This window comes from Sphingobium sp. MK2 (assembly GCF_040170545.1).
In the GTDB taxonomy this organism is placed as follows: Bacteria; Pseudomonadota; Alphaproteobacteria; order Sphingomonadales; family Sphingomonadaceae; genus Sphingobium.
In genome coordinates this window covers 57,672-102,937 of record NZ_JAZDXA010000017.1, presented here as the reverse complement: position 1 = coordinate 102,937, position 45,266 = coordinate 57,672, and the positions used below count along the sequence as shown (strand labels likewise).

43 protein-coding genes (1 of these 43 only partly in view) are annotated in these 45,266 nt (G+C 60.2%); 18 read left to right on the top strand and 25 right to left on the bottom strand.

The features are described 5' to 3' along the window. On the top strand, positions 1–237 hold a 237-nt coding region (locus V2I08_RS10160), incomplete at its 5' end, for a transposase (protein ID WP_349634997.1). Positions 238–442: 205 nt separating this feature from the next. Here the strand turns inward: V2I08_RS10160 and V2I08_RS10155 are convergent. Then, on the bottom strand, positions 443–1,237 hold the full coding sequence (locus V2I08_RS10155) for a hypothetical protein (RefSeq protein WP_349634996.1): 795 nt from the start codon (positions 1,235–1,237) through the stop codon (positions 443–445). A gap of 127 nt (positions 1,238–1,364) precedes the next feature. On the opposite strand from V2I08_RS10155, the gene V2I08_RS10150 reads away from it, so the two are divergent. Genes V2I08_RS10150 through V2I08_RS10125 form a run of 6 tightly spaced genes read left to right on the top strand, consistent with a single transcriptional unit; the run spans position 1,365 to position 7,462 of the window. Next, positions 1,365–2,057: a DUF4129 domain-containing protein gene (locus V2I08_RS10150; RefSeq protein WP_349634995.1), complete on the top strand. Its 693-nt coding sequence runs from the start codon at positions 1,365–1,367 to the stop codon at positions 2,055–2,057. Beyond that, on the top strand, positions 2,054–3,295 hold the full coding sequence (locus V2I08_RS10145) for a hypothetical protein (RefSeq protein WP_349634994.1): 1,242 nt from the start codon (positions 2,054–2,056) through the stop codon (positions 3,293–3,295). Before V2I08_RS10150 ends, V2I08_RS10145 begins: the two co-directional genes overlap by 4 nt. Then, positions 3,292–4,248, top strand: a complete 957-nt coding sequence (locus V2I08_RS10140) for a MoxR family ATPase (protein ID WP_349634993.1) — start codon at positions 3,292–3,294, stop codon at positions 4,246–4,248. The genes V2I08_RS10145 and V2I08_RS10140 overlap by 4 nt, the downstream gene beginning before the upstream one ends. Positions 4,249–4,252: 4 nt before the next feature. After that, the gene (locus V2I08_RS10135; RefSeq protein ID WP_349634992.1) at positions 4,253–5,563 is read left to right on the top strand and encodes a DUF58 domain-containing protein; all 1,311 of its coding nucleotides are present in this window, start codon (positions 4,253–4,255) and stop codon (positions 5,561–5,563) included. Continuing rightward, entirely contained in the window at positions 5,560–6,591 is a 1,032-nt protein-coding gene (locus V2I08_RS10130; protein WP_349634991.1) for a stage II sporulation protein M, read from the top strand. The genes V2I08_RS10135 and V2I08_RS10130 overlap by 4 nt, the downstream gene beginning before the upstream one ends. Further along, on the top strand, positions 6,575–7,462 hold the full coding sequence (locus V2I08_RS10125; protein ID WP_349634990.1) for an RDD family protein: 888 nt from the start codon (positions 6,575–6,577) through the stop codon (positions 7,460–7,462). The genes V2I08_RS10130 and V2I08_RS10125 overlap by 17 nt, the downstream gene beginning before the upstream one ends. Positions 7,463–7,685: 223 nt before the next feature. On the opposite strand, the gene V2I08_RS10120 is transcribed toward V2I08_RS10125, so the two are convergent. After that, a complete protein-coding gene (locus tag V2I08_RS10120; RefSeq protein WP_349634989.1) occupies positions 7,686–8,174 on the bottom strand; it encodes a hypothetical protein in 489 nt (162 codons plus the stop codon). A gap of 32 nt (positions 8,175–8,206) precedes the next feature. Continuing rightward, a complete protein-coding gene (locus V2I08_RS10115; RefSeq protein WP_349634988.1) occupies positions 8,207–8,998 on the bottom strand; it encodes a DUF4198 domain-containing protein in 792 nt (263 codons plus the stop codon). 123 nt (positions 8,999–9,121) lie between these two features. Here V2I08_RS10115 and V2I08_RS10110 point away from each other — a divergent pair, with 123 nt between their 5' ends. After that, the gene (locus tag V2I08_RS10110) at positions 9,122–11,224 is read left to right on the top strand and encodes a TonB-dependent receptor domain-containing protein (protein ID WP_349634987.1); all 2,103 of its coding nucleotides are present in this window, start codon (positions 9,122–9,124) and stop codon (positions 11,222–11,224) included. A 4-nt stretch (positions 11,225–11,228) separates the two neighbouring features. Next, entirely contained in the window at positions 11,229–11,996 is a 768-nt protein-coding gene (locus V2I08_RS10105; protein WP_349634986.1) for an energy transducer TonB, read from the top strand. Between the two features lie 74 nt (positions 11,997–12,070). On the opposite strand, the gene V2I08_RS10100 is transcribed toward V2I08_RS10105, so the two are convergent. The 7 genes from V2I08_RS10100 to V2I08_RS10070 all read right to left on the bottom strand — a co-directional run bounded on the left by V2I08_RS10100 (position 12,071) and on the right by V2I08_RS10070 (position 20,462). Next, positions 12,071–14,044 carry an EAL domain-containing protein gene (locus V2I08_RS10100; protein WP_349634985.1) on the bottom strand — a complete coding sequence of 658 codons (1,974 nt, stop codon included), beginning with the start codon at positions 14,042–14,044 and terminating at the stop codon, positions 12,071–12,073. A gap of 337 nt (positions 14,045–14,381) precedes the next feature. Beyond that, positions 14,382–16,160, bottom strand: coding sequence for a CocE/NonD family hydrolase (locus tag V2I08_RS10095; protein ID WP_349634984.1), 1,779 nt, complete (start codon positions 16,158–16,160; stop codon positions 14,382–14,384). Between the two features lie 41 nt (positions 16,161–16,201). Then, complete coding sequence (locus tag V2I08_RS10090; RefSeq protein WP_349634983.1) at positions 16,202–17,392, bottom strand: CoA transferase; 1,191 nt, start codon at positions 17,390–17,392, stop codon at positions 16,202–16,204. A gap of 4 nt (positions 17,393–17,396) precedes the next feature. Continuing rightward, a complete protein-coding gene (locus V2I08_RS10085) occupies positions 17,397–18,200 on the bottom strand; it encodes an enoyl-CoA hydratase (protein ID WP_349634982.1) in 804 nt (267 codons plus the stop codon). A 100-nt stretch (positions 18,201–18,300) separates the two neighbouring features. Next, a complete protein-coding gene (locus V2I08_RS10080; protein WP_349634981.1) occupies positions 18,301–18,969 on the bottom strand; it encodes a VOC family protein in 669 nt (222 codons plus the stop codon). A gap of 40 nt (positions 18,970–19,009) precedes the next feature. Further along, complete coding sequence (locus V2I08_RS10075; protein ID WP_349634980.1) at positions 19,010–19,666, bottom strand: polysaccharide deacetylase family protein; 657 nt, start codon at positions 19,664–19,666, stop codon at positions 19,010–19,012. Positions 19,667–19,700: 34 nt separating this feature from the next. Beyond that, positions 19,701–20,462 (bottom strand): fumarylacetoacetate hydrolase family protein, encoded by a 762-nt coding sequence (locus V2I08_RS10070; protein ID WP_349634979.1) that lies wholly within the window; start codon positions 20,460–20,462, stop codon positions 19,701–19,703. Between the two features lie 443 nt (positions 20,463–20,905). On the opposite strand from V2I08_RS10070, the gene V2I08_RS10065 reads away from it, so the two are divergent. Together V2I08_RS10065 and V2I08_RS10060 are read left to right on the top strand one after the other, a co-directional pair. Next, positions 20,906–21,799 carry an alpha/beta hydrolase gene (locus tag V2I08_RS10065; protein ID WP_349634978.1) on the top strand — a complete coding sequence of 298 codons (894 nt, stop codon included), beginning with the start codon at positions 20,906–20,908 and terminating at the stop codon, positions 21,797–21,799. Between the two features lie 57 nt (positions 21,800–21,856). After that, positions 21,857–22,165: a DUF1330 domain-containing protein gene (locus V2I08_RS10060; RefSeq protein WP_349634977.1), complete on the top strand. Its 309-nt coding sequence runs from the start codon at positions 21,857–21,859 to the stop codon at positions 22,163–22,165. Between the two features lie 72 nt (positions 22,166–22,237). Here the strand turns inward: V2I08_RS10060 and V2I08_RS10055 are convergent, their stop codons facing one another. The 4 genes from V2I08_RS10055 to V2I08_RS10040 form a co-directional block, all read right to left on the bottom strand. Further along, positions 22,238–22,978: an SDR family oxidoreductase gene (locus tag V2I08_RS10055; protein ID WP_349634976.1), complete on the bottom strand. Its 741-nt coding sequence runs from the start codon at positions 22,976–22,978 to the stop codon at positions 22,238–22,240. 23 nt (positions 22,979–23,001) lie between these two features. Continuing rightward, positions 23,002–24,057, bottom strand: a complete 1,056-nt coding sequence (locus V2I08_RS10050) for an aromatic ring-hydroxylating dioxygenase subunit alpha (RefSeq protein ID WP_349634975.1) — start codon at positions 24,055–24,057, stop codon at positions 23,002–23,004. A 47-nt stretch (positions 24,058–24,104) separates the two neighbouring features. After that, positions 24,105–25,139, bottom strand: a complete 1,035-nt coding sequence (locus tag V2I08_RS10045) for an aromatic ring-hydroxylating dioxygenase subunit alpha (protein ID WP_349634974.1) — start codon at positions 25,137–25,139, stop codon at positions 24,105–24,107. Positions 25,140–25,261: 122 nt separating this feature from the next. After that, positions 25,262–27,463 (bottom strand): TonB-dependent receptor, encoded by a 2,202-nt coding sequence (locus tag V2I08_RS10040; RefSeq protein ID WP_349634973.1) that lies wholly within the window; start codon positions 27,461–27,463, stop codon positions 25,262–25,264. A gap of 450 nt (positions 27,464–27,913) precedes the next feature. On the opposite strand from V2I08_RS10040, the gene V2I08_RS10035 reads away from it, so the two are divergent. Then, positions 27,914–29,098, top strand: a complete 1,185-nt coding sequence (locus V2I08_RS10035) for an acyl-CoA dehydrogenase family protein (protein ID WP_349634972.1) — start codon at positions 27,914–27,916, stop codon at positions 29,096–29,098. Between the two features lie 69 nt (positions 29,099–29,167). On the opposite strand, the gene V2I08_RS10030 is transcribed toward V2I08_RS10035, so the two are convergent. Continuing rightward, positions 29,168–29,956: an SDR family oxidoreductase gene (locus V2I08_RS10030; RefSeq protein ID WP_349634971.1), complete on the bottom strand. Its 789-nt coding sequence runs from the start codon at positions 29,954–29,956 to the stop codon at positions 29,168–29,170. A gap of 200 nt (positions 29,957–30,156) precedes the next feature. Here V2I08_RS10030 and V2I08_RS10025 point away from each other — a divergent pair, with 200 nt between their 5' ends. The 3 genes from V2I08_RS10025 (at position 30,157) to V2I08_RS10015 (ending at position 32,067) form a co-directional block, all read left to right on the top strand. Further along, on the top strand, positions 30,157–30,564 hold the full coding sequence (locus tag V2I08_RS10025; protein ID WP_349634970.1) for a nuclear transport factor 2 family protein: 408 nt from the start codon (positions 30,157–30,159) through the stop codon (positions 30,562–30,564). Positions 30,565–30,641: 77 nt separating this feature from the next. After that, on the top strand, positions 30,642–31,346 hold the full coding sequence (locus V2I08_RS10020; RefSeq protein ID WP_349634969.1) for a GntR family transcriptional regulator: 705 nt from the start codon (positions 30,642–30,644) through the stop codon (positions 31,344–31,346). Next, the gene (locus V2I08_RS10015; RefSeq protein WP_349634968.1) at positions 31,336–32,067 is read left to right on the top strand and encodes a TetR/AcrR family transcriptional regulator; all 732 of its coding nucleotides are present in this window, start codon (positions 31,336–31,338) and stop codon (positions 32,065–32,067) included. The genes V2I08_RS10020 and V2I08_RS10015 overlap by 11 nt, the downstream gene beginning before the upstream one ends. Positions 32,068–32,106: 39 nt before the next feature. Here the strand turns inward: V2I08_RS10015 and V2I08_RS10010 are convergent, their stop codons facing one another. Beyond that, complete coding sequence (locus V2I08_RS10010; protein ID WP_349634967.1) at positions 32,107–32,310, bottom strand: hypothetical protein; 204 nt, start codon at positions 32,308–32,310, stop codon at positions 32,107–32,109. A 55-nt stretch (positions 32,311–32,365) separates the two neighbouring features. Between V2I08_RS10010 and V2I08_RS10005 the strand changes: the two genes are divergently transcribed. The 3 genes from V2I08_RS10005 to V2I08_RS09995 are packed head-to-tail and all read left to right on the top strand — an operon-like array spanning position 32,366 to position 35,810. Further along, the gene (locus tag V2I08_RS10005; protein ID WP_349634966.1) at positions 32,366–33,103 is read left to right on the top strand and encodes an ATP-binding cassette domain-containing protein; all 738 of its coding nucleotides are present in this window, start codon (positions 32,366–32,368) and stop codon (positions 33,101–33,103) included. Next, positions 33,100–34,542, top strand: a complete 1,443-nt coding sequence (locus V2I08_RS10000; protein ID WP_349634965.1) for a DUF3526 domain-containing protein — start codon at positions 33,100–33,102, stop codon at positions 34,540–34,542. The genes V2I08_RS10005 and V2I08_RS10000 overlap by 4 nt, the downstream gene beginning before the upstream one ends. Beyond that, positions 34,539–35,810, top strand: a complete 1,272-nt coding sequence (locus V2I08_RS09995; RefSeq protein ID WP_349634964.1) for a DUF3526 domain-containing protein — start codon at positions 34,539–34,541, stop codon at positions 35,808–35,810. Before V2I08_RS10000 ends, V2I08_RS09995 begins: the two co-directional genes overlap by 4 nt. Before the next feature lie 102 nt (positions 35,811–35,912). On the opposite strand, the gene V2I08_RS09990 is transcribed toward V2I08_RS09995, so the two are convergent. The 9 genes in view from V2I08_RS09990 to V2I08_RS09950 are tightly spaced (at most 14 nt apart) and all read right to left on the bottom strand, a layout consistent with a single transcriptional unit that may run on beyond the window. Beyond that, on the bottom strand, positions 35,913–37,076 hold the full coding sequence (locus V2I08_RS09990) for a CoA transferase (RefSeq protein WP_349634963.1): 1,164 nt from the start codon (positions 37,074–37,076) through the stop codon (positions 35,913–35,915). Further along, positions 37,073–38,005 carry a hypothetical protein gene (locus V2I08_RS09985; protein ID WP_349634962.1) on the bottom strand — a complete coding sequence of 311 codons (933 nt, stop codon included), beginning with the start codon at positions 38,003–38,005 and terminating at the stop codon, positions 37,073–37,075. Before V2I08_RS09985 ends, V2I08_RS09990 begins: the two co-directional genes overlap by 4 nt. Beyond that, on the bottom strand, positions 38,002–39,045 hold the full coding sequence (gene dctP, locus V2I08_RS09980) for a TRAP transporter substrate-binding protein DctP (protein WP_349634961.1): 1,044 nt from the start codon (positions 39,043–39,045) through the stop codon (positions 38,002–38,004). Before dctP ends, V2I08_RS09985 begins: the two co-directional genes overlap by 4 nt. After that, positions 39,042–40,343 (bottom strand): 2-hydroxyacyl-CoA dehydratase family protein, encoded by a 1,302-nt coding sequence (locus V2I08_RS09975; protein WP_349634960.1) that lies wholly within the window; start codon positions 40,341–40,343, stop codon positions 39,042–39,044. The genes dctP and V2I08_RS09975 overlap by 4 nt, the downstream gene beginning before the upstream one ends. Next, positions 40,340–42,424 carry a CoA transferase gene (locus V2I08_RS09970; protein ID WP_349634959.1) on the bottom strand — a complete coding sequence of 695 codons (2,085 nt, stop codon included), beginning with the start codon at positions 42,422–42,424 and terminating at the stop codon, positions 40,340–40,342. Before V2I08_RS09970 ends, V2I08_RS09975 begins: the two co-directional genes overlap by 4 nt. Continuing rightward, positions 42,421–43,311 carry a hypothetical protein gene (locus tag V2I08_RS09965; protein WP_349634958.1) on the bottom strand — a complete coding sequence of 297 codons (891 nt, stop codon included), beginning with the start codon at positions 43,309–43,311 and terminating at the stop codon, positions 42,421–42,423. The genes V2I08_RS09970 and V2I08_RS09965 overlap by 4 nt, the downstream gene beginning before the upstream one ends. Beyond that, positions 43,308–44,618, bottom strand: coding sequence for a TRAP transporter large permease (locus V2I08_RS09960; protein WP_349634957.1), 1,311 nt, complete (start codon positions 44,616–44,618; stop codon positions 43,308–43,310). Before V2I08_RS09960 ends, V2I08_RS09965 begins: the two co-directional genes overlap by 4 nt. Further along, positions 44,615–45,049 carry a TRAP transporter small permease subunit gene (locus V2I08_RS09955; protein ID WP_349634956.1) on the bottom strand — a complete coding sequence of 145 codons (435 nt, stop codon included), beginning with the start codon at positions 45,047–45,049 and terminating at the stop codon, positions 44,615–44,617. The genes V2I08_RS09960 and V2I08_RS09955 overlap by 4 nt, the downstream gene beginning before the upstream one ends. A 14-nt stretch (positions 45,050–45,063) precedes the next feature. Next, positions 45,064–45,266, bottom strand: the 3' end of a protein-coding gene (locus tag V2I08_RS09950) for a CapA family protein (protein WP_349634955.1). 913 nt of this gene lie beyond the right edge of the window; the window shows 203 of its 1,116 coding nt (coding positions 914–1,116); the start codon falls outside the window, past its right edge; the stop codon is at positions 45,064–45,066.

The following is a 45,266-nucleotide window of genomic DNA, read 5'->3' as shown; positions in this document are numbered from 1 at the left end:
AGCAACGACATCATCGCCGAACTCAACGAGCGTGGTGCCAAAATCGTCATCTCGCAGCACCCGCGACGCGCCATTCCGATCCCGCTTGATGCCGAGATGTACAAATGGCGGCACCTCATCGAAAACTTCTTCTGCAAATTTAAGGAGTTCAAACGCATCGCCATGCGCGCCTGCAAAACCGACCAAAGCTTCGAAGCCATGATCTACCTCGCCGCCGCTGTCATCAACTCACGATGAATCCCCACAAGCCTTAATCAATGAGTCCTGACTCTAACCCAGACGCCAAACTGTCCGGGAACGCGCAAACAGTCTCGCTGGCGCATCACAAAAATGGTAAGGACCTCATCGGCGCAAAATCGCGACCTTAAACAAGCTTTGAAAGTTGCCGCGAAATAACGGGCACGGACCAAGCGTGAGGGGCGTCCCCGTCTCTAAGTGGAATTTATGCGAAGATGTCGGCTAGGTCGTACGATTGGGGGCCGTCTTTCCAGTTGCGCAGCGCGGCGTAGAGGCTGGCCTGCGCCGTGCTCCAGAAGGCAATAATCAGCGTATTGGTGATAGCCGTCGATATCAGATAGAGCGGCGATAGCGCCAATGTGTCGGCCGTTGCTGCAGATAGCATACCGCCCGTCGCCATGATGATGCCCAGTACTATGGCCAGCAGCGTTACCAGAACCAACAGCAGCAATTGCAGCCCCAAAATCTTCCAGCGCGCGCCTTTGGTCAGATATCGGCTGCGTGCAAAGGCGGAAAATATGCCATTTTTCTCTGCTACCAGAGCGGGCGTGGCGACCGACCACATGATGTAAAGCATGATACCCGGCACGACGAGCAGGATGAATCCCGCCATGATCCCCAGAATCAGCAACAGGGTAAGGCCGATCAGCGGCACCGCCATCGTCAGGCCGGTGCCCAGGCATTCGGCGAAGCTGGCGCGCCGCTCTTCGGCATAAGCCAGGGTTGCGCGGACGAGCGCGCCCTGCACCAGCATGGACAGCAACAGGAAGATGACGAAGGAGGCAATTGACACGGCAACGGCACCGACCGTGCTGGTGCGGTCTGTCACCGTTAGCGTGGCCCCGATGAAATAGGTGTAGAGCGATTGCGGCACGGCACCCAGCAGGAAAGCTATGCCGAAGGTCGCGATCGGATTATCACCCAATGTACCGAACGCGCGGCTCAACACCGCCCCGATGGAAAAGGATTGCTCTTCTCTCGAACCTGCCCGCGTCGCCATTGTGATATCCCCCGATTGATGGACTTGTTGCCAATGCTGTCTCATCCGACAGACTTTGTCACCCTTTGAATAGCTTGCACCGCCGCGACGAGGCGTTAGGGTCCGGCGTGACGGGGGTAATCTGGGCATGGCCGCACCAGCAGTGAAGGCGGACGATCAACTTGCCGCAGCGCATCGTGCGTTGCGGGCGGAGGGGGACGTGCAGTTTGACCTGCTGCCCGTGCCGGCACGGCAGCCGCCTCCGGCCTGGTTGAAGGCGCTGGGCGAATGGCTGGAGCAGGCCTTGGCGCCGGTCGGCCGCTTCCTGCGCTGGATCAGCAGTTTTATGCCTGACGCGCCCTATGCCCGCATCTTCCTGTGGACTATGATCGCGGCGCTGCTGCTGTTCCTTTTGTGGATGGCGGTCGATCGCATCCGGCACGGGGTCTGGCGACTGCCGCGCCTGCGTCGCCGCGCGGTGGCCGTTCCTGTCGCGGCTGACGAAGACTGGACCCCCGATGCCGCACCGGCGCGCGCCTGGCTGGAGGAAGCCGACGCGCTGGCCGCGCAGGGGCGCTATGCGGAAGCTGTGCATCACCTGCTTTTGCGCAGCGTCGAGGATCTGTCTCGCCGCCGTCCGCAGATCGTCCGCCCGGCGCTTACCAGTCGCGATCTCGCTACTGTGCAGGGCGTTCCCGCTGCGCCGCGCCGCCTGTTCGCAGAGATTGCCGCAGCCGTGGAACGCAGCCTATTTGGCCGCCGCCCGATCGCGGCTGTCGAATGGGACCGCTGCCGCCGTGCATATGCCGATTTCGCGCAAAGCCGGACCTGGACGGCATGAGCGACGTTGCATTTGGCCGCCCGGCGAACGACGCCACGCTGTTTCGTGGGCGCCCCGTCGCGTTGATGCTGGCGATCGGCATTGCAGGCTTTGCGGCGATGCTGGTGCTGGGTGCCTATGCGCCGGATCTGCGGTCGGGTCGCAATGGTGGCGGACATGCCTTGTCCAATGCGGTGACGGGCTATGCGGGACTGGTCGCTTTGGCCGAGGCGACCGGGCGGCAGCCGCGCATCGTGCGCAGCGCGCGCGATTTCGACACCGAAGATCTGCTGGTCGTCACGCCGGAAAACAGCGGCATCAACGTCGGCGAGGCGCTGACCCAGCGGACCAGTCGGCCCACCCTGTTCATTTTGCCCAAATGGCGCACCGTTCGAGATGAAGACCATGAGGGGTGGGCGCGTTATCAAGGCATATTGCCGCTGTCCGAACCGATCGGCGTCCTCTCGCCGGGCGTACGCTTCACCATGCGCCACTATCGCAGCGGCGGCGGGGTACTGACGGCGCAAGGCGTGCCGGGTCGGTTTTGGAAACCGCGTCCGATACAGGTCATCACCGGCATTGATCGCGACAATGAAGAGCAGGACGATCGCTGGCGCAAGCTCACGCCCCTGCTGACGGATGGCAAAGGCGGCATCGTGCTGGGCCATGTCGGCGAGGGACCGCTCTATGTGCTGGCAGACCCCGACCTGCTCAACAATCGCGGGATGAAGGATGTGACCCAGGCGCGCGCGGCGCTGGCCTTGCTCGACTGGATGAACAGCACCGGGGCCGAAGGCATCGCCTTCGATGTCTCGCTGAACGGGCTTGGCCATTCGCGCAGCCCGCTTAAATTGCTGTTCGAGCCACCTTTCCTGGCGATGACGCTGACCATTTTGGCGGCGCTGCTGCTGGCGGGCATTCATGCCTTTGGTCGCTTCGGCCCGCCGCGTCCCCGGACGCGCGCGGTCGCTTTGGGCAAGGCGGCGCTGGTCGACAATAGTGCGCTGCTGATCCGCAAGGCGGGCCGCGAGGCGCGGCTGGGCGGTCGCTATGCCGCGGCCATTCGCGATCGGGCGGCGCGCGCCTTCGGCGTGCCTGCGCGGCTGCGCGACGGCGCGCTCGATCAGCATCTTGATAGTTTGAAGGGGCAGCGCCGCTTCACCGACCTGGCGCAGGCGGTGCAAGCGGCCAGCGACCGACATAGCCTGCTCGAAGCCGCGCAGGCGCTGCATGATTGGCAGGGGGAGAAAGCCAAGTGAATGTGACCGAAGTTCAGGCGCTGGGCCAGGCGATCCGCCAGGAAGTGGCGCGCGCCGTGGTGGGGCAGGAGGCGACGGTCGACCTCATGCTCGTGGCGCTGTTTTCAGGCGGGCATATCCTGCTCGAAGGCCCGCCAGGCACCGCCAAGACGCTAATCGCGCATAGTTTTGCGCGTGCGCTCGGCCTCGATTTCGGGCGCATCCAATTCACCCCCGACCTGATGCCCGGTGACATCGTCGGTGCCAATCTCTTCAATTTCCAGACCAGCCAGTTCACGTTGACGCGGGGACCGGTCTTCACCGAATTGCTGCTGGCCGACGAAATCAACCGCACCCCGCCCAAGACGCAGGCGGCGTTGCTGGAAGCGATGCAGGAACGCACCGTTACCATTGATGGGGACAGCCTGCCACTGAGCGACCGCTTCATGGTGGTGGCGACGCAAAATCCGATCGAGCAGCAAGGCGTCTATCCCTTGCCTGAGGCGCAACTCGACCGCTTCCTGTTCAAGCAGAGCGTGGATTATCCAAGCGCGACGGAGGAACGGCGCATCATCGCCACCCACGGCGCGCGGACCCATGCGATGACGCCGCAGGAATGGGGCGTCGTGCCCGTCGCCGATGCCGCGCGCATCGGCGAAGCCATCGGCGTCGTCAATCAGGTGCTGCTGGTCGAAGAAGTGGTGGATTATATTCTCGGCCTCATTCGCGGCACGCGCGATGTGGCCGATCTGGAAAGCGGTGCGTCTCCACGCGCTGGCGCTATGCTGGCCGGGGCCGCGCGCGCCCGCGCGGCGCTTGATGGGCGGGACTTCGTCATCCCCGACGATGTCAAAGCCCTTGCCCCGGCCTTGCTGCGCCACCGCCTGATCCTGTCGCCTGCCGCCGAAATCGACGGTCGCCGCATCGAGGATGTCGTGACCGGCATCATCGAGACGATCGAGGCACCGCGCTGACCCGATGATCTATCCGACCCGCACCGCGATCTGGACGGCGGCGGCCGGCGCACCTGTGACTTTGCTGGTTGCGCTGATGGTGCCGGGCCGCTGGTATGCTGCATTGGCGTGGCCGATCGCGGTGCTGCTGGCGACGCTGGCCGACGCGCTGCAGGGCGCACGGTCGGCACAGGCGCAATTGACACTCGATTTGCCAAGAACCGCCAGCGTCGGCGCGACCGTGGACGGCAGGGCAAGCGTGACCATCCCCGGTGCCGCGCCTGTCCGCGCGCAACTGCTGTTAGGAAGCGGGCCGCTTTTGGAACAGGAGGAGGACGGCCTGTGGGTCGAGTTGGCCGACGGGCGGGGCGTGGCCGCCATCCCGTTGCGCGCGGCGCGACGCGGCACCGCGCGGATCGCCCGCGCCTGGCTTCGCTGGCGCGGGCCGCTGGGTCTGGTCTGGAAGCAGCACAGCCTGCCGCTCGATGCGACCATGCCGATCCTGCCCGACATCCGCCCGGTACACGAACGTGGGGCGCAGATATTTCAGCGGCATGCGCTTCAAGGTCTGATGGCGCAAATCGATCGTGGCGACGGCGCGGATTTCGACGTGCTGGTCGAATTCCATGCCGGCATGGACCGGCGGGCCATCGACTGGAAGCAGTCGGCTCGCCACAGCAAGCTGCATGCGAAGGAGTTTCGGTCCGAACGCAACAACCAGATCGTCTTCGCCATCGACGCTGGTCGACAGATGAGCGAGCCGGTCGCGGGGCTCAGTCGACTCGACCGGGTTGTCTCGGCCATGTTGCTGACTGGCTGGGTCGCGCTCAAGCTGGGGGATCGTGTCGCGCTCCACGCCTTCGATTCGCGCCCGCGCATCGCCAGCGGAATGGTGTCGGGCGCGGCGGCGTTCAGCGAGTTGCAACGGCTTGCCGCGCAGATCGATTATAGCGGCGAGGAAACCAACTATACCCATGCGCTGACCAATTTGGCGACCCGGCTGACGCGCCGGTCGATGATCATCCTGTTCACGGAATTTACCGATCTCACCTCTGCCGAGTTCCTCGTCCGCGCGGCTGGGCGGCTGGTGGAAAGGCATTTGCTGCTGGTCGTGGTGCTGCGCGACGAGGAACTGGAATCGATCCTCGACCGCCGCCCGCAAAGCGCCGACGATGTCACGCGCGCGGTCACCGCTGCTGCGCTGCTCAAGGATCGGTTGATCGTGCTGACTCGCCTGCGTCACCTCGGCGCCCATGTCATCGAAGCCGAACATGACCGCGTCGCCGACCGGCTGGTGCAGGGCTATGTCGATCTAAAGCGGAGGAACCTGCTGTGAGCGCCTTGGTCGAAGGCGCAGCCGCGCCGCTGGTCAATGCCAGCCGCTTCCGCGCTGCGCATGAGGCGGAGTGGGAGCGGCTCGATCAGCTTATCATCCGCATGGAAAAGCGATCCGTCCGGGCCTTGTCTGAGGATGATATTCTCGCTCTGCCGCTACTCTACCGCTCGGCGCTGTCGTCTCTGTCGGTCGCGCGCGAAACCTCGCTCGACCGCGCGCTGGTCACCTATCTCGAACAATTATGCACCCGCGCCTATTTTCAGTTATACGGCGTGCCCGATACGGCGCTGCGCCAACTTGGTCGCTTTCTGGCCGTAGATTGGCCACTCGGAGTCCAGGCTTTGTGGCGCGAAACCCTGGCCTGTTTGATCTTCACTATCGCGGGCGTCACCGCAGGCTGGTGGCTGGTCGCCAGCGATCCGAGCTGGTATTACAGCATCATTCCCGATGCGATGTCGGGCGGGCGCGACCCGTCGGCCAGCACCGAAGCGCTGCGTGCCACCATCTATGGGCCGCAGGAGGGGAGTGGCCTCGCCACCTTTGCCGCCTATCTCTTCACCCATAACAGCCAAGTCGCCATCTTCGCCTTCGCGCTCGGCTTCGCCTTTACCGTGCCGACCGTGCTGCTGCTCCTCTATAACGGCCTCACTCTAGGCGCGATGCTCTGCCTGTTCGCCCAGAAGGGACTGGGCCTCAATTTCCTCGGCTGGCTCACCATCCATGGTTCGACCGAGATGTTCGCCATCATCCTGGCCGGTGCGGCGGGGATGAAGATCGGGACCGCCATCGCTTTTCCCGGCCGCGAGGAGCGTGTCGAGGCCGCGGTGCGGGCAGGACGTCGCGCTGCAATTGTCATGGCCGGGGTCGTGCTTATGTTGCTGGTCGCGGGTATGCTTGAAGGGATAGGACGGCAAACGGTCCAGTCCGACCCGATGCGCTATGGCATCGGCCTGGCCATGCTGGCCGGGTGGCTGGCCTATTATTATCTGCCGCGTCGGCGAGAGGGTCGCGATGCGCTGGTGGCGTAACCGCAAGCCCCGCGCGCCGCGGTCGCTGCGGCGCAGCTTCGTCACGCCTGAGGGCGTGGACCTGCGCCTGGAACTGGCGAGCGCAGGGACACGCGCGTCCGCCTTCATCCTCGACATGCTGATCTTGCTTCTCAGCCTGATTTTGGCGACCACTGCGATCGCCCTGCTCGGCCTTACCGGGGGAAGCGGCGAAGTCGTCCAGATACTCTGGTTGATCGGTGCCTTCGTCCTGCGCAACGGCTGGTTCATCCTGTTCGAAATGGGCGGACGCGGCGCGACACCGGGCAAGCGGATGCTGGGGTTGCGAGTTGTCGCGCGCGATGGCGGGCGATTGACCGGCGGGGCGGTGATCGCCCGCAACGCGCTGCGCGAGATAGAGGTGTTCCTGCCGCTGTCCTTCCTTGGGATGCAGGCGGCGCAGGACGCAGCCGACGGTTTCCTCACGCTGTTCGCGCTGAGTTGGACAGGCATTTTCCTTTTCTTCCCTCTCTTCAACCGAGACCGGCTGCGTGTCGGCGACCTGTTGGCGGGCACCTGGGTCGTCCTCAATGTCCGCGCCGCATTGGGCACGGATCTTGTCGCGGCGCGCGCCGCGCAGCCATGCCGCGTCTTCAGCGACGCCGCGCTCGACCTGTATGGCATCTATGAATTGCAGACGTTGGAGACGGTTTTGCGCAGCGGGCGGGATGACGCGATCGCTACCGTAGCGGCGACCATCCGGCGCAAGGCGGGGCTGGCGGACGAAGGGGACGATGAAGGCTTCCTGTCGGATTATTATGCCGCACTCTGCGCTCGGCTGGAGCGCGGCATGCTTGTCGGTCGCCGCCGCGAGGATAAGCATGCGGCCTTTGGACGACATCGCATGACATAAGCTGTTTGCAGCTAGTGAATGTCACTCTGCAGAAATTACGACCCGTGCGCCTGATTGCTGCGGCACCCGATGGTCAGAATATGGGCCAGCATAAGGATAAGACCATCGTCCCAGGCCTGCCTCGCAATTTGCCGCCGAGCATGCCGACTGGATCGCGGGCACCGAACCGCAGCATCCAGTCGTATTGACTTGCAGCGTCAAAGTGGATCAGGCTTGAGGGTGTTTATTGATCGGTCCGCTCGCGCGCGGCAAGCTGGCGCGCAGCGGTGGCGGCTGCGTCGGCCGCAGTCACGATTCCGTCCTTGTCATTATCCTGCTCGGCAAAGGCGCGGGCACCCGATGCGTCATATTCGGTCTGGGTCATCTTTCCGTCCTTATCCTTGTCCAGTACAGCGAAGCGGACATGGGTTTGACGAATTTGGCGTTGCCGTTCCTCCGCCTTTTTTTCCTCGCTGCGCTCCGATCTGGCGAGTTGCTGCTCCAGCCGGGCACGATATTCCGCGACATATTCGGCTTCCGAAACCCAGCCGTCGCCATTGGTGTCGGTCGCCCTGAATCGGGTCAGCCGCCCCGCATCAAATTCGGCGCGGGTGACCTGTCCGTCCTTGTCGGCGTCATAGTCGCGGATGAAGGCGGACCCTTCATGCGGGGCAGCGGCGGCGCTTCCGGTCATGGCGAGCAGGGCAGCGACGAGGGGAATCTGGATTTTCATACTATCTCCGATGAAAAGGTAGGACGGGGCGATCAGGCCGCGTCGAAGGTCAGGGTATAGGTGTAGCTGCGATAGGGTGTTTCGGACCCGGCCGGGGCTGCGCCACGATGGCGTACAAGGATGAGATAGGTGCCCGCATCCTGCGGCGTCAGGGTGAAGCGACCATCGGCACCGCTTTTGATTTGCGCGACGACCTTGCGCCCGTCATAAAGACCAGCGCTGCGGAACAGGCTGATGTCCGCCTGGGGAAGTGGCTTCCCCTCGAACAATAAGGCGAAGCTGGCGGCTGACCCGGCGACGATAGCGTTGGGATGGGTGATCGCCTGGATTTCCAGCGCCCGGCCCAAGGGTTTGAGCGTCGTGTCAGTGGGTTGGCCGCGCGTCACATAGGCTTCGGCGAGGGTCATACTCTGCACATCCACCTGCTCGACATTGGCGGGCGGCGTGCCGCCTTCGCCGCGCATCGTCCAGCTATCGCCCTGCCGGAACATCTTGCCTTTGCGCCCGGCGCGCTGGCCGCTTGTCACCCGGTAGGTGCCGTCGGCGGGAATGGCCGCTTCAAAGACGGTGAGGTCGCGCAGATGCGTGACGGGGCCGGTCGGTACTTCCCGGCCATCGGGCGCGACCAGATGAAATGGCGCGTCGCGCATGGCGACTTCGGGCAGGAAAGCGTCCTCGGCAAAGGCCGCCTGCACAGTGACATGGTCGCCCTTGTCGCCCAGGTCGAACGTGGTTGGTAGCACATAGGGCATATGGGCTTGCGCCATGGTGGTGCTGAACAATGTCAACGCCAGCGCGGCAGAATGGAATCGCGATATCTTCATAAATCCCCCTTTCTGATGATCCATTATATCTAATGAGACTCACTTGCAATATCATTAATTGTTGCTAGGCGTTAACTCGATCGGGCGAGTGAACGCCCGCCTTACTGCCGAAGGGGGCCGCATATGATGTTGAAGACCAAAGTGAAGCTGGCATTGGGGACCGCGCTGATCATCGCGCCGACCCATGCATGGGCGCAGGACGTCACCGCCGATGCGCCGGAAACGACCCGCATGACTCTCGACCGGATGGTCATATCCGCAGGCACGGAAAAGGTCGCGATCGACACGCCGCAAGCAGTCAGCACGCTCGATCAGGAGGATATCGACCAGATGCAGGCAACGACGATCGGCGACCTGCTGGAGGCCATGCCGGGCGTCAATGTCCAGGGCGGCGTCGGCCAATTGGGTCAGGGCTTCAATATTCGCGGCCTCGGCACGGCGATCGGCGACAGCGACAATCGCATCCTGCTGACCGTCGATGGCGTGACCAAATTCTACGAACAATATCGCATGGGCGCGCTGTTCAGCGAGCCGGAACTCTACAAGCGGGTGGAAGTGCTGCGCGGCCCCGCCTCTTCGACGCTCTATGGCGCGGGCGCGCTGGCGGGCGTCATCAATTTCACGACCAAGGATGCGTCGGATTTCCTTGCCGAAGGCGATCCTCTGGCGGTGCGGCTGAAGGCCGCAACCGAAACCAATGCGCAGGCTCATACCCTGTCGGGAATTGTCGCGGTGCAGCCGGTCGAAGGGGTCGAACTGTTGGGCAGCTATAATTACCGGCGCAGCGACGATTATAAGAGCGGCAATGGCGAAACGGTAGCGGCCTCCGCCACCCTGTCCGACAGTTGGCTGGTGAAGGGCCGCGTGGCGATCGGCGGCAACAAGAAACATGCGATCTGGGCCAGCTATCAGGACTGGATCAGCGATGCGCCGCAAGTCTATGATCAGATATCCGCATCAACGGGCGGGGCGCTGATGCGGCGGCGCGTCCACGACAAGACAGCCGTGCTGGGCTATGTCAACGACTTCGACGGCAGCAAGATCTTCAATGTCGAAGCCCAGGTCGCCTATTCGCTGTCAAAGGTGCATCAGACCGAGACCAGCTTCCTTGGTCCGCTCGCCTATTCCGATTTTTCCTATGAAAGCTGGCAGGCCAAGATCCAGAATAGCAGCGAGTTCGCCATGGGCGGCGACTGGACGACCTTCCTGATCCTGGGCGGCCAGTGGAGTACACAGGAACGGCGTAACCCGCGCGTGGCGTTCGACGGCACGGTCACGCCGGGCGCGGGCACCCATCCCGAAGGCAGTATGGACCGCTATGGCCTGTTCGGGCAGTTGGAGATCGTCTGGTCCGACAAGCTGACCATCATGCCAGGTGTCCGGGTGGACTGGAACGACCTGAAACCCGGTGCAACGGTCATTGGTGGCACGACGCTGACCGAGCGCGTCAAGGATAGCGGCATTTCGCCCAAGCTGGCGGCGCTCTATAACATCACCCCCTGGATCGGCCTGTTTGGATCGGTAGCGCGCACCGTGCGCATGCCCAACATCGATGAAGTGTTTACGCGGACGGCAACCCCAGCACCCCTGGGGCGTCCCGCCAACCCTGATTTGCGCCCGGAGAAATCGGACAATATCGAGGCGGGCTTCACCCTGTCCTTCGACGGCATAATGAGCGCGAAGGACCGTTTCCGGGCAAAGACCACGCTGTTCCGCAATGACGTCAAGGATTTGATTATCCAGGGGGCGGCAACATCGGGAACCCCCTATTTCCAGAATATCGGCCGGTCGCGCTTCAAGGGTATCGAGGTGGAAGCGGAATATGGTCTGGGTGGTTTCTTCGCCCGCGCCAATGCGTCCTTTGTCGATGGCAAGGACCAATTGACGGATAATTATCTCAACACGATTCCGGCCAACGACTATCGGTTGACGTTGGGCTATGTCGATGCCGCTACCGGCCTGTCGGTTGGCTGGACCGGCGAGTTTGCCGAACGGCAGGACAAGGTGACGACGGGTGCCTTTTCATCGGCCGGGTCGGGCCTGCCGACGCCTGGCTATAGCGTCCATAATCTCTTCTTCGCTTTCCGGCCGCAGGGCGGCGCGGCGAAGGGCTTCGAGTTCCGCATCGCGGTGGATAATGTCTTCGACAAACAATATCGCCGCCATCTCTCCGCGCTTGCAGCGGAGGGGCAGAGCTTCAAGTTCACCGTGGCCAACATGTTCTGACACCATGGCGCAGGCGGCATATTCCTTTCGCATCGGTGGACCGGCGGCGGCTTCGCTGCTGATCAACGGGCTGCTGATTGCGGTACTGCTTAACCTTGGCATGGGTCATGTCGAGCCGCGCAGGGAATCGCCGGCGCTGACGGTCCTGTCTCTTGCGCTGCCCAAGGGAACCGAGCAGGGCGCGACGGAGGCGGATATGGCGGCACCGTCCGCGCCCGCCCCTGTGCCAATGCCGCCTGCCGATCCGCTGCCCGTGCCGTCGTCATTGCCAGACATTCCTGTCGCGCAGCCGACCGTGGCCGTGCCATCGCGCCTGTCCCTCCCCATGCCGGTACAGCGACAGGCGATATCCACTGCCGGGGGTGCCCCGGCCGCGATCCCGCCTGCTGATGCAGCAATGGCCCAAGCCGCCTCTCCACCCGCTCTCTCTTCGGGACGGCGCGGCGCTGCTGATGGCCTTGATGTCAAAGCGCCTCCCGGCACCAGTCGCAGCTATGCTGCGAGGGTGCGCTCCTGGCTCTATGCCCATAAAATATATCCGCGCCGTGCCCGGATGCGACGGGAGGAGGGGCAGGTGCAGGTCCGCTTCGTGCTTGATCGCGCCGGCATGTTGCTGGAAGGGGCCGTGGTCCAGGGATCGGGCAATATCATACTGGACGAGGAGGCCGAAGCCATGTTGCGTCGTGCCTCACCCTACCCCCGTGTGCCCGCCGAACTGCCCGGCGAGCGCATTGAGTTTACAGCGCCCATCATCTTCACCCTGCCGACATGATATCGACCCACATTCATCGCTGCCTGCATGCTGCCGCCCATGGCGGTACATCTCAGGCATCTATGTAACGCCCTTCAAACAGATCGCAGGAACTGTGTCTTGCGCGTGCGATTTTGCAAATTGCTCTGATAGACCGTAAAAAGGTCAAGCATGGGCATAGGCCTGCCGAACAGATATCCCTGCAGCTCGTCGCATCCCGATGCGCGCAGTATCTCCGCCTGGTCTTCATATTCGACCCCTTCCGCGACCACACGCATATCAAGCCCGCGCGCCAGGTTGATCGCGCCCATGACCAGCAGGGCTGCCTTGCTGCTAGGCAACAGGCCGATTAGCAAGGATTTATCGATCTTCACATGGCTGAACCCATAAGTTCGCAGATAATGTATGCTCGTAAAGCCTGTGCCAAAATCATCCAGCGCAATGGAAATGCCCAGGGCCTTGAATGCTTTGATGGCGCGTGTGGCATGTTCAGGATGCGACAGAAGATAGCCTTCGGTTATCTCCAACTGTAAGCGGGAAGGCGGAAATTGGGTTTGTTCCAGGACATGCACCACCTCCCGCTCAAAGCCTGGATCGCGAAATTGCGCTGGCGACACGTTAACACTCAGCTTGACGTTGCCCAGCGGTCCGATGTCCCGGCAGGCGCGATCCAGTACGAACAGTCCGAGCGGATGAATTTGCCCGGTTATCTCTGCAATCTCGATGAATTGGTGCGGATCAATCGGTCCGGCGGCGCGCCGTGGCCAACGGACAAGTGCCTCGACAGCTACGATCGCGCCGCTATGGGCATCGACGACCGGCTGATAGAAGACATCAAACTCCTTATTTGCCAATCCTTCGCCGATCTGCGCTTCAATTTCCAGCCGCCGCCGTCGCCCCTGGTCGAACTTCGTGTCGTAAACCGCGATTTCGCCCTTGCCGGACATTTTGACATGGTACATCGCTGTATCGGCACGCCTTAGCAATTCGTGCGAACTGACCATGCCATCGGCATTGCCGGCAATGCCGATGCTGGCTCCCACCTGCAATATGTGACGATCAACCAATATGGGGAGTGAAACCTCCTCGCTGATCCGACGCGCCACATCAATCGCGACGGCAAGGGCACCGGGCGTTTCGATCAGTATCGCGAATTCATCGCCGCCTACGCGCGCCAACATGGTTTGCGGCGGACACAGATCGCGAAGGCGAGCGCTCAAACTACGGATCAGGCAGTCCCCCGCCTCATGTCCATGCGTATCATTAATGTCCTTGAAACCATCAAGGTCGATGAAGATGACGGCCAGTCCGTCGGCTGCGTCGCTGCGCCGATCTTCGACCTTGTCGAGCTGTGCGAGCAATTGGCGTCGATTGGGCAGGTCGCTCAGGGCATCGGTGAATGCGATCCGGCGATTTTCCTCGCTCAACTTTTCGGTTTCCGCTTGTCGGGCGCGTAGATCGCGCTCCGAATGAACGAGCTTAGAAAAATCGCGATTATATCGATGGGTGACGACCATCATTCCGATACCGACAAAGCTTAAAACGATCGCTTCCACCAACATCCGGCCCTGATCGACCCAACTGAAGTAGATTGCGAAAGAAAGGGTGCTTACCGCGGCGACGCGCATCGCTGCTGCTCGCAATGCCATCAAACAAAATACACTGCTAACCTGCGTCAGCGCCAGAAAAAATGTCAGATGCCCACGCGCATAGGCATTGCCGCTGTCATAGATCCAAATGCACCATAATTCGAACGCGAGGGTCATCACCACGGCCAAGGTGCATGTGCGTTTGATATATCCTACGATCTGTTCGTCCGAAAAATGGTGGCCGCCCGCCTGACGCATCCACCACACCGCCCGGATCAGCGCGACCGCACATATAAAGAGCGGCGTAATGAATGTCTTCAACAGCATGTCGGGCCGGAAGAAATCGACCATGATGGCTATCGCATTGAATACCAATATTATATAGAGCAGCGGCATCTGCTTGGAGAATGACTGAAATTGGGCGCGCGCCAATTCCTGGTCATCGGTATCTAGCTTAAAAAGGCCTGCAATCGCTGGCACTATCATCATCCCCTGAAACCTGCGCTAGAACCGCTTATATTTATTATCCATTATCGTGCAGTGCGGTTAATAATAGATGAAATTCCAGATCGATAGATAGATCTAACTAGTATGACGACAGCATAATTTGAGCAGCATGCAGTTGATGATTTTCAATGCGCCATGGTCGGTGCGGACCGATCCCGTCGACCAATGACCGACATCCTCGCTGGCGGAGGGCGGATAAACGCTTCCGATAATGGGTATTTCCAAACGCTGTTGGCTGGCAGTCGCCAAACTGCCAGCCGAGACGTATCCGGCAATCCCCATGCGCCTTGTTCAGATTCCGACCCTCAGCCTATGCGCCGATGGTGTTGGGCAATAGCAGGTGCGATTGATGGTCGCCGCCTGTGTGGATGACGATCTGTCCCTGACGCAACTGGGGGGATTGTGCGTCGCCATAAGGGATGTGCATTGCGTCGCGCGTTTCAATGTTGATGCGCAGTTTTTCGCCCTGCTTGAGTTCCAGTGCGGTAGGCGTCAGGCCTATTCGTAGCATCACGAGTTCGTTCTGCCCCAGCAGCGCGGTGCTGTCATTTTTGAGATAGGGCCTCCCGATGCGGGAACGGTCGGGATCGACAGCGCGGTGCGATGCGCGGATACGGCCCCAGGGGCCTTCGTAGAATAGAATATATTTGAATGGAGTATCGCGCGTGGCAAAGACCTGATCGCGGTTGGCCCGGATGATTGGACTGTCTTCCGGTAGGGTGAGTGCCTGAAATACCGTGCCATCGAGGTTGATCTTCTGCATCCGGATGAACAGGTCGAAGTTGTCAGTCTCAAGGCCTTCGGCATAAAGGACCAGTTCGGGATAGCCGATGATTTCCATGGTTTCAGGCGCGGTAAATTCGAATGCCACGCCTTCACCTTCGGTCGCGGAGAAGGTGATCGAAGCCGGTGAAGCGGACGCATCGGTCGATCCGGTCATGTCCGCAGCGTCCAGATATGCAGCGACATATCTTTCCCGTGCCAGCGGGAAATCGGCTTCGGCACGGTTTTCGACAACGGCATTGTCCGGGCCGGTCGAGAAAACCGAAATCCGTACCTTCGGTGTCTGCTCCCAGCCGTTTTCGCGGTCCTTCAGATAGAAGTCGAAGAACCGTGCAAGATCTTCCTGGTTGGCCGGATCATAGAAATCGGGCCATTCCTGGATTGGATGTACACGCAGCCATTTGTCGGACTTCAGCGCACGGAAAGCATCAAAAGTACCATGGACATGCAGCGGGCTTGAATAGCTGGCAACGACATAGGCAGGCACTTGGATCTGGTCGATCCGCGCTGCATGGTCCTGCCAGTAAGCGTTGAACTGGGGATATTTACGCAGCATCGCCACAATATCCTCAATTCTGCCTTTTCCCGCATTGAGGGTAATGAGATAGTCCATAAAGCCGATATCTGGAACACCGCCCGTGCAGACCACATTGTTGTAGAGGTCGCTCAATCCTTCCCATGGCGCGATCGCTGCAAGGTGCTTCGGCCGCTCCGCTGCGATGAACCATTGCGATGCCGCCAACCATGAATTACCCGCCATGCCGACCTTGCCGCTGCACCAGTCCTGCGTTCCGATCCAGTCAACTACATCGGCACCGTCACACCCTTCCTGTTGCGACCAGCACCACGCATCACCTTCGGAGGTGTAGGTGCCCCGCGCATCGGGATTGACCACAGCATAACCCCTCGCACACCAGACCGCAGGATCCGGTGCTTCCCATTTGTTCAGTTCGCTGACCAGTGAATTGGGAACGCCCATGCGGAAGGGGAAGTCATCAAGATGAAAGCCTCCCAGATTTTTGCCATAGGGGCTCCAGGCCAGAATGGCCGGCACTGGCCCGGAATTAATCGGTCGGAAGACATCGGTGTAGATCGTCGTACCATCGCGCAGTTTGACCGGAACATCGCGTTGAAACAGAATGTCGCATGTGAGCGCTCTGGCACCTTCCCGCATTATCGTTCCGGCTGGAAGGATTGTCTCTGCGGGCGCAAAACCCTGATAGCGAACCCGCAGATCCGAAAGCGGGGTCGATTTACGGAACAGGATTTCGCCGTCAAAGGCTGGCTGGCTAAGGGGCTCTGGCATAGGACTTCCTTGTCGTTCGGCAATATTTATGGTGGCGGACTTCAGACCACGCCCGCAGCGGCAAGTTCGGCGATTGCCTCTGCGGGAAAGCCTGCTTCTGCAAGGATCTGGGATGTATGTTCGCCCAAGGCGGGCGGCGCGCGGCGAAATTGCGCTGGCGTACGGCTCAATGTAATCGGTTGGCCAAGCACCTTCACTTCGCCCAGTTCGGGATGTTCGATCGGCTGTACGATTCCGCTTTCCTTGACCTGAGGGTCTTCAAACATCTCATCCAGCTTATAGATCGGCCCCGCCGGAACCCCCGCGCGGTTGAGAATATCGACCCATTCGGCCGAAGTCCGACGGATGGTGGCGGCGTTGATCGCAATATTCATCGCGTCGCGATTGCGTTCACGCAACCGCGCATCCGCAAAACGGGGATCGCTTGCCAGTTCAGGTGCATCCAGCGCATCGCAAAGCCGCAGGTAGCTGTCGTTGCCCACCGTCGATAGGGTAAAGAATCCGTCCAACGACTGGTAAACGCCGGTCGGGACAATTTGGGGATGATCGTTGCCGCGCTGCTGCGGAATGCGACCGTCCATCAGCCAGCTCATCGCCTGATAATCGAGCATCATGATCTGCGATGACAGCAGGTTGGTTTGCACCCACTGCCCTTTGCCCGATCGCTCGCGTTCGACCAGTGCAATGAACGTGCCCATCGCTGCGAAGATTCCCGCACAAAGGTCCGCCGGCGAAATGCCAACGCGCAAAGGGCCACGGTCCTCATAGCCGGTCAACCACATCAGCCCGCCCATCCCTTGGGCAATAAGGTCGAAACCTGGACGGGTGCGATAAGGTCCTGATTCGCCGAAGGCCGAGATCGACGTGTAAATCAGGCGCGGGTTTACCGCTGCAAGGCTCTCATAATCGATACCGAGCCGAAACTTGACGTCGGGCCTGAAATTTTCGACCAGAATGTCGGCCGTTTTTACCAGTTCCTTCAGTACCGCGACGCCTTCAGGACGTTTCAGATCAAGTGTCATGCCGCGCTTGTTGCGTTGCGCGTTCACATAATCCGAAGAATGGCGATTGTCGCCCATCGGATCGCCACCGCCATCGGTGCGTTCGATCTTGATAACGTCTGCGCCGAAATCGCCAAAGAATTTGACGCAGGTCGGCCCGGCGCGGACACGGGAAAGATCGAGCACACGGAGATGGGAAAGGGGCAGGGGGGATTGGGACAGGTCACTCATTACATCACTTTCCGGTAAAGATTGGCTGTCGCTTTTCACCAAATGCCCGCACGCCTTCGGCATAGTCATCGCTCGCAAAACAGGCGGTCGCCAGTTCCGCGCTGTGAACAAGATCATCCACCGCCCCCCCCGGCCGGAGACTGCGGATCGCATATTTCACTGCGGATATGGTAAGAGGGGCATTGCCCGCGATGCGCGCAGTATAGTCGGAGACCTGGGCTGCAAAATCGTCGCAAGGAAGGACGCGATTGACCAGTCCCATGGCCAGCGCCTGCCCGGCATCGTAGCGCGCTGCGCTAGCGATCATATCCATTGCGTTTGCCGCACCCACCGCATCCATCAGGCGGCGCACATGGGCAACACCATAGCCCAGGCCCAGCCGGGCAGCCGGTATGGCAAATTGCGCCGATGCAGAAGCGAGGCGAATATCACAACATAGGGCCAAGGCCATGCCACCGCCAATGCAATATCCTGATATCATCGCCACCGTCGGTTGCGGCAAATTGGCAAGTCGCAGCATCGCCTCGTCGGCTGCCTCGTCATAGGCGGCCACGGCAGCGGATTCGCGGCGATTGGCACCGAACTCGGAAATGTCCGCGCCAGCAACAAACGCCTCTTCGCCTTCGCCGCGTACAATCACGCAGCGTATGTCATCGTCAATACTGGCAACCGCGGCACCTAATTCCCGCCACATTGAAAGCGAAACAGCGTTGCGCTTGGCCGGATTATGTATCCGTATCCACGCGACCTGACCGGAACGTTCAAGCAATATCCTTCCCTGCAACTCGTTGGCCTCTCTCTTTTTCATGTTCCGTGACGCAGTGGACAGACTGATGCGTTCACGCCTTCACCCACGACCGGGGGCAGGGCTATATTGCCCCCGGCTATACATGGTGACCAACCGCTGTTCAGCGGGCGAGCAGTTCCCGCGCACGCCAATTGTCGGGCGATACGATTTCGAGCAAATCTTCAGGCGACGAACTTGGGATTACCGACGTGGGTATCTCGCGCAGTTCGTTGTTGATCGAATAGTCGCCGTCGAGCCATTTCTGCAATTCTGCATCGGCCTTCTCGGCCGCCTCTTCGGCGATCTCCAGCCCGTTCACGGGATCAGCGGTCAGTTCAACAAGCAGCCCGTTGGGATCGCGCGTGTAGATTGAATAGCAATATCCATGGTCCATCACCGCATGCTTGTACCCTGCCTCACGCAGGCGATCGCGTAATATGATAAGGTCTTCCACCGAGCCGACGTGAAGCGAGATATGATGATCATAGGCGTCCTGTGGCACCAGCGGCGGCTTCTCCCGCTCACCCGGCTTGAACAGGAAGAAGGCCATCGCACTTCCATCGCCGAGTTCAAAGAAACAGTGTAGATAGGGAGAATTCTTGCCCTTGATCGGATCAAAGCCTTCCTTCCAGGTGCCGACCAACGGCATTTCCAAGATTCCTTCATAGAAGGCGCGGGTTGCTTCCATATCCATCGTTCGCAGTGCGTGATGATGCAGGCGGCGAACCTTGTTTTTGGCATGGCGTGCCTGACGCACGTCCTGCGGATTGGCGAGGGTTTCTATCGACATCTCGTGGGACCTTTCTTTAAGCGGTTTGAATATTGGAGGATCAGGCGTTGGCCGTGGCTGCATCGCGCAGCGCCTTGCCGAGGATAGTGGTGCTGCCTCCACGCATGGCGACACAATCATCGGGAAACTCCTGCGTGAATTGAGCACCTTGCGCTTTGAGTTCCTGGATGAACCTGTCGACGTGGCGCATGGCCGCGGGATAGACATCGTGCAGCACGACGACCGACCATGGGCGTTGCGACATATCGGCCAGGGTAGGTTCGAGCCAGGATTCTTCCCTTTCCCATTCGCGGGTCAGGCAGTTCCACAACAGACAGTCGTACCGTTCAGCAGATAAATACGACCAGGTTTCATTGCTGAACAGATGTGGTCCAATCATCCCCTTCTTGCCTACCGGCCGGAATAAGCGCGGTTGGCTGGCGAAGGGAGCGAGGATCGCAGCCGTATCTGTGATCTCCCGCAATGCCGCTTGCTGGTCGGCCATGAGCCCCAAGGCTTCATTATGAGAGTAGGTATGATTGCCGATCAGGTGTCCGCAGCCAGCGGTTTCCTGTGCCAGCGCCACATTATTGTTATCGGCCAGTTGCGAACCGAGTAGGAAAAAGGTCGCCTTGACCGCGTGCTTTTCTAGCGTGTCGAGGACGATCGGCGTACCGACGGGATGGGGTCCATTGTCGAAGGTCAGCGTTACTTTCACGATCGTTCCATTCACCTGCGGCCGTTCGCGAGGCTCAGGCCTCTACGGTCACCATCTTTGGTTTGGATATAACAGCTTCGCGACGGAAGCGCAGAAGCTGACGCCCAATCTGGGGAATTTCCCCTTCGATCACGTCGCCATCCTTCAGATAGCGGTTATGTAGTTTGGCGTTGCCCGATGGAGAACCTGTCGAGATGAGGTCTCCGGGATAGAGAATGGTCCGCGATGACGCGAACTCTATCAGCTTGGCGACGGAATCGATCATATCCTCTGCCCCTTCGTCCTGCATGATCTGGCCATTTAGCCGAAGGGTGAGGTGAAGCTTCTGCGGATCTGGCACGAAGCGGCTGGGCAGGATGAACGGGCCGATCGGATTGAAGCCAGGGCCGCTCTTTCCGCCGAAGAAGTCATGAAGCCCAGGCTGCACATCGTCACGCGGCATCAGGTCGCGGGCGCTTATATCATTTCCGATGGTGTAACCCGCCACATAGTCCAGCGCCTCCGAGCGGTCCACGCGCCATGCCTTGCGCCCGATTACCGCAACCAGTTCGATTTCCCAGTCAAGCATCTCGACGCCGTGGGGAATTTCGATGTCCGCCTCGGCGGTCGTAATCGCTCCCACGGGCTTTGAAAACATGAAGGAGAGACCATCCTTGGCCCGCTTGTCGAGACGATCGGCCCAGCCAGCGCGCTCTTCTTCGTCTTGGAAAAAATCCAGGACATGCTTGCGATAGTTCATCCCTGCACAGATCAGGTTGCGCGGATGAAGCGGCACACAGACATCCAATTGCGCCAACGGGACCAAGGGCAAGGCTTCCGAAGAAGCCGCGATGGCTTCGACAATTGCGTCGAGCGCCGCTTTGTTGCGGTCCCAATGTGCGATCAACGTATCGAGCGTCTCCGCTCCCCCAAGCCCCGGCAATTGCGGCGTGACATGATCAGCCATGTGCAGCGACAATACCCTATCATCGGGAAAGAGGATGCCGCCAAAAGGGGCGCAACCGGCCACCGAGAATGCGCCTAGCCGATAGATCGGACGATTCATCGATTTTCCTTATTTATTATCAAATTTCCTCGCGAATTGCCTAATGAATACCAGACATATCGGCATATTAAAAGATCGATTTTATATTTTCATGTGATTGACAAATTGGTCCCGGCCCGTAGTTGGGTTACAAATGTCGCACGCGCCGGGAATGGCACTGGAGCCGTCCGGAGCGGCTTCGACTGGAGAGAGCCGTGCCCTATATCAACAGCAACGGGGTGAACCTGTATTTCGAGGAAACCGGGGCAGGCGACGCCGTGCTCTTCATCCACGAATTCGCTGCAGATTATCGCACCTGGGAACAGCAGGTGCGGAGGTTTTCCCGCGATTACCGCTGTATTACCTTCAATGCTCGCGGCTATCCGCCTTCGGACGTGCCCGCCGACGACTCTGACTATACTTATCAGATGCAGCGCGATGACATTCTTGCCATCCTGGATCATCTGGGCATCGGGAGCGCCCATCTTGTCGGCCTGAGCATGGGGGCCTATGCAGGGTTGCAGTTCGCCTTATCCTTTCCCGACCGGGTTCGCTCCCTTGTCTTTTGCAGCGGCGGATCTGGCGCTGCCCCCGGAGGCCGCGACACTTTTGTGCAAGACACGATCGCTGGAGCCAATCGGATGGAGGCGGAAGGGATGGTCGCTGGTGCCGAAGGGCTGGCGCTCGGTGCCACCAGAATTCAACTGCTCAATAAGGACCCGCGCGGATGGGCGGAGTTTCGTCAATATCTGGCAGAGCATTCGGCCTATGGCTCGGCGCAAACCTTGAGAAACGGCCAGGCTCTACGCCCTAGCCTCCACGATTTCGAGGAAGAATTGGCCGCGCTCGACGTCCCTGTGCTTCTGGCTGTCGGAGACGAGGATGATCCCGTGATCGAGACAAATATCTTTCTCAAGCGGACCCTGCCGCGTGCCGGCCTGTGGATCGAGCCGCGCACGGGACATGGCCTAAACCTTGAGGAGCCGGGAGAATTTAACCGCAGGGTGGCGGCGTTCTTCAGTGCGGTCGAGCGCGATCGTTGGCTGCCCCGTGATCCGCGAGCTGCACCAGGGCGTTCCGTGTTCATGGGAGACCAAGATGGGAATTGACCGAGGTTTGCTCTGCTTCGTCTCGTCCCAACCGCATGTCTTTGCAGGAGCTAAATAATGACCGCATATCTTATCATGGAAATTGACGCTGTTGACGATGTCGAGCAATTTGCTCTCTATCGTGAAGCGGCGGAACCCCTTGTGGCGCAATGGGGCGGACGCTTTCTTGCACGGGTGGCTCCGGCCCTTGCGCTCGAAGGCGAATGGAAGCGCGTGGCGGTAACCGAATTTCCAAATTGGGAAGCCGCAAAAGGCATGTATGAAAGTGCCGAATATCAATCCATAGCGAAAATCCGTCAGAGTGTGTCAACTTCACGGTTGCTGCTCATCGGGTCGCCGGACGAAAAACCGGCTACCGTCGCGTAAGGCATGGGCGCCGGAATATCGATTTTTGTAAGGGGCGCGATGGCCTTATAGTTGCCATTGCGCCTCAACACATCAGGAATAGGCAATGCCGCCATCGGCAAAGATTGTCTGACCCGTAACGAACTCGGCATCGTCACTGGTCAGAAATAACATAAGCCCGACAATATCCGCAGGCTCTGCCACTCGCTTTATCGCCTGCATGTTTGCGGCCATGTCCAGCATATGTGCTGCACCATATTCCATGACGCCTTTGGTGCGCGTCAGGGAGGGGCTAACGGCATTCACCGTAATCCCGAAGCGCCCCAGATCCGCAGCCATGCCGCGCGTCAGCCCGATACTGCCCATCTTGCTGGCCTTATAGGCGGTCAGATCGTCTCCGGGAACCTGCACGGAGTTGGATGTGAGATTTACAATACGGCCCCAATTTCCCGTCTTCATCGACGGAACCATGGCCTTGGACATGAGGAATTGGGAGTTGAGGTTGATAGACAGGACTCGTTGCCACTCCTCGAAGGTAAGATCATCAAATGAGCGGGCAGGAAATATGCCGGCATTGTTGATCAGGATGTCGCAATTACCCAACTTTGCCAGGATCGTTTTGCATACATCTCCGACTTCGTTCGGTGCCGACACGTCGCCATTCAGCCCAAGCCATTGCCCTCCTGCGGCTTCGACGAGGCGAGCTGTTTCGTCAGATTGGGCTATGTCAATACCAACGACCTTGGCACCACGTCTGGCCAGTCCGACGGCAACAGCCTGTCCGATCCCTGCCGCTGCCCCGGTGACAACAGCGACGCGGTCCTTGTGCGTCATGAGCTGATTATTGTTCCCAGTCATCAGCGCGTGATTTCAAGCAGAGATTTTTCTGATGCCATCAATTCCTCAAGCATTCGCCGCCCTTTGACGAGCGTCGCATCGGAGCGAAACAGCAATTCGCGCGGCGTGGACGTGGCTTGAAGATGCCTTTCCACTTCCTCCGCAGCAAACATGTCTTCGTCCAGCGTGGCGGAGACAGCGGCGCGAAACATCGTGCTGGCATTTTTATCCTCGACGCCAAAGTCGCGTGACGTCGCTACGAAATAGTGGCATGCGTGCTTGCGCGCAGGGGTGACGGCATGGAATACGTTCAACTGGCCGACATGTGCCCCGTTGCCTTGCGACGCGGGCTGCGTGAACAGGTCATAACCGACATGCAGGGCGGGCATCTGCCATTTCATTCCGAACCGGCGATCCACCATCTGATCGCCTAAGAACAACTGGAAAGCGGGCGGCACGGATGTATCGGGCAAGTAGCGATCGCTTTTTATCCAGCCATCGCCTGAGGTAACCTCTTCCTTCACACGGCCCACGCCTGCCTCGCCGATCGTGGATGCGTGCAACACTTCGACGTGAGTGAGGTCGAGGAGATTGTCGTTGATAAGTTGGTAGCGTGCGTTGATTTCGGCATGGCGGGCCGGTTCCGCGAGGTACGCAGGGTCGGTCAACTTGATGTCGAAATGGTCTGGAATCAGACTTTCGTCTGCCAGTGCCGGATCGCCCGGCCAGATCCAGACCCATTCCCACCGTTCGGCAACCGCATAGGACTTGATCCGGCAGCTCGACGGAATGTGATCGAGAAACGGTGCCGCGACGCATGAACCGTCGGGTGCGAATTCGAGACCATGATATCCGCAACGAATATTGTTGCCGTTCAGCTTGCTCTTCCCAAGCGGAAAGAGATGATGCGGGCACCGTCCATCGACTGCAACACATTGACCATCTTCGGTGCGGTACATGGCTACGGGTTCGTCGAGTATCCAGCGTTCGAACGGCGTGGTCGTGAGCTCGTTTGACCAGGCGGCAATGTACCAGCGGTTCAAAGGGGCGAAATGATCATCCTTGAATGGAAACATTTAGCTAATCCCGAAGGAGAAGGAGCAATATCCGTGAAAGCCGAACATCACTCGGCCGCTGCGGCTGTAAGATCGCCAGCATGTTCGGCAGCGACGATCTTGTCCAGTTTGCGCCGCGCCCGCACAGCGCCGTTATCAATGGCGAGCAAGGCAGGCCGAAGGGACCAAAACTCGGCCGTACCCATGCGTTCCTGCTGCGCCTCGATCATCGGCTTGTCTTCGTTGTAGAATGCCTGATAAGTGAGTTTCTTGACCGCTTCAGTGACGTCCGTGTTCTCAAGATCCGTAATTCGCGTAACAGCGAAGAAATAGTGGCTGGTGGTATCTGTTTCGGGCGTCATGGAATGAAAGGCGCGGGTCATTTCCAGAAATTCATCGCTACCCGGCATTTTTGCGCCGCCGTCGAGAATGAGCAGCCCTGCTGGTCGCCAAGAACAATGAAGATACTGATCAACAAGCGAATATTCCGACATCGCGGCGCGGGTCAGGCCATTTGGCTCGACATTTTTAGCCGTCCAGGTCACTTCCACGCCCTCGTCAAGCTCCCTGGCCTCCATCTTGAAGCCAGGCTGGATGCCTCCCAAGGATTCCAGATGCAGTGAATTAGCGTGGCTGAGGTCGAGGATATTGTCGCTCAACAACTGAAAATTGGCCTTCGTGGGCATATACCCACGAAATTTGGCGGTTTCCGGCGTATTATCCAGAAAGGACAGGTCCCGAATTTTTGCTGGATCGGCAAGTTCGGCATTGCCCGGCCAGACCCAAATGGCTTCATGGCGCTCTGCGACGGGGAAGGCTCTGGTTCCTACCTTTGGCGTTGGCCCGTGCAAATTGTTTATGCACTTTCCCGATCCGTTGAAGGCAAGGCCGTGATAGCCACAGCTTATGATGCCGTCTTCGACCTTTCCGCGCGACAAAGGCGCGAAGCGGTGGGGGCAGACATCATGCAATGCGGCAACATTACCGTTTTCATCGCGGAAAAGGACAAGGGGCACACCAGCGATGGTTCGCGCAAGCGGTTTGTCGTTGACGATCTCCTCAGCCCAAGCTGCCTGATACCAAATATTCATCGGGAAATTCATCTTTGCTCTCCGTCTCATTTCCGCGCCGGCCTGAATTGATCTGGGCGGAGCGCTTCCAATACACTGGATAATGGAGCGGCAGTTGACGAGGTCACCCGCCACTCCATTGATAATCTGCTCCCTTAAAACTTCGTCCCGACGGTCACTCCATATGTGCGTGGAGGCGCATAACTGGCAAAACTACCGTAAATTGCCGCAGTCTGAAGCACGAGGACCTCCTCATTCGCCAGGTTCTTGCCCCAGATCTTGACCGAAACCTGGCCGTCGTTCATTGACCATCCAAGCGATGCATTGACGGTATGGTAGGCCCGCTGGCGGCGACGATTGTCAGCGTCTGTATAAAAGCCATCATTGTAGCTCCAGTCACCATGCAGCACGATCTCCTGATCATTGGCCAACTCGAACCTATAGTTTGCGCCAAGGCTGGAACTGAAGTCACTGGTGAAGGGCAGGCGATTCCCGGCCGCTTCCCCAAATGTGATCACGTTGCCGCCGGTGGCGATCGGCGTTGCGACAAGCGCGCCAGGGAAGCTGCCAAAGCGATCGTGTAGGTAGGTTGCGCCGAATGTCACACGCAAGGCGTTGGTGATGGCTGCCTCGCCATCCAGTTCCAACCCCCAAACCTTGGCTGACGGTCCGTTTATGACTGCCAGAGCACCGCCGGCGGTTGGGAAGGGGACCTGGATGTTGGAATATTTATAATAGAATAAGGAGGGATTGAGACGAACTTTCCGGTTGAAGAATGTCGCCTTCATGCCAATTTCGAAGGCATCAATCGTTTCAGGCAGAAACGCTGGTTCCAGCGGCGTGCCGGGGTTGAAGCCGCCAGACTTGAACCCCCGATTGTAGGAAGCATAGGCCATGACGTCAGGATTGAAACTGTGGTCGATGCTGGCACGCCACGTCAGCTTGCTGAAATTCTTCTGCTGATCCTTGTCGCCGGGCGGTAATAACGAACCAAGGGGGATGGCACCGGCAAATCCGAACTGATCGGAGTCGACCAGTTTACGCTCGTCATGCGTATAGCGAAGGCCGCCAGTCAGATTGGTGTTTTCACCAAGCGGGACCGTAACTTGGGCATAGGCTGCCAGCGATTGGGTTTTCTGGTTACCCGTGGTGTCAATCTGCGTGATCGGGAAGAAGGGCGAATCAGGACCCTGCAGTGCGCTTTCGATGATCAGGCTCGACGGGGCGAATTCCGACTCTGCCGTAAAATAATAGCCGCCTAGAACCCATTTTATCGTGTTTGCGGGATCGGATTGCAGTTGCAGTTCCTGGCTGAACTGGCTGTCTCTTTGCAACTGGGCGAGACTGAGGGCGGGCGTCGATGTCATATCGAAATCGAACAGAGTGAAATATTTGGACTTCCGATAGGCGGTGATGCTGGCAAGGCTGACGCCGCCCAGATCTTGATTGACCCGTAACGTAACGCCGCCGCCTTTAAATTCATATCGGTTGGCCGCATTGACGTTCTGGTCCCATACCGAACCCCCGGTGGGCGGTCCGAAAAGCGGACTGGTGCTGGTAAAGTCGCGCACGCCGGGATAGTTGCCGGCATTCTCGGAATAGTCGCCGCTCAGGCGGATTTCGGTATTGTCGCCGGGAGTCCATAACAGCTTGCTGCGCAGATTGAACTGATGGTCGACCTTGTTGGCATCGCTTCCGTCGAACAGGTTGGTGCCGTAGCCATCGCCCTGATGCAGTCCGGTTGCGGCGAAATCGATCGCCATATCTTCGGTCAGGCCTGACGTCAGATAAAGGCTGCCGGAAACAATATCATAGTTTCCATAGCTGATGCTCGCTTCGCCGCCGGCAACATGAGAAGGGTCTTTGGTGATCACATTGATCAGACCACCTGTTGCGTTCCGACCGAAGAGCGTTCCCTGAGGCCCCTTGAGCACCTCAATGCGCTCGACATTGTTAAAGCTGAACACGGCAGCCGGTGACGCGGCGATGTAGACATTGTCGATATAGCTTGCGACGGCGCTTTCAATGCCCGGCCCGGTCGAAGTCGAGCCAATTCCGCGCAGTCGAGGCAAAAAATAGCCCAAGGCATCGTTTGTCTGCAAAGAGGGTGTGGCGACCGCAAGGTCTTTGGCGTCGCGTATGCCGCTCGCCGCGAGCTGGGTGGCACCCAGCGCGGTAATTGCAATGGGAACCTTTTGTGAACTTTCAGATCGCCGCTGTGCAGTAACGATGATTTCGCCAATCTCTCCACTTGCAATCTGGCCCGCATCCGTCGCCTGCGCATAGGCGCCTCCGGAGGCACCCATTAAAACCAGCGATAGAAGTGGCAGCTTTGCAAGAGTTTTGGTTTTCGGCATCCGTTTTCTCCCTGAATTATCGCCTTTTTAAATGGCGTCTGGACCCTGCTGGTGGGGCAATGCTTATGCAAAGTCCGCCGAGCACAGCTTGGCAAAAGGTTCGTTTAGATCGTTGCTAACACCACTTCACATATCAGGGTGCATATTTTGAGTAAAGATCGATTTTTATCGAAGCCCTGATCCTTGACATCGCTTGGCGATTATCGAGCACTGGCAATTGTCGTAGCGCCTTCATCTTTTCCCGAAATGTAGGGGATTCCTGGTAGACAGATGGGCAAATTTGTGTCGCGCAATCACCGTTTCGGGCCAGAGATTGTGCCCATCGCGCATTGGGAAATGCATCATTTTTTCGACCAAATCGATTTTGCCTTGTCAGGGCCACTCAGGATAAATATACAAATGTGTCATTATACCCCGCCGCTCATGGCGGGTTGACGAGAGGACAAGCTCATGGCTGACAAAGCGACAGATATTTGGGGCAATAATGTAGAGGAGGCCGCACGTCAGATTGCGCCTGCTCTCGCCGCAACCGCCCGCGCCGCTGAAATCGACCGACGAGTTTCCGATCAGGCTATTTGCGCACTGAGGGACCAAGGCCTGTTGCGGATGCTACAACCCCGGCGCTTTGGAGGCCGCTCGACCAGCATGCGCGCATTTACCCGGTCACTGGCTGAACTGGCAGGATCATGCGCTTCGACTGCTTGGATTGCGTCCGTGGCCAATCACAGTGCATGGATGATTACAAGGTTTCCAGCGGCAGTTGCCGAGCATGTGTGGTCGGAAAACCGCGATGCAATCGTGTGCGGCGTGTTCCAGGACCTTGGTCGGGTAACGGTGCATGATGGCGGGATGTTACTCACTGGAAAATGGCCGTTCTGCTCAGGTTCGCACCATGCAGACTGGCTGTTGCTCGGATATCGCGACCCGGAAAAAGACGGAGCGGAAGCGGCCCGACTTGCATTGGTTCCCAGAAACATGGTGCAGATTGAGGATAGTTGGCACGTTTCCGGCCTAAAGGGCACGGGGAGCAACACCGTCGTTGCTGAACAGGTTTTTGTGCCTCGCGAGCACACGATCGCCATGGTCGAAGCGCTTGGTCAGGTTGCAACGCGCCAGTTTCCAGACGAAGCCATATTTGGAGTGCCCCCGCAATTGCTGTTCAATACGCTGGCCGCAGGGCCGATGCTGGGTGTGGCCAAGGCCGCATTGAACCGGGTGATTGCATCCATCAGCAACCGCTCAATCTATACGACAATTTACACGGATGCATCCGAGGCACCCACCATCCATATCCAGCTTGGTGAGGCTGCCAGCCTTGTTGACGCTGCGGAAATGCATGCCATGCGCCTGTCCGACGAAGCTGATCGCTTCGGCGCATCTGGAATATGGCCGACGGCCGTGGAGAGGGCGCGAGCGCGCATGGACAATTCCATGGTCGCACAATTTGTCGCGCGGGCATTGGAACTACTCATAAACGTAAATGGCGCATCCAGCTTCGCAGAAGCGAATCCGCTCCAGCGCATCCAGCGCGATTTCGAGATTATGCGCCGTCATGCCAGTGTCGCAACAGAATTGAGCAAAGAACATTATGGACGCACGCTGCTCGGCAAGCCGGGTGTGATTCTGATTGCCTGATGCCGGCTAGGCCCGCCTTTCAGGGCGGGTTCAGCCCACTTCCAAAGCTGGTGATGAATAGGCGTCGGACTACACGATGCTACGTGTAAATCCGCCATCCACGTTGATATTTGTTCCGGTGATGTAACTGGCGCGTTCGGACGCCAGGAACACGACCATGCTACCTATTTCTGCCGGATCGGCGGGTCGGCCAAGCGGAATGTCGCGTACGCTCGCTGCCTCTGCCTCATCGTACGTCATGCCCGAATTTATCATGGCGCTCAGCATCGCATCATGGCGGTGGGTGGCAGTCATGCCGGGGCTTACGGCGTTGACCCTGATGCCATCGGCAGCAAGCTCATTGGACAATGCCTTGGTAAAGCTTAGTAACGCACCACCTGCCAATGCCCCCGAAAATGCGCCGGCGACAGGCTGTGCGCCGGTCACGCCAACTACATTGATGATGACGCCGGCCCTGTGATCGCGCATTACCGGGAGGACAGCGCGAACCGTATCCAGATAGCCGAAGAGTTTGACCGCCATCCCATCCGCTATCTGCTCTGCGGATATGCTCAGGAAGGAGCCACCGCGCGTTCCGCTGGCATTGTTGATCAGAACATCGATTTTTCCATAATGGGCTGTTGTCGCAGCAACCCAATTCTCAATCTGCCTCTTGTCCGCAAGATCGGCGGCATATACGAGCGGGCTGGATCCAAATTCATGTGCAATCAGCCGCGATGCTTCTTCAAGATTTGCTGAATTTCGTGAGCAAAGCGAGAGCAAAGCCCCTTCCGCCGCAAACAATCGTGCTATGGCCAATCCCAAGCCATTTGCGCCGCCGGAAATCATGACTATTTTTCCGTTCAATCCCAGATCCATGGATTTCCGTCCTTTGCTACAATATTGAGATTTCGGTCTGGTGCCAAGCCTGTGCCTGCCGATCACTGAGGCACTTATTAAGCAAGGATGATAGGCATGCCAAGAAAAATCGATCTTCCATAAATCGCGCATAGCTGCTAGATGCAAGGTTCAAGACGGTTTTCTCAACAGCACCGCACAGGCTTGCGCCGGGAGATAGAATGGACGAGGCGAAAAGGGCGGGTATCGAAGCGGATTGCCTGCGATTATGTCGGCTGTTTTTTGTGTTGAGTGACAGGGGAGAAGCCGAAGGTTATGCAAATCTCTACATCGAAGACGGTACGTTCGAGCGGCCGGGTCTTTCGGTACGCGGACGTGAACAAGTTGCCGCGGCTATTCGCGCACGTCCCGCGCATCTCGTCATGCGGCACCTGGGCATCACCGCATTGATCGATGTCATCAGCGAGGATGAAGCGAAAGGCATGGGTAGCCATATGTTGCTTATGTATGATCGGTTGACGGGCCGTGCCGAGCCACCACAGGTCGGCGACTTTGTTGATAGCTATGTGCGCACTGAACAGGGCTGGCGCATTGCTTCGCGCGTGGTTAATAGTGCTTTTTCGAGCTGATTGCATTTTTAGGCGATGCGCTTTCTCTGGAGGCTACGAAATCGCACATCGTCAAAGATTGGTAGCGGGTCGGCGAAATGATTGACATGGATTTGATAGTCACTGACAGGCTTGAGCCTGATGCAAGAAGTCTGACTTCGCGAATATATCAGGAACTGCGCAAGGAGATCTTGCAATGCAAGCTTCCGCCAGGCGAGAAATTGCGGATCAGCACCATCAAAGACCGTTTTGACTCCAGCCTTAGCTCTGTTCGCGAAGCGATGACACGCCTTGCCGCCGAGGGATGGCTCGTCAGCCGCGACCAGCGCGGTTTTACCGTTGCTGGTGTTTCACGCGACGATCTCGTCGATCTGTTCCGCACTCGTGCGCAAATCGAATGCCTCGCCCTCGGTCAGGCGCTATCCTTTGCGGACAAGCATTGGGAAGCAGATGTCAGCATGGCATATGGCGACCTGGTGAGAAATCAGGGGGCGTCCGAAAATTACTGGTTGGCTGAACATTGGGTCTCTTCGCATGATCGGTTTCATAAAGCCCTGATAAGTGGATGTAAATCTCCAGCACTGATCGCCATTGTGGAGCAGCTTTCTATTCGCAGCCAACGCTACCGCCATCTTTCCACCACTTTACCCTCTCATCGTGACGGCAGTGCCGAACATCGTGCCCTTTTTGAATCGGTTCTCGCACGGGACTGCGATCGGGCACAGACAATCTTGTCGTCGCATTATGAGATGACGGCGCAAATTCTGGCTGACGGTAGCAGTGTTCTCATCAATGGTGGGTGATCCAGCCTCCGCGCGGGCTGGCATATCCATCGTCGCTCTTGATGAGGAAGGCACGCAGCACGAGCATGTCGCTAAAGCAGGGGACGACCCGCGCACAATCGCGGCACGCAAGCGTCGCTTCATCATGCGGGAAAGGCTGATCAATGCAGTCCTGGCGGTTTGCGCGGAGAAGCAGCACCTGCCATTCGTGGTCGATGATGTAATCGCGCAAGCGGGTGTATCGCGAGGCACATTTTACAAATATTTTGACTCGTTGGAACAGTTGATCACCTTGGTTGGTGACCGTTTGGCAGAGCGATTCACGCGCCAGAGCATCATCGTTTCGGAAGGAATCAGGCAGCCTATCTTGCGCACAGCAATTGGGCTTTATCGTTTGTTGGAACAGGCGAGAATCGATCGAAGCTGGGGTGCGTTCGTCAGCCGAATGTCGCTCGCGACGAACGATAATTTCATTTGGACCTTTGCAGCCGATGAATATGCGAGGGGCAGAGAGGCAGGGGACTATAGTTTTGCTAATATTGATGCTGTTGCGGACGTAACATTTGGAGCGATCGTGTCGACAATTCGCAGGGTCAGTATCGGTGGGTGCGATCGTCCCTATATCGAGGCTGCTATATTTCACATCTTGCTGTCAATCGGCGGCACGCCATCGGCTGCTCGCGAAGCCGTCGCTTTTGCGGCATCCCTGGTTTCAATTTCCGACAAAGATTGTCTCTCATAAGTGGTTGATATATGACGGAGGTACGGTTTTGACGGACTGTCACGCTTTCATATTGCAAACGCTTTGGTTGCCCCAACCGGGCTGCACGTCGACATAGTGGCGATGGGCCTGATTGTACGGCTGCATGGCGCGGGCTGCTACAGCAATCGATCGACCATCGCAGCGATAATGTTCCCCCCATCTGTTCTGCGCCATCTTGACCGCCGCTAAAGCAGGGGAAAATAGAATGTTATATTGTTTCATTGACATCGGCTGTCCGGCCGGGAATGGTTGGGTGACTATCCAAGGAGCCTGATTCATGTCTCTGACCGCCGACGGCCAGCGCATCGCTTTATCCAACGTTCATCTATCTTACGGAACCCAAGCCGTGCTGCGCGGCCTGACGCTGCATGTCGGGGCTGGTGAGATATATGCACTTCTGGGCGGCAATGGTGCCGGAAAGTCGACCACTTTGTCGGCACTGCTGGGCTTTGCACGACCTGACAGCGGCACTGTGCGGATCGATGGCTTTGATCCAGTGGAGCAAGCCGACAAGGCACGGGATCAGATTGCCTATGTTCCCGAAAATGTTGCGCTCTACGAGCATCTGAGCGCGCGGGAAAATGCCGCCTATCTGCTCGCCTTGTCTGGCAGGCAGCCCGAACCGGCCGCCATCGACGCCGCCTTCGAGGCGACGGGTTTGCAGGCGGAGGCTTGGGGAAAAAGGCTGGGCGGCTTTTCCAAGGGCATGCGGCAAAAGGTGGCGATTGCGATCGCCCTGTTGCGCGAAGTGCCCGTGCTGCTGCTCGACGAGCCGTCATCGGGTCTTGATCCCCGCGCCACGGCGGATTTCAACGCGCTGGTCCATGGTGTCGCGCGCCGGGGCGCGGCCGTGCTCATGGTTACGCACGACCTGCTGAGCGCCGCCGATATTGCCGATCGTATCGGCTTTCTGGAAGCGGGTCGCATCATCGACGAAGCCAGCGCGCAGGGCGAGGAACGCTTCGATGTGCGCGAACTGCATCGCAAATTTGCGCGCGAGGTGGTCGCCGCATGAATCTGGTCCTTCTCGTCGCCAGGGACGAACTACGCCTGATGCGGCGCAACCGCGTGGCCGTCGTCGCCTTTTGCCTGCTGGTGTTACTGGCGCTGGTCGCCGCCTTCGTCAGTTGGTCGCACCAGCGCGGCATTGCCGAGCAGCGGGCGCGCTTTCAGGCCCATGCGACCGAGGCATTCGACGCGCAGCCCAACCGCCACCCCCACCGTGTCGTCCATTATGGTCATTTCATCTTTCGTCCGCTGGGACCGCTCGCCGCCTTCGATCCCGGCGTCGATGCCTTCACCGGCAGCAGCATGTTTCTGGAAGGGCACCGGCAGAATAGCGCCAACTTTGGTGATGTCCGGCAATCGTCGCTCCTGGTCCGGTTCGGCCAGTTGACCCCGGCTTTCGTGTTGCAGGTGATCGCGCCGTTGCTGCTCATCTTCCTGGGCTATGGCGTCGTCGCGCGCGAACGGCAGCAGGGCACCTTGCGGCAATTGCTGGTGCAGGGCGTGTCTGCACGCCAGTTGATCGGCGGCAAGCTGCTGGCGCTTGGCGCTGTCGCCATCCTGATCGGCCTGCCCGGCATGATCGGTTTTCTGCTGATTGCAGGACAGCCCGGTGCGCTGGCCGGACCGATGGCCCTGATCGCGGGCGGCTATGCGGCCTATCTGGCGCTCTGGTCAGTGCTCGTCATCCTCGCGTCGGCGCTGGTACCGCGCAGTCGCGACGCGCTGCTGGCGCTGATTGCGCTGTGGGCCGTGGTCGTCATCCTGCTACCGCGCGTCGCGCCGGATGTCGCGGCACAGGCCTATCCGCTGGCGACGAAGCTGGAAACCGACATCGCTATCCAGCGCGACCTGCGACGTCTGGGCGACAGCCATAATCCCGACGATCCGTTCTTCGCCGCGTTCAAGCAGAAAGTTCTGCGCCAATATGGCGTGACCAGGGTGGAGGATTTGCCGGTCAACTATAAGGGCCTGCTGGGCATGGAAGGCGAGAAGCTGACCTCTGGCTTGTTCGACGAATATGCCAGCCGCAGTTTTGCCACCCAGGCCGCACAAAGCGGATTGATGGACAGCTTTGGCATTGCCAGCCCGACCCTTGCGCTGCGCCGTCTGTCGATGGCTGCGGCGGGTACGGATCTCAACGGGCATCGTCGCTTCCTCGAACAGGCCGAAGCCTATCGCTACGACCTGGTCCAGCGCCTCAATAAGCTACAAGCTGATGCCGTCACTTATGCCGATGACACGGCGCAGGACGCCGGGGCCGATCAGCGCAAGCGCGTGTCGGCACAAAATTGGCAAGCAATGCCTATGTTCGCCTTCAAGCCGGCCTCGGCAGGTGATTTGACCCGCGCTGCCATGCCGGGCCTCTGGATGCTGCTCGTCTGGCTGCTGATTGCGGTCCTGGCGTTGATCCCTACGGCACGTCGTCTCGAAAGGGGGCGGAAATGACTCTGATCCGTCACGAACTGCGCCTGCTGCTGCGGGCGCGCATGGCGTTGGCCGCCTTGCTGCTGGTCACTATCCTGTCCGCCGCCAGCGTGGTCGCGGGCATGGTGGAGGTCGCGCACCAGCGCGCGGTCATCGCCCGCATCGCGCCTCAACAGACAGAAGATATCGCTGCCATCGCCAAATGGGTGGACAAGGAAAAAGATGCGGGCAGCGCCGCCTATTATAGTTTCCATCCGACCTGGGACACGCCCGCGCCCTTTGCTTTTGCGGCGCTGGGTCTGCGCGACGTGTCGCCCTATATTTTGCGCGTGCGTGCGCTGGGGCTGGAAGCGCAGCTTTATGATGGCGAAGCCTTCAATCCCGAACTGGCGCTGCCCGGCCGCTTCGATTTCGCCTTCGTGCTGGTCTATCTGGCTCCATTGTTCGTCATCGCCCTGTTCCATGATCTGGTGTCAGGTGAGCGAGAGGCGGGACGGCTGCGTATGCTGAATGCCCTGCCGGGTCTTGTCCGACGCCTGTGGCTGCGTCGCGCGGTGCTGCGGTTCGGCCTGCTCTATGCCGCCATTGCCTTGCCTCTGCTGGTCGGAGCCATTCTTTCAGCGGTTGGCATCGTGCCCATCATGATCGTGCTGGGGCTGACTGCCGCCTATCTCGCCTTCTGGATCGGCGTCACCATGTTGATCGGGCGTGCGGGCTGGAGTTCGGTCGCCAATGCGGCGACGCTGGCGGGGTTGTGGTTGGTCATCACGCTGGTGCTGCCGACCATCGCGCATGTTGCCATCAACCAGGCGATCCCGGTCGGCGAAGGCGTCGAACTCACTCTTGCCCAGCGCGAGGCGGTTAATCGCGCCTGGGATATTCCGCGCGAGGACACGATGCGGCGCTTTTATGCAGGCCATCCTGAATGGGCAGACAGTCCGCCCCTGCCGCCGACCTTCCACTATAAATGGTATTTCGCCTTCCATCAGGTTGGTGATGAGAGCGTTGCGGGTCAGGTCACTGCTTATCGCGACGGATTGGAGGCGCGCGACAGGGCTGCCCATGCAGTTGGCTGGATACTGCCTTCGGTCGGCGTCCAGGGACTGTTGGCCCGCCTCGCCAACACCGATGTCCAGGCCCAACTCGCCTATCTGGACCGGATCAGGGCCTATCATGCAGCCCTGCGCCGCTTTTATTACGGCTATCTGTTCACCGACAAACCGTTTGGAAAGGAGGATTTCGATCGTGCACCGCGATTTTTCGGTGTCGGCTATGGCGATGCTCGCTGACCGAAGATCGCAAGTCCGGCTTATCAAGCCGCCCGTGGGCAATGTTTCCGGATGAGCGCGGGCAATGGATCAGCCGCTTGCCCGCAGCCGATCCGTCGCCATTCACGCTTCGTGATCGTCGGTCTCGCCAATCCAATTCAGTATTTCGGCGCGATGCTCGTCCAGTCGTGGCGGCATCTGGCCCTCCTGCGCGCCTGGCGTCAGGCGAAAGCCGGCACCTGGCGCGCGGATCGCGCCATCCGGGCCGCCAATGCCATCGAAAGACAATAAGGCGTCCGGCCGCGCCAGGGCGGCGGCCTCGTCCACGCGGCGGACCATGCCGCAGGGTATGCCCGCTGCGCTCATGCCCGCTTCCCAATCAGCGGCGTCGCGGGTGGCAATGACCGCTTCCAACTCCGCCTTCATGGCGTCGAAATTCGCGCGTCGCGCCTCCGGCGTGGCAAAGAGCGGATTGCTCAGCCAATCCTCGCGTCCGGTGAAGCGGGCGAGGGCGGCGAACTGGTTGGGCTGTACGACGCCCAGCGACACCTGGCGGCCGTCTCTTGCAGTGAACAGCGATGCGGTCGGCAGGCCGCTATAGCCGGTATTGCCCATGCGGGTCATCGCGCGGCCCGTCACCAGGAAGGGCGTCACCGCCGATGTCATGAATGCTATGCTGGCGTCGAACATGGACACGTCGATGAAGCTGCCGCCGTCGCCCTGCATGCGCCGGATCAGCGCAGAGAGGATGGCGAAGGCAGCGGTCTGGCCAGTCAATGTATCGACGATGGGAAAGCCGACCCGGACGGGCGGATCGCCTTCTTCCCCGCTCAGCATCATCATGCCGCTGGTGGCCTGGACGATATTGTCGATCGCGGGCCAGTCCCGTTGCGGGCTATCCTGTCCATAGCCCGATACCGAGCAGAAGATGATGTCCGGATTCAACGTGCGGACGGCATCATAGCCAAGCCCCAGACGATCAATCACGCCGGGCCGGAAATTTTCGAGCAGCACATCGCAGCGCGCAAGGATGCCTCGCGCGATCGCCAGGTCGTCGGCCTGTTTCAGGTCAAGGGCGATCGATTTCTTGCCCGCATTGGCGGCGATGAACGCGGGGGACATGCCCTCGAAACGCGGATCGACGTTATAGGATCGGAAACTGTCGCCCGTCGGCGGCTCGATCTTGATCACCTCCGCCCCCATCAAACGCAAAAGGTGCGAGGCATAGGGACCGGCCATGACATGGCTGAAATCGGCGATGCGGATGCCCGCGAGCGGCTTGTTCATGGTTGCTCCGGGAATTGCTTGCGGATGATGGACCAGTTGGGGTCTTGGCAAAGGGTGCAGTCCGCACCGACGAACATCGCGGCGGCACCGGCATCCTGTTTCAATTGCCAGTCGAGCCACCCGACCGCGATCCGGCCATAGTCCCCGCCATTGACGAGCGAAAATGTCCCGCCATGACCCGTGTCCTTGTTCGCGTAAAAGACAGCGACATGCGATAGTCGCGCCACATCGTCGCTACCATTGGGGTAGGCGATGTCGGATGGCCCGCCCAATATATAGGCGACGGGCGTATGGAGCTTCTTCAGATCATCCTTGGTGATCCAGACGCCGCTCAAACCGCCACCGGGTCGGTTATAGACCCCGCTGTTGAACGCAACGACCGTGTCGATACGCGGATCAGCGCCTGCGGCCAGCGCCTGCAATCCGCCGCAGCTATGCCCCATCACTGCAATGCGCTGTGCATCGACATGATCGCGATGGATGCCCTGCGTCGCCCAGTCGATCGCCGCCAGCATCTGGCTCACCTGCGTTTCGTCGGCCTTGGCCGGTGGCGGCCCCGCAGGTGCAGGCGCATCATCCTCGTTCGGTAAGGCTGTCAGCGGCGGCTGTTCTTCGCGCGGGGCACCATTGGCGATCACGATATAGCCGTGACTGGCGATTTCGCGCAAAAAATGGCTGGCCGACAGGCCATTGTCGCGGCAGCCGCCATTGCCCCACAAGACAAGCGGCAATCGTTCGCGCGGCCATGTGGCGGGACGGTACAGCGTATAGCCGGGCGCGTCGGCAAAGCCTTCCGCCACCGCAGGCCATCGCCCTGTGCCTGCCGGATCGCCGATCCGGCGCGCGACCTTGTCCTGCGTCGGCTGCGCCGTTGCGGTGGTGCCGACGATCATCATTGCCATGGCCGCGATCACGATCAAAGGCGTCATATCTTCCCTCCGCATTGTATATCGTCGCGCCCGCGCACTGCTGCGCGCGCCGTTCGGAACGCCTGCATCCCGTCGATGCCAAACCGCGCCAGGCTGCGGGCATTGCCTTCGGAATCGCGCAGATAGAGGGCGTCGAAGCGCGCCTGCTCCTGCGCTGACATGCCGGATATCGTCACCTTCTGCGCCTTGGCTTCTTCCAGCCCCTTGACCAGAGCGGCATGGATTTCGCGCGACAGTGCATCCTCCCACACTGCTTGCGAGTGCGTCAGGATCGCCCGTTCCGCCTCGCTCAGCCGGTTCCATCGTGTCAGCCCTATTGCCCGCGCCGGATAGGCACCACGCGGGATGGCGAGGTTGTTATAATGGCTGGCCACTTCCGCGAAATGCAGCGATTTGAACGTGTCGCCCGGCGCGATCACGCCGTCGATCACCCCCTTGGCCATCGCCGAATAAACGTCCGCCATCGGCATGTTAACCGGGTCCGCGCCCAGCGACTCCAGCACCGTGAGCAATTCGGTGGGCGCGCGCAGCCGCAGCCCGCGCAGATCGGCCAGATTGCGCACCTGCCTATCGGTCGTGACGATCCCGGCGAGCGAGCCACCCTGTACCGCCAGCACCTTCAACCCATGCAGTTCATGGCCGATCTGGGGATTGGCCGCGGCGATGCAGCGATAGAGTTTCAGTTGCGAGTCGATGCTGTCGGCCCCGCTGTAAAATCCGGTCTGGATGCGGATCAGATGGGTGCCGCCGCGCACATAGATGGGCGTGATGAGGCCGACATCGGCCACGCCATGGCGCAATTCCTCCATCGACATGTCCGACGAGAGCAGCGCGCCCGACCAGATCGGACGAATGCGGATGCGCCCTTGCGACTTGTGTTCGACAAATTCCATCCATGCCTTGTCCGCTTTGCTGAACGGATGGTTCGGGCTGTATGGCGTCGCATAAGTCAGTTCCGTCACACCGGGCGGTAGCGGCCGGGCGCAGGCCGTCATCAGGCACAGCGGCACCAGCAGGGACAGCAGTGCGCGGAGCGTCATACCAGCCCCCGCGCGGCCAGAAAGTCGGCCACCATCGCGACCATCGCGTCATGGTTCCAATTGGCCGCATCCACCATGTCCGCGTCGATCGCCAGCACCGGCACACCCGCTGCTTCCAGCGAGAGCGCCGTCAGCTTCGTGCCCGATTGCGACAGGCGGTTGTCGGGCGGCAGCAGGATGACGCAGGCATCGATGCCGCACCGTTCCGCTTCGCTGGTCATCCACCCGTTCATCCATGGCGGCAAGTGCAGCACTTCGTTCATCGAACAGATGCGGCTGGCCAGCGCATCCATCGGCTGGCCCTGCAGCTCGCGAATATATTGCGGCCCGGCAAAAGGCATATACATCGACCAGACGAAGACTGCGCCCAGTCGCTCCTCCAGAGCCTGATAAAAGCCCGGATCATGCCACACGCCTGCGCCGATCCACATCAGCCTTATGCGTTCATTGTCGGCCGCGGCCGCGCCACTCGCCACCCGTTCCATGACTTCGTCGCGAAAGCGCCTGGCATGGGCGACGGCCCAGTCCGACCCGCGATGCCATTGCGGAATCATCGTATTGGGCATCTGCTCCGCGATCGACACCGGGCAGGGCCGCGCGCTGCCGATCGCCTGCGCCGCTTCCCAGATATAGCCTTCCTGTTCGTTGATCCGCTCCATCAGGTGATGCAGCTTCGCTTCGTCGAAGCGGCGGCCAGTGCGGTTCTCCAACAAGGTGATGAGATCGCGCATTTCCGCGACCATCAGCGCGATGCGATCCGGCTCATAGACCCGCCGCCACGCGCTGCGGCTATGCTGAAACCAGTTGGCTTCCTTATGCTCCCATGCCGGCGCTTCCATCGGGAAAAATTCGCTGCCCAGCGCTTGTGCCCATTGACCAAAGACATGCTGGATGCAGTCGCAGGTCAGGCGCGCGACCAGCACGGTTGGCTTGGGCAATCCGCCCCACGGCGCGGTCTTGGGATCGTTCGCCAGCGTGCAGGCGAGGCCAAGCGAGCAATATTTGCAACTATTTTCAGGATAGCCATGCCGCGCCATCACGTCGAAATAATGGCCCGACAATTGTTTGGCGGAGATATAGGCCGACCACCATTGGTTGGTGATGATGGGGATGTCCATCACATGGAAAATCTCGTGCGGCGTGTCGGCCTGGACGATGGCGAAGGGCTCGCCTTCGTCCACGACCCGCCGTTTGAGGTCCGCGCCAAATTGCTTCTGATACGCGCTGGCGACGGCGGTGCAGGCCAGATCCTTGCGGCTGCGCTGGCCGGTGGCGCGCGGGGCTATCGTGTCGTTCATTGAAAAACTCCTGCCGCTTCCAGTTCGGCGATGCGCGCATCATCAAGCCCGCACAGGGTCCGGGCGATGGCATGGGCATGCTCGCCCATGCCGGGCGCGCGGAAGGGTGCGAACCTATCGCGGGAAAAGGATATGGGCGTCGCGATATGGCCGAACGGTCCCAGGATCGGATGATCGAGCGTCACCAGCGCGCCACGTCCGGCCAGTTGCGGATCAAGCTCGATCATATCCTCGCAATCCTGCACCACGCCGCAGGCGATACCTGCCGCCTGCAACGCCGCAGCGATGGCATGGTCCTCGCGCTGTGCGGTCCATGCCGCGACATCGGGGCCGGTCATGGCGTGCAGGCGCGCACGATCGTCTTCATCGAACAGGCTGATCGCGACCCAGCGGTCCTCGCCGCGTACCGGAAACACATCCTGAAAGAAGACGCCCGGATCGGCATTGCCCGACCGTTGCAGTCGCTCGCCACGCCGCGCCGCGGACAGGCTATCGCGCATCTGCTGCACGCAAATTTCATACATGGATGCATCAATATGCGCGCCACGTCCCGTTTCCCGCCGATGCTGGAGGGCGGCCGCCACCGCGCCAGCCATCACGAACGGCACGATCACATCGCCATAGGGCACGGCGCCGGGTATCACCGGGTCGCGCGTCGGATAGCCGGTCAGGAAGGTGCGCCCCGACAAGGCGCCGCCGGTGCCATCGACGCCCCATTCCTGCGCCAGCGGCCCGGTCTGCCCGAACACGCTGCCCGACACCATCACGATGCCCGGATTGCGCTGGCAAAGCGCGTCATAATCCAGCCCCAGCTTCTTCATCGTGCCCGGCGAGAAATTTTCGACCACCACGTCCGCCCAGTCGATCAGCGGATCGATGAGTTCGCGCGCCTCCGGCCTCTTCATATTGAGCGACAGGCTGCGCTTGGACGAGTTGAGATGCGCAAACCAGGGCTTGTCATCCCAATTGCCGGGCTGCGACGCGGACACCTGCACGTCCAAACGGGCCAGATCCGGGCGCGTACGGCTTTCGATCTTCACGATCTCCGCGCCGAGGTCGCCCAGCGTCTTGGTCGTGATCGACCCGACCAGCGCCCAGGCGAAATCCAGCACCCGAACACCTGCCAATGGCCCCGGCCGATCGCCCGTATGAACGGCAGGCGCGGTAACCGCCGAACCTGCGCGGATTGCGGCAAATCGTTCCGGCAGGCCCGATGGTGTGTCGAAAAAGCCGCGCGCGGCGAGATGCCGGTCTGCCAGCACATCGGCCGGTTCGTTCGCGACACAGGCATTGATCCCCCGCCGCAGCCCTTCGGTCGCGATCTCCGCCTTGGTGCGCGACCGGAAGAAGGCGTCGATGGCCGCTTCCCACACCGCGCGCGTATCGGCGGGCAGCGTCGAACGGTTATAGCTGAGCCAATCGGTGCCCTGCAGCGGATTGGGCGCGCCGACGGCATCCATCCAGTCGGACAAGGCCTGATTGGCGGGCGCGCCCAGTCGCCCGGTCATCAACGAATGGAAACACCATCCATCGGCCAGCCGCCAGATCGCGCGCACCGTCGCCTGGCCATAGGCAAGCGCGCCGCCAACTCGTTTCAGTTTGCGCCGATCGAATTGCCAGCACAATATCCCGTTGAAATTGCGGCTGAAGGCTACCTGCTGGATGGATATGTCGACATGCTGCCCCTTGCCATGGGTGCCGCGTGCATAATGGGCGGCCATCGCACCGCTCGCCGCGACCATGTCCGCATGGAAGGTGCAGGCATCGCCCGCTTCCTTGACCGGCGGGAGGTCGGGTTCACCCGTCACCCGCAATGCCCCACCCATGGCCGACGCAACGAACTCGCCACCCTTCCAGCCGGATCGCGGTCCACCCGACCCGAAGGTGGTGACCGAGACATGCACCGCCGTCTCCGGTATCGCGACGCCTTGCAGGCTTTCCAAGCCGAGATCGTCGATGACGAAGGACGCACCTTCGACCGCTCCGCCCAGTTCAGCGCCCAGCGACGCCAGGAAGCGCGCCAGCGGGCGGTCCGCCATGCCGCCCAATGTGGCAACGCGATGGCCTGCAAGCGGGGTCATGCCTTCAACTCCTTCAAAAATGCCGCAATCTCCTCTGCCATCCCATCGTTCGCGCGCCAGTCGCGGCGGGTGAGGATGAGCGTGGGTATATTGGCGTCGGCCAGCGCGTCCCGCTGCGCGGGCAAGTGCCAGATGCGCGCCTCATCCTCTTCCGCGAACCATAACAGGACCGCCGATGCGCGGACGTGCCGCGCTTGCGCCGCCAGTGCATCGGCATGATCGCGAAAGGCCCGGCTGCCTTGCGCGGCCTCATGCAACTGGCGTGCGATCGCGGCACATGGATCGCCGCTGCCTTCCTCCACGCGAAGGTCGCCGGGATTCTGCCAGCTTTGCGCCAGCGTCGGTCCGGCCGCGCGCCATCCGGCCGCCTCGATCATCGCATGGATGCGGGCATCGGGCGGCGGTGTTCCCGCCAACAGGCACAATGGCGCGTCGCCACAGACTTGCGGCGCGGCAATCCGCAGCGCGTTGGTCGCCACGATCCCTTGCTCCAGCGCCTCATCGTCGATACAGAAGCGCTCAGCCAGCCGTCTGATCGCCTTGCCCATATGCGCGACGCTGCTGGCGCGCCGGATCGTGGCTGTGTCGAAGATCATCGGCTTGGGGCCAGCAATCTCGCCCCGCTGCCGCAATTCGCAGATATAATAATAGAGCCGCTGTGCCGCATCGTCGCCGCGCGAGAAGATCACGGCCTCCAACCCATCCAGCGCGCCATCCGCCCAATCCTGAAGGATGGACCGCGTCCACAGCGGAAATTTGCTTTCGAGCCAGCGATCCGCCGCCGGAAAGGGCCGATCGACATTCCATCCCACCGGGCCGGAACAGGCGCCCGTGGCGGTCAGCACATCTTGCGGCAGGTCGGGGCCGACATAGGCAATCATGGTCATTGTCCAATAACAGTGGGCAGCCACAGCGCCATGGCCGGGAACAGGATGATGAGGAGCAGGTGGATGAGATCGCTGCCAAGGAAGGGCAGCACGCCCTTGAATATCCGTCCCAGCGGCACGTCCTTGGCCACCCCCTGGATGATATAGAGGTTCATCCCCAGCGGCGGGTGGACGAAGCCGATCTCCATGGCGCGGGTGATGAAGATGCCGAACCAGATCGGCGACATGCCTACCCCTTCGACGATCGGCAGCAGAATGGGCGTGGTCAGCAGCATCAATGCCAGCCCATCCAGCACCGACCCCAACAGCAGCAAAAGCAGCGCAACGACAAGCAGGGTGGGGATGGTGCCCATGTCCATGGCCGATACGGCATTGCCGACCGCTTCGGTCAGGCCGGTCACGCTGATGAAGACCGAAAAGATGATCGCGCCAATAATGACCAGGAAGATGAGGCCCGTCGTTCGTAGCGTTTCGGAAAAGGCGCGGAACAGCACCTCGCGGTTGAGCCGCCCCCGCCATGCGGTGATCGCCAGAGCGCCCGCCGTGCCGATGGAGGAGGCTTCGGACGGGCTGAACCAGCCCAGCACGATCCCGCCCAGCACCACGCCCAAGAGCAGCAGCATATCGGCGATGCGCAACATCGCCCGGCCGCGCTCCGCCCAACTCGCCCGCTCGCTCGGCGGCGCGATCGAAGGACGCCAGCGCACGAGCAGCCACACGACCAGGCAATAGAAGAGCATCTGCGAAATGCCGGGAATGAGCGTGGCGGTGAACAGCGTGCCGATCGATTGTTCGGCAATGATGCCATAGACGATCAGCGCGCCCGATGGCGGCAGCATCTGGCCCAATGTCCCACCCGCAGCGACGGTGCCGGTCGCCAACGCATCGCTGTAGCCGCGCTGGCGCATCTCAGGCAGCGCGACGAGGCCGATGGTCGCCGCAGTCGCCAGGCTGGAACCATTGATCGATCCAAATCCGGCACATCCGCCGATTGACGCATAAGCCAGGCCCCCGCGTCGATGGCCGATCATCTTGGCGGCGGCATCGAACAGATCCCGACTGGCATTGGCCGCAAAGAAGAGATGCGCCATCAGCATGAACAACGGCAATGTGCCCAATTCATAGCGGGTCAGCGTCTCGACCACGACGACGCCCGCCTTGATGAGCGCCCCCTCCGGCCCAAGTGCGACCATGAGGCCACCAACGCCGACAAGGCCCAGCGAAACGCCGATCGGTACGCCGCATAACAGCATGGCGAACAGGAGGATAAGGCCGATCAACCCGGTTTCGGGCGTTGCGAGGATCATAGCCGACGCCCTTCGACCAGTTGGCGGACAAGCAGCGCGATGATGACGACCAGCGTGAGGTTGAGGAAAGCGCGCATCGCCCGCCACGGTACGCCGACCAGTTCGCTCACCTCCTGGCTGCCCCATAGATCCGCTGCCAGCCAGCAGGAACCGACTAGCAGCATCAGGTAGAACAGGATCGACAGCGCGGTGCATATCCATTCGGCGACATCGCGGTTGCTGCCGGTCAGCCGATCGAGGATCAGGTGAACGCGCGCATGGTTGCGGCCCAGCGTCGCGGCGACCAGCGCCAGCGATCCGCCAATCAGGACGACGACCTGCACCAGTTCGATCGCGCCCTTGAGCGGCAGGCCGCTATGCCGACCGATCACCGCCAGCAGATTGAGCGCCGCTGCAATGATCAAGGCGACCCCGCCCGCCCATATCATCATGGTCCTGGCAGCATTCATGCCGTCACCTCTTCGACCCGACCGTCGTGGCTGATTGTGATCGCCGGAAGCCCGGCAGCGTGGGTGATCCGTTCGACATAGGCGAAAATCTCCGCCGCGCGTGCCTCCGCTGCGAGCATTGGGCGACCGGGCGGCTCGACATCGACCGGGATGATGCGAACCCCGATGGTCCGGTCCGCATCCCATGTGACATGGCCCA

Excerpts from the sequence above, each read along its gene's own strand:
- V2I08_RS10020 (WP_349634969.1), top strand. The coding sequence starts at position 30,642 with ATGATTGACATGGATTTGATAGTCACTGACAGGCTTGAGCCTGATGCA.
- V2I08_RS10000 (WP_349634965.1), top strand. The coding sequence starts at position 33,100 with ATGAATCTGGTCCTTCTCGTCGCCAGGGACGAACTACGCCTGATGCGG.
- V2I08_RS09985 (WP_349634962.1), bottom strand. The coding sequence starts at position 38,005 with ATGACGCCTTTGATCGTGATCGCGGCCATGGCAATGATGATCGTCGGC.
- V2I08_RS10045 (WP_349634974.1), bottom strand. The coding sequence starts at position 25,139 with ATGAATTTCCCGATGAATATTTGGTATCAGGCAGCTTGGGCTGAGGAG.
- V2I08_RS10035 (WP_349634972.1), top strand. The coding sequence starts at position 27,914 with ATGGCTGACAAAGCGACAGATATTTGGGGCAATAATGTAGAGGAGGCC.
- V2I08_RS10050 (WP_349634975.1), bottom strand. The coding sequence starts at position 24,057 with ATGTTTCCATTCAAGGATGATCATTTCGCCCCTTTGAACCGCTGGTAC.
- V2I08_RS10060 (WP_349634977.1), top strand. The coding sequence starts at position 21,857 with ATGACCGCATATCTTATCATGGAAATTGACGCTGTTGACGATGTCGAG.
- dctP (WP_349634961.1), bottom strand. The coding sequence starts at position 39,045 with ATGACGCTCCGCGCACTGCTGTCCCTGCTGGTGCCGCTGTGCCTGATG.
- V2I08_RS10085 (WP_349634982.1), bottom strand. The coding sequence starts at position 18,200 with ATGAAAAAGAGAGAGGCCAACGAGTTGCAGGGAAGGATATTGCTTGAA.
- V2I08_RS10110 (WP_349634987.1), top strand. The coding sequence starts at position 9,122 with ATGATGTTGAAGACCAAAGTGAAGCTGGCATTGGGGACCGCGCTGATC.
- V2I08_RS10015 (WP_349634968.1), top strand. The coding sequence starts at position 31,336 with ATGGTGGGTGATCCAGCCTCCGCGCGGGCTGGCATATCCATCGTCGCT.
- V2I08_RS09995 (WP_349634964.1), top strand. The coding sequence starts at position 34,539 with ATGACTCTGATCCGTCACGAACTGCGCCTGCTGCTGCGGGCGCGCATG.
- V2I08_RS10125 (WP_349634990.1), top strand. The coding sequence starts at position 6,575 with ATGCGCTGGTGGCGTAACCGCAAGCCCCGCGCGCCGCGGTCGCTGCGG.
- V2I08_RS10105 (WP_349634986.1), top strand. The coding sequence starts at position 11,229 with ATGGCGCAGGCGGCATATTCCTTTCGCATCGGTGGACCGGCGGCGGCT.
- V2I08_RS09990 (WP_349634963.1), bottom strand. The coding sequence starts at position 37,076 with ATGAACAAGCCGCTCGCGGGCATCCGCATCGCCGATTTCAGCCATGTC.
- V2I08_RS10010 (WP_349634967.1), bottom strand. The coding sequence starts at position 32,310 with ATGAAACAATATAACATTCTATTTTCCCCTGCTTTAGCGGCGGTCAAG.
- V2I08_RS10120 (WP_349634989.1), bottom strand. The coding sequence starts at position 8,174 with ATGAAAATCCAGATTCCCCTCGTCGCTGCCCTGCTCGCCATGACCGGA.
- V2I08_RS10150 (WP_349634995.1), top strand. The coding sequence starts at position 1,365 with ATGGCCGCACCAGCAGTGAAGGCGGACGATCAACTTGCCGCAGCGCAT.
- V2I08_RS10055 (WP_349634976.1), bottom strand. The coding sequence starts at position 22,978 with ATGACGCACAAGGACCGCGTCGCTGTTGTCACCGGGGCAGCGGCAGGG.
- V2I08_RS10095 (WP_349634984.1), bottom strand. The coding sequence starts at position 16,160 with ATGCCAGAGCCCCTTAGCCAGCCAGCCTTTGACGGCGAAATCCTGTTC.
- V2I08_RS09955 (WP_349634956.1), bottom strand. The coding sequence starts at position 45,049 with ATGATGATATGGGCGGGCGGGGTCGCCTTGATCATTGCAGCGGCGCTC.
- V2I08_RS10135 (WP_349634992.1), top strand. The coding sequence starts at position 4,253 with ATGATCTATCCGACCCGCACCGCGATCTGGACGGCGGCGGCCGGCGCA.
- V2I08_RS10080 (WP_349634981.1), bottom strand. The coding sequence starts at position 18,969 with ATGTCGATAGAAACCCTCGCCAATCCGCAGGACGTGCGTCAGGCACGC.
- V2I08_RS10025 (WP_349634970.1), top strand. The coding sequence starts at position 30,157 with ATGGACGAGGCGAAAAGGGCGGGTATCGAAGCGGATTGCCTGCGATTA.
- V2I08_RS10090 (WP_349634983.1), bottom strand. The coding sequence starts at position 17,392 with ATGAGTGACCTGTCCCAATCCCCCCTGCCCCTTTCCCATCTCCGTGTG.
- V2I08_RS10040 (WP_349634973.1), bottom strand. The coding sequence starts at position 27,463 with ATGCCGAAAACCAAAACTCTTGCAAAGCTGCCACTTCTATCGCTGGTT.
- V2I08_RS10115 (WP_349634988.1), bottom strand. The coding sequence starts at position 8,998 with ATGAAGATATCGCGATTCCATTCTGCCGCGCTGGCGTTGACATTGTTC.
- V2I08_RS09965 (WP_349634958.1), bottom strand. The coding sequence starts at position 43,311 with ATGACCATGATTGCCTATGTCGGCCCCGACCTGCCGCAAGATGTGCTG.
- V2I08_RS10145 (WP_349634994.1), top strand. The coding sequence starts at position 2,054 with ATGAGCGACGTTGCATTTGGCCGCCCGGCGAACGACGCCACGCTGTTT.
- V2I08_RS09970 (WP_349634959.1), bottom strand. The coding sequence starts at position 42,424 with ATGACCCCGCTTGCAGGCCATCGCGTTGCCACATTGGGCGGCATGGCG.
- V2I08_RS09960 (WP_349634957.1), bottom strand. The coding sequence starts at position 44,618 with ATGATCCTCGCAACGCCCGAAACCGGGTTGATCGGCCTTATCCTCCTG.
- V2I08_RS09975 (WP_349634960.1), bottom strand. The coding sequence starts at position 40,343 with ATGAACGACACGATAGCCCCGCGCGCCACCGGCCAGCGCAGCCGCAAG.
- V2I08_RS10155 (WP_349634996.1), bottom strand. The coding sequence starts at position 1,237 with ATGGCGACGCGGGCAGGTTCGAGAGAAGAGCAATCCTTTTCCATCGGG.
- V2I08_RS10030 (WP_349634971.1), bottom strand. The coding sequence starts at position 29,956 with ATGGATCTGGGATTGAACGGAAAAATAGTCATGATTTCCGGCGGCGCA.
- V2I08_RS10005 (WP_349634966.1), top strand. The coding sequence starts at position 32,366 with ATGTCTCTGACCGCCGACGGCCAGCGCATCGCTTTATCCAACGTTCAT.